The 56,305-nt window shown below is 65.3% G+C and carries 47 protein-coding genes and 2 pseudogenes (1 of these 49 cut by a window edge); 24 read left to right on the top strand and 25 right to left on the bottom strand.

Annotated features, from left to right (window positions below):
• Together ACUCV0_RS21340 and ACUCV0_RS21335 are read right to left on the bottom strand one after the other, a co-directional pair.
• Positions 1 to 602 carry the 5' portion of a methyl-accepting chemotaxis protein gene (locus ACUCV0_RS21340; RefSeq protein WP_482213646.1) on the bottom strand. 187 nt of this gene lie to the left of the window's left edge, so only the first 602 of its 789 coding nucleotides appear in the window; it begins with the start codon at positions 600 to 602; its stop codon lies beyond the left edge, outside the window.
• A 66-nt stretch (positions 603 to 668) separates the two neighbouring features.
• A pseudogene (locus ACUCV0_RS21335) lies at positions 669 to 1,433 on the bottom strand (MCP four helix bundle domain-containing protein); the annotation flags it as partial.
• A 225-nt stretch (positions 1,434 to 1,658) separates the two neighbouring features.
• On the opposite strand from ACUCV0_RS21335, the gene ACUCV0_RS21330 reads away from it, so the two are divergent.
• A complete protein-coding gene (locus ACUCV0_RS21330) occupies positions 1,659 to 4,739 on the top strand; it encodes a hybrid sensor histidine kinase/response regulator (RefSeq protein ID WP_482213609.1) in 3,081 nt (1,026 codons plus the stop codon).
• A gap of 21 nt (positions 4,740 to 4,760) precedes the next feature.
• Here the strand turns inward: ACUCV0_RS21330 and ACUCV0_RS21325 are convergent, their stop codons facing one another.
• Positions 4,761 to 6,077: an APC family permease gene (locus tag ACUCV0_RS21325; RefSeq protein WP_482213608.1), complete on the bottom strand. Its 1,317-nt coding sequence runs from the start codon at positions 6,075 to 6,077 to the stop codon at positions 4,761 to 4,763.
• A 392-nt stretch (positions 6,078 to 6,469) separates the two neighbouring features.
• Between ACUCV0_RS21325 and ACUCV0_RS21320 the strand changes: the two genes are divergently transcribed.
• Positions 6,470 to 9,385 carry a PAS domain-containing hybrid sensor histidine kinase/response regulator gene (locus tag ACUCV0_RS21320; RefSeq protein WP_482213607.1) on the top strand — a complete coding sequence of 972 codons (2,916 nt, stop codon included), beginning with the start codon at positions 6,470 to 6,472 and terminating at the stop codon, positions 9,383 to 9,385.
• Here the strand turns inward: ACUCV0_RS21320 and ACUCV0_RS21315 are convergent.
• Both ACUCV0_RS21315 and ACUCV0_RS21310 read right to left on the bottom strand, forming a co-directional pair.
• A complete protein-coding gene (locus ACUCV0_RS21315; RefSeq protein ID WP_434776626.1) occupies positions 9,382 to 10,227 on the bottom strand; it encodes a SphA family protein in 846 nt (281 codons plus the stop codon). The genes ACUCV0_RS21320 and ACUCV0_RS21315 overlap by 4 nt on opposite strands.
• 183 nt (positions 10,228 to 10,410) lie before the next feature.
• A complete protein-coding gene (locus tag ACUCV0_RS21310; RefSeq protein WP_482213606.1) occupies positions 10,411 to 11,394 on the bottom strand; it encodes a helix-turn-helix transcriptional regulator in 984 nt (327 codons plus the stop codon).
• Between the two features lie 276 nt (positions 11,395 to 11,670).
• Between ACUCV0_RS21310 and ACUCV0_RS21305 the strand changes: the two genes are divergently transcribed.
• Positions 11,671 to 12,636 (top strand): alpha/beta hydrolase, encoded by a 966-nt coding sequence (locus ACUCV0_RS21305; RefSeq protein ID WP_482213605.1) that lies wholly within the window; start codon positions 11,671 to 11,673, stop codon positions 12,634 to 12,636.
• Positions 12,637 to 12,651: 15 nt separating this feature from the next.
• Here the strand turns inward: ACUCV0_RS21305 and ACUCV0_RS21300 are convergent, their stop codons facing one another.
• The 3 genes from ACUCV0_RS21300 to ACUCV0_RS21290 all read right to left on the bottom strand — a co-directional run bounded on the left by ACUCV0_RS21300 (position 12,652) and on the right by ACUCV0_RS21290 (position 15,959).
• On the bottom strand, positions 12,652 to 13,809 hold the full coding sequence (locus tag ACUCV0_RS21300) for a D-alanyl-D-alanine carboxypeptidase family protein (protein WP_482213645.1): 1,158 nt from the start codon (positions 13,807 to 13,809) through the stop codon (positions 12,652 to 12,654).
• Positions 13,810 to 13,930: 121 nt separating this feature from the next.
• Positions 13,931 to 15,304, bottom strand: coding sequence for a sensor histidine kinase (locus ACUCV0_RS21295; RefSeq protein WP_482213604.1), 1,374 nt, complete (start codon positions 15,302 to 15,304; stop codon positions 13,931 to 13,933).
• Positions 15,282 to 15,959: a response regulator transcription factor gene (locus ACUCV0_RS21290; RefSeq protein WP_454253085.1), complete on the bottom strand. Its 678-nt coding sequence runs from the start codon at positions 15,957 to 15,959 to the stop codon at positions 15,282 to 15,284. Before ACUCV0_RS21290 ends, ACUCV0_RS21295 begins: the two co-directional genes overlap by 23 nt.
• A gap of 151 nt (positions 15,960 to 16,110) precedes the next feature.
• Between ACUCV0_RS21290 and ACUCV0_RS21285 the strand changes: the two genes are divergently transcribed.
• The gene (locus tag ACUCV0_RS21285; protein ID WP_482213603.1) at positions 16,111 to 16,899 is read left to right on the top strand and encodes a substrate-binding domain-containing protein; all 789 of its coding nucleotides are present in this window, start codon (positions 16,111 to 16,113) and stop codon (positions 16,897 to 16,899) included.
• 17 nt (positions 16,900 to 16,916) lie between these two features.
• On the opposite strand, the gene ACUCV0_RS21280 is transcribed toward ACUCV0_RS21285, so the two are convergent.
• From ACUCV0_RS21280 to ACUCV0_RS21270, 3 genes are all read right to left on the bottom strand, one after another.
• Complete coding sequence (locus tag ACUCV0_RS21280; protein WP_059315092.1) at positions 16,917 to 18,230, bottom strand: CitMHS family transporter; 1,314 nt, start codon at positions 18,228 to 18,230, stop codon at positions 16,917 to 16,919.
• 114 nt (positions 18,231 to 18,344) lie between these two features.
• Positions 18,345 to 19,658, bottom strand: coding sequence for a C4-dicarboxylate transporter DctA (dctA, locus tag ACUCV0_RS21275; RefSeq protein ID WP_482213602.1), 1,314 nt, complete (start codon positions 19,656 to 19,658; stop codon positions 18,345 to 18,347).
• 57 nt (positions 19,659 to 19,715) lie between these two features.
• Positions 19,716 to 20,795, bottom strand: a complete 1,080-nt coding sequence (locus ACUCV0_RS21270) for a 4-oxalomesaconate tautomerase (RefSeq protein WP_482213601.1) — start codon at positions 20,793 to 20,795, stop codon at positions 19,716 to 19,718.
• Positions 20,796 to 20,941: 146 nt separating this feature from the next.
• Between ACUCV0_RS21270 and ACUCV0_RS21265 the strand changes: the two genes are divergently transcribed.
• The 5 genes from ACUCV0_RS21265 to ACUCV0_RS21245 all read left to right on the top strand — a co-directional run bounded on the left by ACUCV0_RS21265 (position 20,942) and on the right by ACUCV0_RS21245 (position 25,890).
• Positions 20,942 to 21,841 carry a LysR family transcriptional regulator gene (locus ACUCV0_RS21265; protein ID WP_059315095.1) on the top strand — a complete coding sequence of 300 codons (900 nt, stop codon included), beginning with the start codon at positions 20,942 to 20,944 and terminating at the stop codon, positions 21,839 to 21,841.
• A 120-nt stretch (positions 21,842 to 21,961) separates the two neighbouring features.
• Complete coding sequence (locus tag ACUCV0_RS21260; protein ID WP_271655036.1) at positions 21,962 to 22,903, top strand: cytochrome ubiquinol oxidase subunit II; 942 nt, start codon at positions 21,962 to 21,964, stop codon at positions 22,901 to 22,903.
• Positions 22,896 to 24,959: a cbb3-type cytochrome c oxidase subunit I gene (locus ACUCV0_RS21255; protein ID WP_434774315.1), complete on the top strand. Its 2,064-nt coding sequence runs from the start codon at positions 22,896 to 22,898 to the stop codon at positions 24,957 to 24,959. The genes ACUCV0_RS21260 and ACUCV0_RS21255 overlap by 8 nt, the downstream gene beginning before the upstream one ends.
• Positions 24,956 to 25,585 carry a cytochrome c oxidase subunit 3 gene (locus tag ACUCV0_RS21250; protein ID WP_482213600.1) on the top strand — a complete coding sequence of 210 codons (630 nt, stop codon included), beginning with the start codon at positions 24,956 to 24,958 and terminating at the stop codon, positions 25,583 to 25,585. Before ACUCV0_RS21255 ends, ACUCV0_RS21250 begins: the two co-directional genes overlap by 4 nt.
• Positions 25,582 to 25,890 (top strand): cytochrome o ubiquinol oxidase subunit IV, encoded by a 309-nt coding sequence (locus tag ACUCV0_RS21245; protein WP_059315098.1) that lies wholly within the window; start codon positions 25,582 to 25,584, stop codon positions 25,888 to 25,890. The genes ACUCV0_RS21250 and ACUCV0_RS21245 overlap by 4 nt, the downstream gene beginning before the upstream one ends.
• Positions 25,891 to 25,943: 53 nt before the next feature.
• On the opposite strand, the gene ACUCV0_RS21240 is transcribed toward ACUCV0_RS21245, so the two are convergent.
• Both ACUCV0_RS21240 and ACUCV0_RS21235 read right to left on the bottom strand, forming a co-directional pair.
• On the bottom strand, positions 25,944 to 27,239 hold the full coding sequence (locus tag ACUCV0_RS21240) for a PQQ-dependent sugar dehydrogenase (RefSeq protein ID WP_482213599.1): 1,296 nt from the start codon (positions 27,237 to 27,239) through the stop codon (positions 25,944 to 25,946).
• Positions 27,236 to 27,664, bottom strand: a complete 429-nt coding sequence (locus tag ACUCV0_RS21235) for a DUF2231 domain-containing protein (protein ID WP_271655041.1) — start codon at positions 27,662 to 27,664, stop codon at positions 27,236 to 27,238. The genes ACUCV0_RS21240 and ACUCV0_RS21235 overlap by 4 nt, the downstream gene beginning before the upstream one ends.
• Before the next feature lie 263 nt (positions 27,665 to 27,927).
• On the opposite strand from ACUCV0_RS21235, the gene ACUCV0_RS21230 reads away from it, so the two are divergent.
• Positions 27,928 to 29,052, top strand: a complete 1,125-nt coding sequence (locus ACUCV0_RS21230) for an MFS transporter (RefSeq protein WP_482213598.1) — start codon at positions 27,928 to 27,930, stop codon at positions 29,050 to 29,052.
• A gap of 47 nt (positions 29,053 to 29,099) precedes the next feature.
• Here ACUCV0_RS21230 and ACUCV0_RS21225 read toward each other — a convergent pair whose 3' ends face one another.
• The 8 genes from ACUCV0_RS21225 to ACUCV0_RS21190 all read right to left on the bottom strand — a co-directional run bounded on the left by ACUCV0_RS21225 (position 29,100) and on the right by ACUCV0_RS21190 (position 39,766).
• A complete protein-coding gene (locus ACUCV0_RS21225) occupies positions 29,100 to 30,425 on the bottom strand; it encodes a M20/M25/M40 family metallo-hydrolase (RefSeq protein WP_313649166.1) in 1,326 nt (441 codons plus the stop codon).
• A gap of 149 nt (positions 30,426 to 30,574) precedes the next feature.
• Complete coding sequence (locus ACUCV0_RS21220) at positions 30,575 to 32,656, bottom strand: 3-hydroxyacyl-CoA dehydrogenase NAD-binding domain-containing protein (RefSeq protein WP_482213597.1); 2,082 nt, start codon at positions 32,654 to 32,656, stop codon at positions 30,575 to 30,577.
• A gap of 18 nt (positions 32,657 to 32,674) precedes the next feature.
• Entirely contained in the window at positions 32,675 to 33,925 is a 1,251-nt protein-coding gene (locus ACUCV0_RS21215) for an OprD family porin (RefSeq protein ID WP_482213596.1), read from the bottom strand.
• Between the two features lie 64 nt (positions 33,926 to 33,989).
• The gene (locus ACUCV0_RS21210) at positions 33,990 to 34,988 is read right to left on the bottom strand and encodes an ABC transporter substrate-binding protein (protein WP_271655045.1); all 999 of its coding nucleotides are present in this window, start codon (positions 34,986 to 34,988) and stop codon (positions 33,990 to 33,992) included.
• Positions 34,989 to 35,030: 42 nt separating this feature from the next.
• Positions 35,031 to 35,798 carry an ABC transporter permease gene (locus tag ACUCV0_RS21205; RefSeq protein WP_059315106.1) on the bottom strand — a complete coding sequence of 256 codons (768 nt, stop codon included), beginning with the start codon at positions 35,796 to 35,798 and terminating at the stop codon, positions 35,031 to 35,033.
• Positions 35,799 to 35,824: 26 nt separating this feature from the next.
• Positions 35,825 to 36,652 carry an ABC transporter ATP-binding protein gene (locus ACUCV0_RS21200; RefSeq protein ID WP_017641234.1) on the bottom strand — a complete coding sequence of 276 codons (828 nt, stop codon included), beginning with the start codon at positions 36,650 to 36,652 and terminating at the stop codon, positions 35,825 to 35,827.
• 217 nt (positions 36,653 to 36,869) lie between these two features.
• On the bottom strand, positions 36,870 to 38,957 hold the full coding sequence (locus ACUCV0_RS21195; protein WP_313649161.1) for an acetate--CoA ligase family protein: 2,088 nt from the start codon (positions 38,955 to 38,957) through the stop codon (positions 36,870 to 36,872).
• Positions 38,954 to 39,766 (bottom strand): enoyl-CoA hydratase/isomerase family protein, encoded by an 813-nt coding sequence (locus ACUCV0_RS21190; protein WP_059315108.1) that lies wholly within the window; start codon positions 39,764 to 39,766, stop codon positions 38,954 to 38,956. Before ACUCV0_RS21190 ends, ACUCV0_RS21195 begins: the two co-directional genes overlap by 4 nt.
• Before the next feature lie 84 nt (positions 39,767 to 39,850).
• On the opposite strand from ACUCV0_RS21190, the gene ACUCV0_RS21185 reads away from it, so the two are divergent.
• Positions 39,851 to 40,693 carry an IclR family transcriptional regulator gene (locus ACUCV0_RS21185; protein ID WP_482213595.1) on the top strand — a complete coding sequence of 281 codons (843 nt, stop codon included), beginning with the start codon at positions 39,851 to 39,853 and terminating at the stop codon, positions 40,691 to 40,693.
• A 144-nt stretch (positions 40,694 to 40,837) separates the two neighbouring features.
• On the opposite strand, the gene ACUCV0_RS21180 is transcribed toward ACUCV0_RS21185, so the two are convergent.
• The gene (locus ACUCV0_RS21180; RefSeq protein ID WP_482213594.1) at positions 40,838 to 41,800 is read right to left on the bottom strand and encodes an aromatic alcohol reductase; all 963 of its coding nucleotides are present in this window, start codon (positions 41,798 to 41,800) and stop codon (positions 40,838 to 40,840) included.
• A gap of 92 nt (positions 41,801 to 41,892) precedes the next feature.
• On the opposite strand from ACUCV0_RS21180, the gene ACUCV0_RS21175 reads away from it, so the two are divergent.
• Entirely contained in the window at positions 41,893 to 42,360 is a 468-nt protein-coding gene (locus ACUCV0_RS21175; protein ID WP_482213593.1) for a winged helix-turn-helix transcriptional regulator, read from the top strand.
• 130 nt (positions 42,361 to 42,490) lie between these two features.
• Positions 42,491 to 43,114, top strand: coding sequence for a VOC family protein (locus ACUCV0_RS21170; RefSeq protein ID WP_482213592.1), 624 nt, complete (start codon positions 42,491 to 42,493; stop codon positions 43,112 to 43,114).
• A gap of 54 nt (positions 43,115 to 43,168) precedes the next feature.
• On the opposite strand, the gene ACUCV0_RS21165 is transcribed toward ACUCV0_RS21170, so the two are convergent.
• Positions 43,169 to 44,095 (bottom strand): LysR family transcriptional regulator, encoded by a 927-nt coding sequence (locus ACUCV0_RS21165; protein WP_482213591.1) that lies wholly within the window; start codon positions 44,093 to 44,095, stop codon positions 43,169 to 43,171.
• Positions 44,096 to 44,255: 160 nt separating this feature from the next.
• On the opposite strand from ACUCV0_RS21165, the gene ACUCV0_RS21160 reads away from it, so the two are divergent.
• The 10 genes and pseudogenes from ACUCV0_RS21160 (at position 44,256) to ACUCV0_RS21115 (ending at position 52,836) form a co-directional block, all read left to right on the top strand.
• Positions 44,256 to 45,605, top strand: coding sequence for a cation:dicarboxylate symporter family transporter (locus ACUCV0_RS21160; protein ID WP_059315112.1), 1,350 nt, complete (start codon positions 44,256 to 44,258; stop codon positions 45,603 to 45,605).
• A gap of 12 nt (positions 45,606 to 45,617) precedes the next feature.
• Positions 45,618 to 46,178, top strand: a complete 561-nt coding sequence (locus tag ACUCV0_RS21155; RefSeq protein ID WP_271655053.1) for a carboxymuconolactone decarboxylase family protein — start codon at positions 45,618 to 45,620, stop codon at positions 46,176 to 46,178.
• Between the two features lie 10 nt (positions 46,179 to 46,188).
• Positions 46,189 to 47,007, top strand: a complete 819-nt coding sequence (locus tag ACUCV0_RS21150) for an SDR family NAD(P)-dependent oxidoreductase (protein WP_482213590.1) — start codon at positions 46,189 to 46,191, stop codon at positions 47,005 to 47,007.
• Positions 47,008 to 47,064: 57 nt separating this feature from the next.
• Positions 47,065 to 47,154 (top strand): annotated as a pseudogene (locus ACUCV0_RS21145) (twin-arginine translocation signal domain-containing protein); the annotation flags it as partial.
• 24 nt (positions 47,155 to 47,178) lie between these two features.
• Entirely contained in the window at positions 47,179 to 48,006 is an 828-nt protein-coding gene (locus tag ACUCV0_RS21140; RefSeq protein WP_482213644.1) for an amidohydrolase family protein, read from the top strand.
• Positions 48,007 to 48,032: 26 nt separating this feature from the next.
• Positions 48,033 to 48,968, top strand: coding sequence for an SMP-30/gluconolactonase/LRE family protein (locus ACUCV0_RS21135; RefSeq protein ID WP_482213589.1), 936 nt, complete (start codon positions 48,033 to 48,035; stop codon positions 48,966 to 48,968).
• Between the two features lie 25 nt (positions 48,969 to 48,993).
• On the top strand, positions 48,994 to 49,791 hold the full coding sequence (locus ACUCV0_RS21130; RefSeq protein ID WP_482213588.1) for a molybdate ABC transporter substrate-binding protein: 798 nt from the start codon (positions 48,994 to 48,996) through the stop codon (positions 49,789 to 49,791).
• Entirely contained in the window at positions 49,788 to 50,687 is a 900-nt protein-coding gene (locus ACUCV0_RS21125; RefSeq protein ID WP_482213587.1) for an alpha/beta fold hydrolase, read from the top strand. The genes ACUCV0_RS21130 and ACUCV0_RS21125 overlap by 4 nt, the downstream gene beginning before the upstream one ends.
• A gap of 467 nt (positions 50,688 to 51,154) precedes the next feature.
• Positions 51,155 to 52,198 carry a hypothetical protein gene (locus tag ACUCV0_RS21120; protein ID WP_482213586.1) on the top strand — a complete coding sequence of 348 codons (1,044 nt, stop codon included), beginning with the start codon at positions 51,155 to 51,157 and terminating at the stop codon, positions 52,196 to 52,198.
• A 95-nt stretch (positions 52,199 to 52,293) separates the two neighbouring features.
• The gene (locus tag ACUCV0_RS21115) at positions 52,294 to 52,836 is read left to right on the top strand and encodes a hypothetical protein (protein ID WP_482213585.1); all 543 of its coding nucleotides are present in this window, start codon (positions 52,294 to 52,296) and stop codon (positions 52,834 to 52,836) included.
• Between the two features lie 21 nt (positions 52,837 to 52,857).
• Here ACUCV0_RS21115 and ACUCV0_RS21110 read toward each other — a convergent pair whose 3' ends face one another.
• Positions 52,858 to 53,460 carry a hypothetical protein gene (locus ACUCV0_RS21110; RefSeq protein WP_482213584.1) on the bottom strand — a complete coding sequence of 201 codons (603 nt, stop codon included), beginning with the start codon at positions 53,458 to 53,460 and terminating at the stop codon, positions 52,858 to 52,860.
• Between the two features lie 284 nt (positions 53,461 to 53,744).
• Here ACUCV0_RS21110 and ACUCV0_RS21105 point away from each other — a divergent pair, with 284 nt between their 5' ends.
• Positions 53,745 to 54,161 (top strand): DUF2845 domain-containing protein, encoded by a 417-nt coding sequence (locus ACUCV0_RS21105; RefSeq protein WP_423815229.1) that lies wholly within the window; start codon positions 53,745 to 53,747, stop codon positions 54,159 to 54,161.
• A gap of 66 nt (positions 54,162 to 54,227) precedes the next feature.
• Here ACUCV0_RS21105 and ACUCV0_RS21100 read toward each other — a convergent pair whose 3' ends face one another.
• Positions 54,228 to 55,370, bottom strand: a complete 1,143-nt coding sequence (locus tag ACUCV0_RS21100; protein ID WP_482213583.1) for a hypothetical protein — start codon at positions 55,368 to 55,370, stop codon at positions 54,228 to 54,230.
• Positions 55,371 to 56,305 lie beyond the last annotated feature (935 nt).

The raw sequence follows: 56,305 nt of genomic DNA, 5'->3' as shown, positions 1-56,305 counted from the left end.
TTGCGCTCGTTGATCTCGGTGATCGAGCGCGCGATCTCTTCCAGGGCGGCGCCTGCTTCATTGGCGATCTTCAGGGTAGCGTTCGCCTCGTCGCGGCTGCGCTGCATGGCCTGGACAGCTCCTTCCGAACCGCTCTGGATACCGCCGATCATCTGCTCGATTTCACGGGTGGATTCCTGGGTCCGGTGGGCCAAGGCGCGTACCTCATCGGCGACCACGGCGAAGCCGCGGCCCTGTTCACCCGCCCGGGCGGCCTCAATGGCCGCGTTCAGCGCCAACAGGTTGGTCTGCTCGGCGATCCCGCGGATCACGTCGACCACGGTGGCGATACCCTGGGCCTGCCCGGCCAGCGCGACGATCTGCTCGCTGGTATGGGATACGGTACCGGTCAGCGAGTGAATGGCGTTGACGGTTTCGGTGACCCGCGCCGCGCCCAGACCGGTCGACCGCTCCGACTGCTGCGCCGAGGTCGAGGCCGAGGCGGCATTGCGGGCCACTTCTTCGACAGCCGCGGTCATCTCGTTGACCGCGGTCGCCGCCTGTTCCACTTCGCTGTTCTGCCGCTGCAGCCCGCGGCTGCCCTCTTCGGTCACCGCGTTCATCTCTTCGGCCGCCGAGGCCAGTTGCGTCGAGGCCTCGCCGATGTGGCTGACGGTATCGCGCAGGGTCTGCTGCATCTGCACCGTGGCCTGCATGAGCTCGGCCATCTCGTCGCGCCCCTTTACCTCGGCAACGACCCGCAGGTCACCCTCGGCGATACGGCGGTTGATCCCGAGTACCTCGCGCAGCGGTTGCAGGATGCTGCGGGTATAGAGCACGGCCAGCACCACGGTCAGGGCCACGGCCACGGCCGAGATCAGGCCCAGCAGCCAGAGGTTGCGGCTGTAGGTATGGGTCGCCAGTGCGCCGGCCTGTTTGGCCCCGCGCTGGTTGAAGTCGCCCAGGGCCACGATCTTGTTTTGCAGGTCGTTGGTCAGCGGGCGAATGTTGGCGTTGATGAAAACGGTGCCTGCGCTGGCGGGTTGGGTACGGGCGATGCTGAGGATCTCATCCAAGCGCGCATCATAGGCCTTGACCCCGGTCGAAACAGCGTCAGCTAGGTGCTGCTCTTCCGGCGAGGCAACCAGCGCCTGATAGTCCGCCACTGCCTGTTGCAGGTCGCCGCGGGATTGGGCGATGGTCGCGGCAGCGGTCTGTTTCATCTGCTGGTCTTCAGAGGCCACCATGCGCAGCGTCTCCAGGCGCAACCGGAGCACCAGGGTGTCCATCTTGCCGGTCTGGGCGATGCTGGCCATCCAGTTGGTTTCAACGTCCTGTTCGGCGTTGTACAGCGAATTCAGGCCCAGGGCCGAGGTGGCAGCAAGCACCAACAGCAACAGGGTGACGGTGGCAAAGCAAACGGCCGAGCGGGCCGACAATTTCAGGGTACGCATGGCGCAACTCCGAGAGGGAAAGGCAGGTTCACCCCTTCTGGTCGGCGGCCCAGGCGCCAGCTGAACCGCCACCCATCGCCGATCAGCGGCATTCACCGCCCCAGCCGCATGCTAGAGCAGGCGCGGGTTCCATGAGGTCGGACAGCTTCCCGACCACTGTGCATTCCTGGCAAATCGCCACCGGCGCTCAGGCTAGAATGACGACTTTCCGCCTTTGAAACCGACATGCCACCGCCGATCGCTCGCCCCAAGCGTCTGGTCCCCTTGCGCAACCGCCTGCTGGCGATCGCTCTCGCGGGGATCGTGCCCCTGGCCCTGGTGGCCGGCCTCGGTCTCTGGCTGCTGGTGCAGCACCAGCAACGCGAAACGGAGCAGCGGGCGCTGGAATCCAGTCGCCAGGCGGCGACCACCATCGAAATCGAATTGCGCCGTTCCGTGACCATCCTGCAGGCGCTCGCCGAGTCTCCCCTGCTGAACGAGAACCTCGACGACTTCGCCACCCAGGTCGGACGGGTATTGCCCCTGGTCCCGGGCTGGCGGACGGTATTGCTGGCCGCTCCCGACGGCCAGATCGTACGGCGGATCTCGGCCCACAATCGGGCACCTGGGGGCCCCCTGGCCGAACCGGACAGCTTTGCCGATGTGATCGCCCAGCACCGGCCGGTGATCGGCCAATTGGCCCGCGGACCCGCCGGGCAGTTCGCCTTTCCGATACGGGTACCGGTACTCCGCGACGGGCAGCTCAACTTCGTGCTGACCGCCGTGATGACGCCGGAAAGCATCAGAGCGGCCCGTATGACCCGCACCCTGCCGAAAGACTGGGTCGGCTCGGTGTTCGATCGCCAGGGTCTTCGCATCGCGCGAACGGCCTTGCACGAGGAATCCCTCGGCCAGCGGGCCTTGCCAGGGTTGACAGAGATCCTGGCGCAACCGGGTGACGAAGGGGTCGGCATTTCCCGTACCCGGGAGGGCCATGACGTCTACACGGCCTTCGTGCGCCTGCCCGATTCCGGCTGGACCATGACCACGGCCATCCCGACCGAAGAGGTGTCGGCAGCCGCCATCCGCTCCTTCACTCTCTATGGCGGCGGGCTGGTGCTGTCGGTGGCCTTCGCCTGGGCGGTGGCCCTGCTGCTGTCACGGCGGATCAGCCGCCCGGTGCAGGCACTGCAGAAGGCGGCCGAGGCCCTGGGTCAACGCCTGCCACCGGTACTGCCCGACAGCGATGTCCTGGAGGTCCAGCTGGCAGGCGAGGCGCTGCTGGCCGCCGCCGAAGCGCGCCGGCTGATCGAAGAGCAGCGCGACGACTACCTGCGTGGTCTGCAGCTGAGCCAGGGGGAGCTGCAGCTGCAGGTCGCCGACCTGGAGGTCCTCCAGCGGCTGAACCATCGCCTGCTGCAACTCCCTTCGCTGCCACAGCAGTTGCAGGAGATCCTGGATGTCCTGTGCCGCTTTCATCAGACGGCCTTCGGCTGTGTGTCCCTGGTCGAGGACGGCGGACCGCCGCAACTGTATTTCACCGCAGGCTTCGCGGCCGAGGACCACGCGCAGTTGGCCGCCCTGCCGCCCGAGGCCAGCGCCTGTGGCGCTGCCATTCGCAGCGGTGACCGAGTGGTGGCCGAACTCGCGGCCTCGACCGAATTCTCCGCCTTGGCGACCGTCGGCCGCCGCCTGGGCTTCGCCGCCGTGCATGCCGTGCCCCTGCGCAGCACCCTGCATGGCACCCTTGGAGCCATCACCGTGCACCTGCCGGCGGCCCGGACTCCTACGCCACGCGAGCAGCGACTCGCCGATCTCTGTGCCTCCAAGGCGGTGCTGGTGATCGACCGTGCGCGCAGCCAGGAAACCGCGCAGCGATCCCAACGACGCCTGCGGGTAGCCCTGGAGAGTTCGCAGGTCTGCTTTGGCATCGCCGTGCCCACACCGGGGGCGACCCTGGCCTGGGACTACCTGAATCCCATCGGCGCAGCGACCCTGGGTCTCGCTCAGCCGGAGGCCCACGGCAGCCTGACATGGGCCAGCGCCAGCATCCGGCAGCTCTGTCAGGAACGACTGGGCAGCGACACGACCTGGTCCACCGAGGTGCAGGGCCCTGACGTCGTGGATACCAGCAGCTGGCTACAGGTCAGCGCGACGCCGTTCGATGGCAACGTGGCCGTCTGGTTCCTCGACATCAGTACGCGCAAGCAGCAGGAACAGGCGCTGAGGGACATCGATCGGCAAAAGGACGAATTCCTCGCCATCCTCGCCCACGAGCTGCGCAACCCGCTGGCGCCGATTCGCCATGCGGCGGCGCTGATCGCGTCCCCGGCCGCCTCGCCCGAACAACAGCGTCGCAGCTGCCAGACCATTGATAGGCAGGTGGAGCGCATGGGCGCCCTGCTCAACGACCTGCTGGACATCTCCCGCCTCACCTTTGGCCGGATCACCTTGCACCCGGAGTTCGTCACGCTCCAATCCGTTCTCGCCGCAACCGCGGATGCGGCGCTGCCCCTGATGCAGGAGCGGGGGCAGGCCTTCGACCTGCAACTGCCCGAGGCGCCCATCTGGCTCTATGCCGATCCACTGCGCCTGGAGCAGATATTCCTCAACCTGCTGGGCAATGCGGCTCGCTATACGCCGGTGGATGGGCAGATCAGCCTGGCCGTCCGGGAGCGCGCCGACGAGGTCCGGGTGGAGATCGCCGACAACGGCATCGGCATAGCGCCGGAACGCCTGGATGCCCTGTTCCAGATGTTCGGTCAGGTCGACCCGCGGCTGACGGAGCGCTCGCCGGGGCTGGGCATCGGCCTGGCGCTTTCCCGGGAACTGGCGCGGCTGCAGGGGGGCGACATCACCGCCGACAGCGCCGGACTCGGCCAAGGCAGCCGCTTCACCGTGACCCTGCCGGTCACGGTCGCGCCGCCGTCCGCCCTGCCGGCAGCGCCCGAGCTGGAGCCCGCGGCCCCAGTCGTCCGCCGGATCCTGGTTGCGGACGACAATCCCGACATCGCCAACACCATCGCCGAACTGCTGGAGCTGGACGGTCATCAGGTGCGAATCGCCTACGACGGTCAGCAGGCCCTGGACAGCTTCCAGAGTTATCACCCCGACATCGTCATCTCCGACATCGGCATGCCGGGCCTGACTGGTCATCAACTGGCCCGGGCGATCCGCGAGACCGCCGCGGGCCAGGCGGTCAAGCTGATCGCCATGACCGGCTGGGGCCAGGCGCAGGACAAGGCCGATGCCCTGGCCGCGGGCTTCGATCATCACCTGACCAAGCCCGCCGACATGCAGACGCTCTATGAGCTGGTTGCCTCCTGATCGCGTGAAAGTCCGCGGACCTCAGGCCGCGACCCGACGCGTTCCGGCCAGCCGGGTCAGGCCATAGAGCACGCCGCCGACCAGCAGCAGGACGCCGGCACGCAGCCAGGTCGCCGCGCCCTGCTGGGCGATCAGTAGCACACAGGAAGCCAGGGCCAGCACCGGAAAGACCCAGTGCACCCGGAAATGCGGATGCTCGACGCGATCGCGTTTGAGCACCAGTACCGCCAGGTTGGTGCTGATGAATACCACCAGAAGCAGCAGCACCACGGTTTCGGCCAGCACGTCCAGGGTGCTGGTGTAGGTCAGGGCGATGGCCACCGCCGTCGTGGCGAGGATGGCTACGCCAGGCGTCTGCCGCCGCGGCAGCACCTGCCCGAGTACCCCGGGCAGCAGCCCCTGGCGGGCCATGCCATAGGCCAGGCGGCTGGCCATGATCATGGTCAGCAGGGCGCCGTTGGCCACCGCGATCAAGGCGATGACCGCGAACAGCCGGGTCGGCACGCCCAGGCCCGAAGCGCCGAGCACGTCCATCAGCGGCGCGCCCGACGCCTTGAGCTGGTCGACCGGCAGCACCAGAGCGGCGCCTGCCCCTACCAGCAGGTAGACGATGCCGGCGATGATCAAGGCGCCGAACAGGGCACGCGGATAGACGCGACTCACGTCCCGCACCTCTTCAGCCAGGTTGGCCGAGGTCTCGAAACCGACGAAGGAATAAAAGGCCAACAGCGACGCACTGAGAATGGCCACGGTGGCGGAAGGCGCATCCACTTCCAGCAGGCGCGCAGGCTCGGCCTGCCCCTGGGCGACGAACCAGGCCGCCGCCGCGACGACGATCACCAGGCCTGACAGCTCGATCAGGGTCATCACTAGGTTGACCGACAGCGACTCCTTGATGCCGCGGGCATTGAGCAGGCCTATCAGCAGCAGAAAGCCCAGGCCGACCCAGCTGGCGGGCCAGGGCACCAGTGCCTGCAGATAGCCACCGGCAAAGGCCACCGCCAACCCCGCGGCGCTGGTGACCCCGGCGGCCAGCATCGAGAAACCCACCAGGAAGGATAGCCAGGGCCGCCCGAAGGCCCGTTCGGCGAACACTGCCGCCCCACCGGCCTTGGGATACTTGGTGACCAGTTCGGCATAGGAGGCGGCGGTGAGCAGCGCGAACAGCAGGGCGATCAACAGCGGCGCCCAGATGGCCCCGCCAACCCGTCCGGCGATGGTGCCGGCCAGGGCGTAGACGCCCGCCCCCAGCACATCGCCAAGGATGAAGAACAGCAGCATCGGCAGGGTGATGGCGCGGCGTAGCGCCGCCGGTGCGGAAGAGGATTCGGTGGCCATGCGGGTGGTGCTCCTGAGTCAGGGGGCTGCGGGGTCCTTGACGGTCGTGACGACTGCCCCGTGCCTTCGTAGAGAGCCGGGGTGGCGACCGGGTTCCAGGCCAGGCACCGTACGTCTGGTCGCCACGGCGCAGAGGGACGCCACGCGGCTCCTTTCGGCCAGGTCCGTGCAACCAGACGGTTTCCGCCACTCGCACGGCTCTAGCGCTACTATTTAAGCCAGCTGGCCGCTTCGCTGCCCTGCCCGCTTCGACCAGGTCCTCCAGGGAGATCGGTACCCCAGCAAACCGCCGATCAGCGGCGAGGGCTTTTCTGCTCCGCGCCGTGCGGACACACTGCGCGGTTTGTATGGTCGAACGCCCCGTCAATGGATTCCGAGAGGTCCCCAGCGCGATGAATGAGGTACCCCTGGCCACGCTGACCCGCGAAGAGCTGGAAGCTGAAGTGCTCCGGCTACGCGAGGCGCTGCAGGCCAATTCCACACCTGCCTCGCCAAGGGACGAGCGCGGCCGCCTGAGCAAGGCCCGCAGCCGGGCGGTGCTGGAGAGCACGACTCAGTTCGCCATCGTGGTCAGCGATCGCGATGGCCGCATCACCGACTGGAATCCGGGTGCCGAACAGGTCATGGGCTGGACCGCCGAAGAGATGATCGGCCAGGACGCCTCGCGCTTCTTCACGCCCGAAGACTGCGCCAACCATCGTGCCGAGTACGAGATGGCCAAGGCCCTGCGCGACGGCAGCGCCCTGGACGAACGCTGGCACCTGCGCCAGGACGGCCAGCGCTTCTGGGCCTCCGGCGAGATGATGGCCCTCACCGATGACGACGGCGAGCCGCTCGGCTTCGTCAAGATCCTGCGCGACCGCACCGTCGAACACCTGGCGGGCCAGGCGCTCAAGGAAACCCAGGAGCGCTACCGGCTGGTCGCCGAAGCGACCAACGACGCCATCTGGGACTGGGACTTCAGCTCGGGCCAGATACGCTGGAACGAAGCCCTGACCGCCGCCTATGGCCACCTGCCGGAACATCTGGCATCCACTGGGACCTGGTGGCTCGAGCAGATCCATCCGGATGATCGCGCGCGGATCGATGCGTCCATCCATGGCGTGATCGACGGCGATGGGGTGGTGTGGACCGACGAGTATCGCTTCCTGCGGGCGGATGGCTCCTATGCCCTGGTGTTCGACCGCGGTCGGGTGATCCGCGATACCTATGGGCGCCCCACGCGCATGATCGGCGCCATGCTGGACATGAGTCAGCTGCAACTGGCGCAGACCGCGCTGCGCAAGAGCGAAGAACGCTTTCGCGCCATCATCGAGACCATCGGCTCGGCCTTCGCCATCGTCCAGGTCAAGTTCGATGCCGACGACAAACCCATCGACTACCGTTTCCTCGAAGCCAACCCGGCGTTCGAGCGCCAGGCCGGCGTCAACCTGCGGGGCAAATGGGTCACCGAATTCGCGCCCAACCTGGAGCAATTCTGGTTCGACACCTATGGCCACGTGGCCAAGACCGGCGAGCCGGCGACCTTCGAGAACTACGCCAACACCTTCGAGCGCTGGTTCGACGTGCGCGCCGTGCGGGTGGGCGACCCGGACGAGCGCCAGATCGCCATCCTGTTCAGTGACGTCACCGAGCGGCGTAATGCCCAGGAGCGCCTGCGCATCAGCGAGGCCCTGGCCCGCCAGAACATCGAGCGGGTGCAATTGGCTCTCTCCGCTGGCGCCATCATCGGCACCTGGCACTGGGACCTGCCCAGCGACAGCTTCACGGTGGACGAAGCCTTCGCCACGGTATTCGGGCTCGATCCGCAGCTGGGCCTGGACGGCCTGAATCTCACCCAGGTGGTGAGCAACGTCCATCCGGACGACAAGGAGGGCCTCGCCCGGGCCATCGGGGTGGTCGTCGCCCAGGGCGGCCCCTTTGCCCATCAGTACCGCGTGCGCCGGGCTGACGGCCACTATTACTGGATCGAGGCCAACGGCCGGGTCGACCATGATGCCGAAGGGACGCCGCTGCGCTTTCCCGGGGTGCTCATCGACGTGGAGGAACGCCGGGCCATCGAGGCGGAGCGCGACAAGGCCCTGGCGGCCCTGCGCGCCCTCAACGATACCCTGGAGATCCGCGTGGCCGAGCGCTCCGCCGAGCTGATGCAGGCCGAGGAAAAGCTGCGCCAGTCGCAGAAGATGGAAGCCGTCGGCCAACTGACGGGGGGCCTGGCTCACGACTTCAACAACCTGCTGGCCGGCATCTCCGGCGCCCTGGAGTTGATGGAAACGCGCATCGCCCAGGGCCGGCTGCGCGACCTGGATCGCTATCTGGTCGCCGCCCAGGGTGCCGCCAAACGCGCCGCCGCCCTCACCCACCGCCTGCTGGCCTTTTCCCGTCGGCAGACCCTGGCGCCGCGTCCGGTCGACGTCAATCAGCTGATCAATGGCCTCACCGAACTCATCCAGCGCACCGTGGGCCCGGGCATCCAGGTCGAAACCGTCGGCGCCGCCGCCCTGTGGCCGGCACTGGTGGACCCGAGCCAGCTGGAGAATTCGCTGCTCAACCTCTGTATCAACGCCCGCGATGCCATGCCCGAGGGCGGCCGCATCACCATCGAGACCGCCAACCGCTGGATGGATCGGGAGGCGGCCCGCGCCCAGGACCTGCCGGAGGGCCAGTACCTGTCGCTGTCCGTGACGGATACCGGGGTAGGCATCCCGCCCGAGGTCGCCGCCCGGGTGTTCGAGCCCTTCTTCACCACCAAGCCCATCGGCCAGGGCACCGGCCTGGGCCTGTCGATGATCTATGGCTTCGCTCGCCAGTCGGGCGGCCAGGTACGGCTCTACTCCGAGGTCGGCCAGGGCACCACCCTGTGCATCTACCTGCCGCGCTACTTCGGCGAGATGCCGGCCGATGAGGGCCTGGCGGCGCGCCTGGACGTAGCCGGCGCCGCCCAGGGTGAAACGGTGCTCATCGTCGACGACGAGCCGACGGTGCGGATGCTGGTCATGGATATCCTCGAAGACCTCGGCTATGCCGTCATCGAGGCGGGTGACAGTCTGACCGGCTTGAAGATCCTGCAGTCGGACGTCCACCTCGACCTGCTGATCACCGACGTCGGCCTGCCCGGCGGCATGAACGGTCGGCAGATGGCTGAAGCGGGACGCCAGTCGCGCCCCGGTCTCAAGACGCTGTTCATCACCGGCTACGCGGAGAACGCCGCCATCGGCAACGGGCATCTGGACCCCGGCATGGAGATCCTCACCAAGCCCTTCGCCGTCGACCACCTGATCAGCCGCGTCCGCGACATGCTCGGCTAGAAGCTGGCGCCGATGCGCAGCGCCACGGTATAGCCCTCCGCCCGGTTGCGCGCCTCGAATTCCTTGTAGGCGTGCAGCCAGATGGCCGGCAGCCCCGAGGTGGGCTGGAAGAAGCTTACCGCCGGGCCCAGTGCCAGCACCCGTGCGCGATTGCCACGGGTCAGGCCCGGGGCGTCGTCGTCACTGAGCTGGCGGTAATAGTAGCCACCCAGGCCCAGGGTCCAGTCGCCGACATGCTGGCCCACGGCGAACTCGTGGCGATACTCCACCCCGCTGCGGTAGTCGGTGGCCGCGTTGCGCGCATTGATGTCGAGCTGGAAGCTGGACGACAGCTCCAGCCCGCTCGGGCTGATGTAGCTGGCGTTGAGGATCGGCGAGACCGTCCAGTGGTTGGTGCCGGGGCTGACCAGGCGGTCCTTGTCGTAGTCGCCGGTGGGCGCCTGGATAGACAGCTGGGTATTGATCCCCACCCCTGGCGCCGGCCGCCAGTCGAGGATCAAGGGGATCAGTTGCACGTCCGCCGGGCGGAACAGCTCGGCGCTGTCGCTGAATACCCGCTGCCCGCCCGCGTCGATGCCGAGGTCGGCGTCCATGCGAAAGAACACCGAGACCGCGCCAAAGCCGTAGCGCGCGCCGAGCAGCTGCTGGTCGGTCATGCGCAGATAGGCCAGGCCGATGGCCAGGACGTTGATGTTGAAGTCATTGCCATTGTCCTTGCCGTGGCTGTCCCTGATCACCCGCGCCTGGTAGTCGCTGATGCGCATGCCGACCGTGCCGAAGGGCGTCGTCGGCGGCATGAAGCCGGCCCCGAAGTCCTGCACCCCGGCCGCCGTGGTCGGCATGCCCTTCTCGGTGGCATGGGTGATGGGGGCGGCCAGCGCAACGAGGGACAGGACGGCGGCGCGAGTCAGAACTCCGGGCGAAGGCATGGTAAAGGCTCCTCAAGACGTTCGAGCGGGCGAGCGAGGCCTCACCAGGCGCGCGGGGCGCCCGGTCTTGGCGAAAGGGTCAGAACGGGAGTGGGATCAGTCCGGCGCGGCAGCGACCTGCTGGGCGATCTGCGCCTTGCGATTGACGCCGAGCTTTTCGTAGATCCGCCTCAGGTGATGGCGCACCGTGGCCGGAGCCATACCCAGGGTGCGGGCGACTTCCTTGTAGGTCTGGCCCAGGGCGAAACACTGGGCCACTTCCAGTTCGCGGGCACTGAGCCGCTCCGCCGAACTGCGCCGGCGCGCCTTGAGCAGCAAGAGGTCGCCCAGCGGCTGGGCGTCCAGCTGCAGGGTCCGGCCCTGGTAGCTGTGCTGGGGTGCACAGGCGGGTGGCAGCCGGTTGCCCTGCCAGCCCTCCCATTCCGCTGCCAGCAAGGCGGCGAAACCCGGCTCCATGGACAGCAGCACGCCGTAGCGATCGCACACCGCCAGGGCCAGTTCGTCGAAGCTGCCGCCACTGTCCCTCAGGGTCGCCAGGGTACGCAGGCAACTCTCGCGCTCGGCGTGCAGCAGGTGCGGCATCAGCCATTCCACCAGTTGGCATTCCAGGACGGTGAAGGGGGTAGCGCGGAACAAGGTGAGGTGCACACCCAGGCGGGTCTGGTCGTCGGTTAGCACGATGCGCAGGCCCTGGGCCAGACCATAGCGTTGCCCCAGGGCAGCCAGCGCCGGCGAGGCCGTTGCGTCATGGCAGTCGAACACCTGGCAGCGCCCCTGCTCCTGGTGCAGCTCGCCGAGGTCGTGGTCGTCGGCCTTGAGGGCGTCCCATTCCCGGGTATAGGCGCTGGGCAGCCCCAGCAGGAAGGCGCTGTGCGCCACCGGCACCCCGTCACGCCAGGTGGAGTTGCCCCACCAGGCCTTGTCGAAGGCGACCAGGCGCTGCAGTTGCTCCAGGGCCTGAGCATGGAATTCGGTGATGGCCCCGCCGCGCAGACGGGACTGCAGGGCCAGGACGACCTCACTGAAGCGAGCGACCACCTCGGCGGGCACACTGCAGGAAACGGCGGCTGACTGAGCCATGCTACCCCCATTGTTGTGATTGTCTTGGGTAGAACGCCGGCCCCAGGAGGGCCCGGCTTGGGGTCCGAGTTTACCGTAGCGGGGCGGCGCGCCTATCGTTCAGATGCAGGATAGGTAGCCCTCTGCTACCCGCGTGCCAGCGCAACGGCCGCGCGATAGCGGAGGTCCCTGACGGGCGACCATCGTTCATCTGATCGATAGACCGGTCCACGCCCGCCGGCGAGGCTGGCAGCGACTCGGCGTCCACCCTGGCGCCCCGACATTCAGGAGAAGCCCATGCCAGACGCCTTCGCGCGCCTCACCCCGGAAGTCGCCCAGCTGCTGGCGCAGTTGGCGGCCCAGCCGCAGCCGCCAATGGACAGCCTCACGCCGCAGGACGCGCGCGCCGCCTATGTGCAGATGAGTCGTGCACTCGGTCTGCCGCCGGCTCCGGTGGCGCGGGTCGAGGCGCTGAGCGCGCCCGGTCCCCTGGGGCCCATCCCGCTGCGCCTCTATCGACCCTATGCGGAAGACGACCGGCCGCGCCCGCTGGTGGTCTATCTGCATGGGGGCGGCTGGGTGATCGGCGACCTGGACAGCCATGATTCGCTCTGCCGACAGATTGCCCTGGGCACCGACTGCGCGGTGCTGGCGGTGCACTATGCCCTCGCCCCGGAACATCCGGCGCCGGCCAGCCCCGATGATGTCCTGGCCGTCCTGCGCTGGCTGGCCGACGCCGGCAGCGCCTTCCACCTCGATCTCGACCGCGTCGCCGTAGCCGGCGACAGCGCCGGCGGTGGCCTGGCCGCCATGGCCGCCCTGCACCTGCGCGAAGGACCCCTCACGCTCAGGGCCCAGGTGCTGATCTATCCCGGGGTCGACAACACCCCCGAGGCCTGGAATCACCCCTCCCGGATCGAGAATGCCCAGGTCCCGCCGCTGACCCGGCCGATGATGGACTATTTCTCCGGCATGTACCTGCAGGACGTGGATACCCGCGATCCGCGGGTGTCACCCCTGTATGCCTCCTCCCACGCCACTCTGCCGCCAGCGCTGATCTTTGGCGCCGAATGCGATGCCCTGCGCGACGACGCCCGCCTCTATGCCCAGGCGCTGATCGGTGCTGGCAACGCCGTGGAGTATCACGAGCTGCCCGGCATGATCCATGGCTTCATCGAGATGCTCGGCGTGCTGCCAGGGGTGCGCTGGACCCTGGCGCGGACCAATGCCTTCCTGCGCGAGCACCTGCAGCACCAGGTCTAAGCCCCGCGGCCCCACCTAGATCCGTCCCAGCCAGTGCAGCACCAGACGATAGAGGTGCTGGGGCCAGCGTGACCACCAGCCGCCCTGCTCCACCGCCTCCAGGGCTACCAGCGGGCGGGTCTGCAGGATTCGCTCGCCATCCAGCAGCTCCAGTTGCCCCACCACCGCGCCCTCGGCGATGGGTGCCACCAGCGGCTCGTTCAGCACCAGGCGGTGCTGTGGGGGCTGCTGGCCCTTGGGTTGGGTGAGGACCACGTCCTGAGTCACGCCCACCGGCACGCTGGAACGATCCCCCTCCCAGACCGCCGGGGTACCCAGGGTCGCGCCGGCCTTGTCGACGGTCAGGTTGTCGAAGAAGCGAAAACCATAGGTCAGCAGCTTCTGGGTATCGGCGGCACGATTGTTGATCGAATTGGAACCGAACACCGCGGTGATCAGCCGGCGCCCGTCGCGCAGTGCCGAGGTCACCATGCAATAGCCAGCGGCCTCGGTGTGGCCGGTCTTGAGGCCGTCCACGCTGGGATCGCGCCAGAGCAGCAGATTGCGATTGGGCTGGCGGATACCGTTCCAGGTGAAGTATTTCTTGGCGTAGAGCTCATAGTAGGCCGACTCGTCCTGGATGATGGCGCGGGCCAGCAGCGCCATGTCGTAGGGCGAGGAGAAGTGCTCGGGATTGGGCAGCCCGGTGGGATTCATGAAATGGCTGTCGTGCAGGCCGAGGCGCTGGGCAGTGGCGTTCATCAGGCTGGCGAAGCTGTCGTTGCTGCCGGCGATATGTTCGGCCAGCGCCACGCTGGCATCGTTGCCCGAATCGATGACGATGCCCTGCAGGAGATCGTGCACCGACACCGGGGTGCGCGGATCGAGAAACATCCGCGAGCCCTCGGTCCGCCAGGCGTGCTCGCTGACGGTGACCTTGTCGTCGGCCTTGAGCTGGCCGGCCTGGATATCGCGGGTCGCCACATACACGGTCATCAGCTTGGTCAGGCTGGCGGGTGGCAGGTGCTCATGGGAGTCTTCCTCGGCGATCACCTGGCCGGTGGTGGCATCCATCAGCACCCAGGCCTTGGCCGAGAGCTGGGGTGGCGAGGGAATCAGGACGGAGGCGGTAGGCGCAGCCTCGACCTGGCCGAGCCAGGTGAGACCCAGGGCGGCGAGGCCGAGAAAGAGCAAGGGGCGTTTCACGAGCGGCAAATCCGGATCGGCAGGAGGGGTCGCCACCCTAGGCAAGCCCTGCCCCGGTCTCAAATGAAGGAAAGTGAAGAAAAATTTAGGAAGGCCCCACCGCCGACGCTCAGTCGGCGGTGGCGATGACCACCCGGGCGCCCACCGGCTCAGCTGCCGCGATGCTCAGGTGGAACCCGTGCAGCCGGACGATGGCCGCCACCAGCGACAGGCCCAGACCGTAGCCTGGCTGCTGGCGACTGGCATCGCCACGGTAGAGCCGGCGCAGCACGCTCTCCCGCTCGGCTTCGGGGATGCCGGGGCCGTCGTCGATCACCTCGATGCGCACCGCGGTGCCGACCCCGCGCGCCACCAGGCGCACCTGCCCACCCTGGGGGGCGAACTTGAGGGCGTTGTCCAGCAGATTCACCAGCGCCTCGAACAGCAACTCGGCGTCGCCCTGCACCTCCGGCAGTTCCTCGCCCAGTTCCAGACTCAAGGTCTGGGCCTTTTCCTGGGCCAGGGGCTCGTAGAAATCATGGGCCTGGCGCAGCAGCGCGGCCAGGTCCAGAGGGGCGAAGGCCATGCGCCGGCGGGTGTCCTCCAGTTCGGAGATGCGCAGCAGGCCCTGGAAGCGCGACATGATGGCCTCGGTCTCGGCCAGTGCCTCGCCCAGGCTGTCGGCTTGAGGCGCCGCCAACGGCAGCTGCTGCAATTGGTGCAGTCGCGCCCGCAATCGCGTCAGTGGGGTGCGCAGGTCATGGGCGATGCCGTCGCAGACCCCTTTCACCTCGTGCATCGAACGCTCCAGCTGGGCCAGGGTGGTGTTGACCGCATCGGCCAGCATGTCCAGCTCGTCATGCCGAGACGACAGCGGCAGGCGCTCCTCCAGATGACCGGCGACGATCCGCTCCAGGCTGCGCTGCAGCCGTTCCACCCGTCGTAGCGGGCGCCGCCGCAATAGGTGCCAGCCCACCAGGCCGGGTATCAGGGTCAGCGACAGCCCCCAGAACAGCGCCTGGCCGATGATGCCGCCTACCGCGGAGATCGAGCCGCCATCGCGCGCCAGCACCAGGATGCGGCCGTCCGCGCGGCGCTGCAGGAAGGCGTGGCTGCTGCGCGTCTCGTCCAGGGCATCGGTGGTCCTGAGGCCACGCTGCAGATAGTGCACCTGGCCGTCGTCCGGCAGGTTGCGCAGGAGCTTCACCAGGCTGCCGGCGATATAGCGGCCATCGGCCTCGAACAGGCCGTAGGCGTCGATACCGGGCATGGAAAAGACCTCGCTGGCCTGCAGCTCACCCAGCAGGTCACGGTCGGCGACCTTGCGGTAGTAATGCGCCCGTTGCAGCAGGGTGCGCTCCGCCACGGCGCCGAGGTAGTTGGAGATCTGCCAGTAGAGCACCCCGGTGAAGACCGCACCCCAGGCGGCAAAGAACAGCGCATAGAGGGCCAGCAGGCGACTGCTGCCCGAGCGCCATCGTCTAGTCCTGGGCGACGAGGACATAGCCGGCCCCGCGTACCGTGTGCACCAGTGGCCGCCCTGCCCCCTCGATCTTGCGTCGCAGGCGGCCCATGTGCACATCGATGATGTTGGTGCCCGGATCGAAGTGATAGCCCCAGACCTGCTCGAAGAGCATGGTGCGGGTGACCAGTTGGCCCGCGTTGCGCATCAGGTAGGTGAGGATCTTGAATTCGGTGGGCAACAGGGCGATGGCCTCTCCGGCGCGGGTCAGGGTGTTCTCGATCAAATCCAGGGTCAGCTCGCCGACCCGCAGCTGGTGACTGGCGGATGGCACGGCCGGCCGCCGCAACAGCGCCTCCAGCCGGGCCATCATTTCCACCAGGGAAAACGGCTTGGTCAGGTAGTCGTCACCGCCGCATCTCAGGCCGCGGACGCGTTCGTCGACATCGGACAGGGCGCTGAGCATGAGCACCGGGGTAGCGATGCCAAGACCCCGCAGGGTGCTGACGATGGTCAGGCCATCGAAGTCCGGTAGCATGCGGTCGAGGGTGATGATGTCGTGGCCGCCGGCGATGGCCGCGGCCAGGCCGTCGCGGCCGGTGCGTTCCCAGCGTACCTGATAGTCTTGCGCCTGCAATTCGCTGGCGATGGCGTGGGCGGTCACCTCGTCGTCTTCGATGACCAAAGCCTGGGTCATGATGGCCTCTGGATCTGGCGCCCGGTCTGGCGGACCGCACAGCCTAGGGAAAACCTCCAGGGTAATAAATTAAATTTTTCTTCATCCGGACTAACGCGCTCCGCGCACGCCCGCGGTCTATCGTCCGTTCTTTCCTATCGGAGTCATCCTCATGTTTCCACGTTTGCCCACCCTTGCCCTCGGCGCCCTGCTGCTGGCTTCCACCCCGCTGCTGGCCGCGCAACCCGTCACCACCCTCACGGTGCTGAGCTCGGGCGGCATCATGGGCACCATCCGCGAGGTCGCCCCGACCTATGAAAAGGCCACTGGGGTCAAGCTGGACATCGCCGCCGCGCCATCCATGGGCGATACGCCCCAGGCCATTCCCAATCGCCTGGCACGCAATGAGCCGGCTGACGTGGTGCTCATGGTGGGTTCGGCGCTGGACAAGCTGGTCGCCAGTGGCCAGGTGGCCAAGGACAGCCGTGTCGACCTGGGCCAGTCCTTTATCGCCGTGGCAGTGCGCCAGGGCGCACCCAAGCCGGACATCTCGAACATGGACGCCTTCAAGCAGACCCTGGAAAAGGCCCAGTCGGTGGCCTATTCCGACAGCGCCAGCGGCGTCTACCTGTCGCGCATCCTCTTCCCGCGCATGCAGCTGGACAAGAGCTTCATGGCCAAGGCGCGCATGATTCCCGCCGAACCCGTGGGCGCCGTGGTAGCCCGTGGCGAAGCGCAGCTGGGCTTCCAGCAGCTGAGCGAGCTGAAGGCTGTGCCAGGCATCGACATCGTCGGCCTGATCCCCGACCAGGCGCAGAAGATGACCCTCTACTCCGGCGCCATGGTCAGCAAGAGTCAGCACCCCGAGGCCGCTCGCGCCCTGCTCCAGTACCTGGCCTCGAAAGACGCCGCCAAGGCCATCGAGGACAGCGGCCTCAAGCCGGTTCCCGCCCAGCCGTAATCGCCAGGCCGCCGGCGTCAGACGAAGAACGAAATGGCGCCTGTGAGCAGCGCGAGGGCGGTGATGACCAGGGAGGTCAGCACCGCCCATTTGACGGTGGCCTTCTGGAAGTCACCGATGTCGCGGTCGACCATGCCCACCAGCAACAGGGTGGAGGCCACCAGCGGACTCATCAGGTGCACCGGCTGGCCCAGCACCGAGGCGCGGGCGATCTCCACCGGGTCGATGCCGTAGGCCGCGGCGGCATTGGCCAGGATGGGCACTACCCCGAAGTAGTAGGCATCGTTGGACAGCACGAAGGTCAGCGGCATGCTGGTGATGGCCACCACCAGCGGGAACCAGTGGCCCCAGGCCGGCGGGATCCAGTCGACCAGGGTCTGGGCCAGGGCGTCGACCATCTTGGTGCCGGAAAAGATGCCGGCGAAGATGCCTGCGGCGAACACCAGCAGCACCACGGTCATGGCATTGCCGGAGTGCGCCAGGATGCGCTCCTTCTGCAGCTCCAGCTGCGGGTAGTTGATCATCAGCGCCAGCACGAAGCCGATCATGAAGAGAATGGCGGCATGCATCACGCCCATGACCAGGGCGGTCATCACCAGGATCACCAGCACCAGGTTGACGTAGGCCAGGCGGGGGCGCTTGTTCGGCGAGTCGCCGAGGATCTCCTCGATATAGCACCTGCCACCGGCCGCCCCACCACTTTCCAGGCTGACATTGCCGATGCGGGCGCGCTCGCGACGACCGAGCAGGAAGGCAGTGAACACGACCCAGGCCGCGCCGCCAATCACCGTGGGCAGCAGGGGGATGAAGTAGGCGGTGGCGTCCAGGCCCAGCGCGGCGATGGCGCGGGTGGCCGGGCCACCCCAGGGACTCATGCCGCTCATGATGCTCAGGGAGAGCATGGACACCGTCGCCAGCACCATGGGATTCATGCCGATCCGCTTGTACAGCGGCAACATGGCGGCGCAGGTGATCATGTAGGTGGTGGTGCCGTCGCCGTCCAGGGCGACCAGCAGCGAGAGCAGCGCGGTGCCGATGGCGATCTTCACCGGATCACCGTTGACGCGCTTGAGGATCTTGCGGATCAGGGGATCGAACAGGCCCGCGTCGATCATCAGCCCGAAGAAGAGGATGGCGAACAGCAGCAGCGCCGCCGAGGGCGCCACCATCTTGAGGCCGTCGAGCATCATCTTGCCGGTGGTGGGGGCGAAGCCACCGATGAGGGCGAAAACGATGGGCACCACGGTGAGCGCCACGATGGGCGACAAACGTTTGCTCATGATCAGGTAGGTGAAGGTCACGACCATGATCAGACCGAGAAGCGCGAGCATAGGCATATCCCTTGTTCTTGTTGTGTGCCTGGCCAAACGCAGGCCAGCCGATCCCCTCCTCCGGCCAGCTGACGACGCGGAGGTGGGGCTACAGCAGGAGAGGCGTTGGCGCGATCAGGCGTGGGGACGGACGTCCGGTACGGTCCACTCGACGGCGTCGGGCATTGCCTGGGGTTCGGCCTTGCCGCTGGCCAGGGCGCGTAACAGCCGCTCCCGGTCGCAGGCACCTTCGGACAGCGAGATCACCACGGTGGCCACGGCGTTACTCGCCAGGCTGGTCAGCGCGCGGGCTTCGGACATGAATCTGTCGATCCCGATGAGCAGCGCGAGTCCCGCCAGGGGGATGTCGTGGATCACGGTGAGGGTCGAAGCCAGGGCGACGAAGCCGCTGCCGGTCACGCCGGCTGCGCCCTTGGAGGACAGCAGCATGATCGCCAGCATGGTCAGGGTCTGGCCGATGGTCAGGTCGATGTTGCAGGCCTGGGCGATGAAGACGGCGGCCAGCGACAGGTAGATGGCGGTGCCGTCCAGGTTGAAGGAATAGCCAGTGGGCAGCACCAGACCGACCACGCCCTTCTTGCAGCCCAGACCTTCGAGCTTCTGCAGCATGCGCGGCAGCACCGGCTCGGTGGACGAGGTGCCCAGCACCACCAGGAATTCCTCCCGGAAGTAACGCAGGAGTTTCCACAGGCTGAAGCCCCGCGAGCGGCACAGGGCGCCCAGCACCACGAAGACGAAGAAGGCGCAGGCGATATAGAGGGTGGCGATCAGCTTGGCCAGGGAGCCCAGCGAGGTGATGCCATACTGGCCGACGGTAAAGGCCAGGGCGCCGAAGGCGCCGATCGGGGCGAAGCGCATCAGGTAGCCGAAGATCCGGAAGACCATCTGGGAGGCCGACTCCAGCACGTTCAGCACCGGCCGACCGCGCTCACCCATGGACGACAGGGCGAAACCGCAGAGCACGGCGATGAACAGCACAGGCAGTACCTCACCCTTGTTGAACGCCCCCATGAAGGTGTCCGGGATGATGTGCATGAAGAAGTCCACCACGCTGAGCTTGGCCGCCGACGCCGTGTACTGGGCGATGCTGGCGGTGCTCAGGGTCGCGGGATCGATGTTCATGCCTACGCCGGGCTGGAACAGATAGACCGCGCCGAGGCCGATGAACAGGCTGATGACGGTGAGCACCAGGAACAGCAGCAGCGTCTTGCCCATCAGCCGACCCAGGGTGCTCTTGTCGGTCATGCCGGCGATGCCGGTGACGATGGTGCAGAACACCACCGGGGCGATCATCATCTTGATCAGCTTGATGAAGGCGTCACCCAGGGGCTTGAGCGCGACGGCCTGTTGCGCCCAGAAGTGACCGACCAGCACCCCGAGGACCACGGCGCAAAGGATCTGGAAGTACAGCGATTTGGCAAGTTTCATGGGGCATCACCGTTTATTGAAGTTGTGCGGATGCGCTGGTGGTTGGGGGATATCGCGTTAGCCGGCGAGCCTCCGCGCAACGGGCGCGTAGACATGGCCGGCGAACAGGCGGCGCGCGGTCCGGACGACCGAGGCCTGGATGGTAGTGCCGTCGGCGCCGCCGCGCGACAGCACCACGTCGATACCGCCGCTGGGATGCTCCAGGCGAACGTCGGTGAGGGTTTCGGCGCCGGCTCCGAGCAGCGCCATCACCACCGTTTCCGGGGTGACGCAGGCGGTGGCCAGGCCGATGGAGCCGGTGATGGCCAGCGCCCGGTGGCAGCTGTGCGGCATGAAGTAGCGGACCTGCAGGGTGCCGCCGTGCTGAGGCAGGGAAATCAGCACCGGCTTGGGGATCACCTTGCCGCTGACATCGCCCAGGCCCATGGCCCGGCCGGCCTGCAGCCGCAGGGCTTCCAGCCGCGCCAGCAGCCCGGTGTCGGCGTCCAGCTCGGCCGGGCGCTCGCTGCCGGTCACACCCAGGTGGCGGGCGTCGACGATCATCATCGGCATGGCCATATCGATGCAGGTCACCGGCACGCCGTCGAAGACATCGGTGGCCTGGCCCGTGGGAAACAGCTTGCCGGTCTTGCTGCCCACGGCGTCGAGAAAGGTCAGTTGGACCGGTGCCGCGGTGCCGGGCACGCCGTCGATGGCGGTATCGCCTTCGTAGCGCACCACGCCGCCGGGCGTGTGCACTAGGGCGTCGACGAAGCTGTCGGTGTTGAGGTTGCGGATACGTACCAGGGTCTTGCCGTCTCTGGCGGCGACCAGGCCCTGCTCCACGGCGAAAGGACCCACGGCGCATAGCATGTTGCCGCAGTTAGGCGCGGTATCGACACGGCGGTCGGCGACCATCACCTGAACGAAGAGGTAATCCACGTCGGCATCGGCATGGCTGGACGGGCTGATGATGGCGACCTTGCTGGTCTGGGGACTGCCACCCCCGATGCCGTCGATTTCCAGCTCGTGGCCGGCGCCCATGAGGTCGATCAGCATCTCGTCGCGTAGCGCGGGATCGCTGGGCAGGTCGCTGGCGTGGAAGAAGGGCCCCTTGGAGGTGCCACCGCGCATGAGAACGCAGGGAATACGTTGCATGACTGCTGTCTCTTGTTGATCAATAGCGTTTATTGATGTTCTAAGGGCAAGATTGGCAGCCGTAGATAAATCTATCCAATGCAAATATCGTCGCTATTATTCCACTTGGATAATCAATAAAGCTGGATTCGAGAGACAGGTAATTCATGGACTACGAGCTGCAAGACATTCGATCTTTCGTGAAGATCGCCGAACTAGGCAGCTTCCATGAAGCGGCCGATGCCCTGCACCTGTCGCAGCCAGCCCTGAGTCGGCGCATCAAGAAGCTGGAAGACGGCCTGGGCACGCCCCTGCTCGAACGCACCACTCGTCGCGTCGGACTCACCAGTGTCGGACGGGATTTCCTGCCCAAGGCACGCCGGCTGCTGGATGACTTCGAGGATTCCATCCTCAGCATCCGCGAACTGGCCGAACGCCAGACCGGCCAGGTCACCCTGGCCTGCATCCCCACCGCGGCCTTCTACTTCCTGCCCTCGGTGATCCGCCAGTACAACGCGCAATACCCCAAGATCCGCATCCGCCTGCTGGACCTCAGTGCCAATGATGGTCTGGAAGCCGTGCTGCGTGGCGAGGCGGACTTCGGCATCAACATGCTCAGCGGCCAGCACCCGGACATCGAGTTCGTGCCTCTGGTGCAGGAGCAGTTCGTGCTGGCTTGCCGGCGCGACCACGAACTGGCCGGGCGCCCGTCGATCAGCTGGGGCGAACTGGTCGAGCACCGGCTGATCGGCGTAGGTCGCCTGAGCGGCAACCGGGTGCTACTCGACCATGCCCTCTCCGCCCGTGGCATCCGTCCCAAGTGGTTCTATGAGGTACAGCACCTGTCCACCTCCCTGGGCATGGTGGAAGCCGGGCTGGGCGTTTCCGCCATGCCCAGCCTGGCCATGCCAGCCGCCGACCATCCGACGCTGGTCAGTGTGCCCCTTACCGATCCGGAGGTAACCCGGACCCTGGGCCTGGTGTCCCGGCGCGGCGCCTCCCTGTCCCCCGCCGCGGAAAAATTCGTTGCCATCCTGCTTGGCCAGTGGAAGACCGAACAGCCCTAGCGCGGGTCCTGGATGCCATCGCGTCCCGAGCTGATGCGGCCAAGCGCCAGTATCTAGTGAACGCCGCCCCTGATCGGATGGTCTGTTGGCTGCAATAACTGGTTACGGTCGAGTCCGCTCATGTCCCTCGCGCGATTACCGCGTCCCGCTCTGCGCCTGCCGACCTTCAAGGGTGGGCAGCCCCTGCCATTCCGGTTGGCTGCCACTCTGGTCGTGGCCACCCTGCTGGCCGGCTGCTCGCCCCTCCAGCATGGTTTCCTCGTGCCCGCAGGGCTCGCCGCCAGTGGCGAGCGGGACCTGCTGCAGTGGATCGTCGGCCTGGCGCTGGTGGTGGTGTTGCCGGTGATCCTGCTGACCCCGCTCATCGTCTGGCGCTATCGCCACGGCAACGATCGCGCTGCCTACCGGCCGCGCTGGGAGTTCTCCTGGCTGCTGGACATCTTCGCCTGGGGCGTGCCGGCGCTGATCGTGGTAGCCCTGGCCTTCCTGGTCTGGACCCGGACCCATAGCCTGGACCCCTATCGCTCGCCAACGCCCAGCGTGGCGCCGCTGGAGGTCCAGGTGATCGGCCTGGACTGGAAGTGGCTGTTCCTCTACCCCGAGCAGGGCATCGCCAGTGTCAACGAACTGGTCCTGCCGGCGGGCCGTCCGGTACAGCTCAAGCTCACCAGCGATACGGTGATGCAGTCGCTGCTGTTGCCGCGCCTGGGCGGCCAGATCTATGCCATGGCCGGCATGCAGACGCAGCGCTATCTGCAGATTCCCGCGCCCGGCCAGTTCGAGGGACGCAATGCTCAGTACAGCGGTAAGGGCTTCCAGGACCAGCACTTCCCGATCCGGGTGTTGGGCGAGGCCGACTTTCAAGCCTGGACCCAAAGGGTGGGTCAGGCTCGCGAGGCGCTGGACTGCGCTCATTACCAGGTGCTGGCCCGCCCCGGCACCCTGGAGCAGGCCGCCGAGCTGCGCCTGACCCAACCCGCTCTCTTCGCCTGGGTGCTGGCGCGCTATCGCCAGGATCCGGTACCCGCCTGCGACACCTTCACCGGAGCCGCCCATGACTGACTCCTCGGCCCTCTGGCACCTGCTGTTCGGCCGCCTGGGCTACGACGCCCTGCCCTTCTACAGCCTGGTCGCCACCTGCGGCGCCAGCGTGGTGATCCTCGGCGCCCTCGCCACGGCCGGGGTGATCACCTGGCTCGGCAAATGGCGCTATCTCTGGCAGGAGTGGTTCACCAGCCTGGACCACAAACGCATCGGCATCATGTATGTGGTGCTGGCCCTGGTGATGTTCAGCCGTGGCGTGGTGGAAGGGGTGATGATGCGCACCCAGCAGGCCCTGGCCATCGACGCGCCGGGCTATCTGCCGCCGGAACACTTCGGGCAGCTGTTCAGCACCCACGGCACCATCATGGTGTTCTTCGTCGCCATGCCCTTTCTTACCGGGCTGATCAACTTCGTCATGCCGCTGCAGATCGGCGCCCGCGACGTGCGCTTTCCGCTGCTCAATGCCATCAGCCTCTGGTTGACGGTAGCCGGCGCGGCGCTGGTGATGGTCTCACTGGTGCTGGGGCGCTTCTCCACTGGTGGCTGGAGCGGCTATCCGCCCTATACCGGCATCGAATACCAGCCCGGCGTCGGCCCGGACTACTGGATCTGGGCCCTGACCCTGAGCTCCCTGGGCAGCACCCTCACCGGCCTCAACTTCGCGGTCACCCTCTACAAGGAGCGGGCGCCGGGCATGCGCCTGTTCCACATGTCGCTGTTCAGCTGGACCGCGCTGTGCACCAGCATCCTGATGATCTTCGCCATGCCGCCGCTGACCGTGGCCACCCTGCTGCTGGCCCTGGACCGCTACCTGGACTTCCACTTCTTCACCAATACCCAGGGCGGCAACCTGATGAACTACATCAACCTGTTCTGGCTGTTCGGCCACCCGGAGGTGTACATCCTCATCCTGCCAGCCTTCGGGGTGTTTTCCGAGGTCTTCGCCACCTTTTCCACCAAGCGTCTCTATGGCTATCACTCGCTGGTCTGGGCCACCCTGGTGATCGCCGTGCTCTCCTTTACCGTGTGGCTGCACCACTTCTTCACCATGGGCCAGAGCCCCAAGATCAACGCCGCCTTCGGCATCGCCACCATGCTCATCGGCATTCCCACCGGGGTGAAGATCTACGACTGGATGGCGACCATGTTCCGCGGTCGCATCCGCCTGACCACGCCGCTGATCTACGCGGTAATGTTCATCATGCTGTTCGTGATCGGCGGCCTCACCGGCATCACCCTGGCGACGCCGCCGGTGGACTACCAGGTGCACAACACCGTCTACCTGGTCGCCCACTTCCACAACATGCTGATCCCGGGAATGCTGTTCGGCATGCTGGCCGGCTACCACTTCTGGTTTCCCAAGGCCTTCGGCTTCCGCCTCGACGAACGCTGGGGCCGCATCGCCGCGCTGAATTTCGGGCTGGGCTTCATCCTCGCCTTCATGCCCCTGTATGTGCTGGGCGTCTCCGGTCTGCCGCGGCGCAGCCAGGCCATCCACAACCCCGATTTCGCCCCGCTGCTGTGGGTCGCCGAACTCGGCGCGGTGGTGCTGCTGGCCGCCCTGGGCAGCCTGGTGATTCAGCTGGTGGTGAGCATTCGTCGCCGCGACAGTGCGCGGGTGCCGGCGGGTGATCCCTGGAACGGCCGCACCCTGGAATGGGCGGTTGCCGCGCCGCCGCCGGAGTACAACTTCGCCGTGCCGCTGCCGATCAACGACCGGGATCCCTTCACCTGGCTCAAGGAACAAGGCCTGGCCTACGACCGGCCGCGGACCTATGCCGATCTGGTGCTTCCCAAGAACAGTGCCGTCCCGGCCATCGTCGGCGCGGCGGGCTTCGCCTGTGCCTTCGGCCTGGTGTGGCACATCGGCTGGATGGCCGTACTGGGGCTGCTGGTGGCCTGGGGGGCGGTCATCGCCCGCAGCTTCCAGCGCGATACCGAGCGACTGATCTCGGCGGCGGACGTTCGGCGCGAGCATGAGGCCTGGCTGGATGAGGTCGCCGCGACCCGCCCCGTCACGCGCGACGAGGAAACCGGGCCGGGCAATCGTGGCCTGGCGGAGATGGGGCCATGAGTCCGCGTGACATGAATCACGCCGGTCTCAATGTCGGCGCCACCGATCACGCCACCCACGCCGAGGCCGAATACTCGCTGTTCGGCTTCTGGATCTTCCTGATGAGCGACGCCCTGGTGTTCGCGCTGCTGTTCGCCATCTACGCGACGCTACAGCACGCCAGCGCCGGGGGACCGGTCGCCCGGGACGTCTTCGAGATAGGCAGTGTCACCGTCCAGACCCTGGTGCTGCTGGCCAGCAGCTTCGCCTACGGTCTGGCGTCGCTGGCGATGAAGTACCACGAGGGTCGGCTGCGGCCCATGGTGACCTGGCTGCTGGCGACCCTGGCCTTGGGCCTGGTCTTTCTTGGCCTGGAAGTGCATGACTTCCTCGGCATGGCGGACCAGGGCGCCCTGCCCCAGCGCAGCGCCTTTCTCTCGGCCTTCTTCGCTCTGGTAGGCATGCACGGGGTGCACGTCGCCAGTGGCTGCCTGTGGCTGGTGGTGATGCTGGTGCAACTGAGGGTGTTCGGCCTGGATACGCCCGTGAAGACCCGGCTGATGCGCCTGGGGCTGTTCTGGCATTTTCTCGATATCGTCTGGGTCGCCATCCTGTCGGTGGTCTACCTGCAGGGGCTGTTGCCATGAAGCGTGACGACTATCGCCGCGAATTGGCGAGCTATGTGACTGGCCTGACGCTGGCCGTGCTGTTGAGCCTAATCCCCATCGCCCTCATCCAGTTTCCCAGCCTGCCGCGCGGAACCACCCTTGGCGTCATCTTTGGCCTGGGCCTGCTGCAGATCCTGGTGCACCTGCGTTGCTTCCTGCATATCAGCCTGGGCCGTTCGCACCGCCACGACCTCTATCTGCTGCTGTTCACCAGCCTGATCCTGGTGCTGATGGTGGTGGGCAGCCTGGTGGTGCTGGGGGATCTACATCACCGCATGGGTTGAGCGCAGTTGCCGCCCCTCCAGGGGCGGCAACGCGATCGTCTCTCGGCAGGGCCTTACTGGGTGCGAGTCACGCGCCAGATGGTGTTGGCCAGGTCGTCGGCGATGATGACGCCGCCTCGCTGATCCACCGCCACCCCGACCGGTCGGCCACGGGTCTTGCCGTCTTCGCCATAGAAGCCGGTGGCGAAATCGACAGGCTCGCCGGCCGGACGGCCATCCTTGAAGGGCACGAAGACCACCCGGTAACCCACCGGCTTGTCGCGGTTCCAGCTGCCGTGTTCGCCAACGAAGACGCCGTCGGTGAACTGCCCGCCCACCGCCGCGGTGGAAAAGCTCAGGCCCAGGGCGGCAACGTGAGAGCCCAGGCTGTAATCGGGCTTGATGGCCGCCGCCACCTTGGCTGGATCCTGCGGCTTGACCCGCGGATCGGCGTTCTGGCCCCAGTAGCTGTAAGGCCAGCCATAGAAGCCGCCCTCACGAATCGAGGTCAGGTAGTCGGGCACCAGGTCCGGGCCGAGTTCGTCACGCTCGTTGGCCACTGCCCAGAGCTGGCCGCTGCCGGGCTGCATGGCCAGCGCCGTGGGATTGCGCACGCCGGTGGCATAGGCCTTGTGGGCGCCACTCTGGGCATCGATCTGCCAGATCTCCGCGCGATTCACCTCGACGTCCAGGCCACGCTCGCCGACGTTGCTGTTGGAGCCGATGCCGACATAGAGGTAGCGGCCATCAGGACTCGCGGCGAGCGACTTGGTCCAGTGGTGATTGATCGCCGCCGGCAGGTCCACCACCTTGGTCGGCGCGCCACCGGCCTGGGTCTGGCCGTCCTGGTAGGGAAAGCTCACCAGGGCATCCTGGTTGGCCACATAGATGCGGCCGTTGGCGAAGGCCAGGCCGTAGGGGGCATTGAGATTCTCCGCGAACACCGTCTTGAGTTCGTAGGTGCCGTCGCCGTCGGCGTCACGCAGCAGGGTCAGGCGATTGCCACCCTTCACCTGGGTGTTGCCCTTCGCCTTGATGTAGCCGGCGATGACATCCTTGGGCTTGAGCTTGGGCGCATTGCCGCCCCGGCCTTCGGCTACCAGGATGTCGCCGTTGGGCAGCACCAGCATCTGCCGGGGAATGCGCAGGTCGGTGGCGATGGCGGTGATCTTGTAGCCTTGGGGAACGGCGGGCGTGCGGTCGCCCCAGGCCGCCGGCTCGGCGATCTTCATGCTCGGCAGGAGGCCGCGCTGGGGTTCAGGCAGCTTGGGATCGGGACCTCGGGCCTGGGTATCGGCGCCACCCTCGCCACCGCACGCGGCGAGCAACATGGCCAGACTGAGGGCGCTCAGGGCTCTTGGCGTGCTCATCGGGTCACCTCCGAACGCAGATTGGACAGGCCGATCCAGGCAGCCGCCAGGCTCAGCACCGTGACGACCACAGAGAGGATCAGCCCGTTAGGCATCACCGCCCAGGCATCCTTGGCGTGTTCGAAGGCATTGACCAGCCCGAGCACCCAGGCCAGCAACAGCAGGAGGAAGTAGACCGCCGGCCGGCCACCCTTGCGTTCGGCGCGGATCAGATTGACCAGCGCGAACAGCAGCGCCAGCCCCGACAGCAGCAGGGCGCCAGCGATCAGCCAGGCCGCGAAGTTGGCCCACTGGATGTGATAGGTCTGGTAGTAGGCGATATCGCTGAGCAGACCGCCGATAAACAGCGGCACAGAGCCGCCCAACAGCAGCGCATGCAGCGGGCCGGGCCGGACGGGATGGTAATGATGGGCAGCTACGGTCACTGACGACTCCTTTTCATGACAGGACGCCGTGGGCCGAATGGCCACCACGACGGGAAGGACGCACTGAAAAGGATTGCTGGCGCGCGAGGTTAGTTCAGCCGTATCGCTTGGCGGACACCTCTTGAAAAAGAAGAGATAATGACAGGCTCGTTGCAGCCGCGGCGTCTACCAGGCGCCTGCGCGGACGAGCCGTCCCTGCAATCCGCTGTCCAGCCGCCGACCATCGGGCTGGATGCCACCTCGTCTACAGGAATCCCTCGCGCATGACCTCTTCCCGGTCCGTCGACCAGGCCTCCCGGCGCGCGGCCATCGCCCTCGCCTTCTGCCTGCCCAGCGACGTGCTGCTCTACCTCGTCCTGCCCATGTACGCCCCGGTCTTCGGCATCACCCTGATCGAAGCTGGCATCCTGCTGGCCGCCAACCGGGTGATCCGCATCGTCGGCTATCGCTATGTGGTGCAGCTCTATGCCCGTTTCGGCGATCGGCGCAGCCTGGTGGTGGCCGCCGCGGTGGCCGCGCTCTGTGCCCTGGGTAACGCCAATCTCTCGGGCTTCTGGGCACTGGTGGGGCTGCGCCTGGCCTGGGGCCTGAGTTTCGCCACCTTCAACCTGTCTACCCAGGTGCTGGCCACCGCCGATCCGGCCGGTGCTGCCCGGCGCACCGGCACCTCCCGGGCGCTGATCGCCATCGGTCCCATGCTGGCCCTCTCCGCGGGCGCCTGGCTCACCCTGCAATACGGGCCGCGCGCGGTGCTGCTGCTCTGCAGCGGCCTCTGCCTGATCGGCCTGCTGTTGGCCCTGGGGCTGCCCAGCGCCGGGCACCAGTTGCCGGCACCCGGGCGCCGCCTGCGCTGGCCGGATCGCATCGTCACCTGGTCCTTCATCGAAGGGGTGACCCTGGACGGCTTGTTCATCTTTGGCCTGTCGGCCTTTTCCCAGGCGGTGCTGGGCGGCGACGCGGTGCTGGTGGCCGGGCTGCTGATGGCGCTGCGTTATGTGTCCGACATGCTGCTCAGCCCGCTCGGCGGCCGGGCGGCGGATCGCTATGGCGCAGCGCCTATGCTGGTGGCCTGCTCGACGTTGACGGCGCTATCGCTGACCGCCTTTGGCTTCCACTGGCTGATCCTCGGCGCCGGCGGGGTGCTCATCCTGCGCGCCCTGCAGATCCCCCTGGTGGTGACCCTGGTCGCCACCCGCCATCCGGGTCAGGCACGGCTGCCAGCGCTGGCGTCCAACGCCATGTGGCGCGACGTGGGTGCAAGCGTGGGGCCGCTGCTGGCGGGCGTGCTCATCCCGCTGGTGCCTTCGACCCTGCTGTACCCGTTGTCCGGCCTGGCCATCCTGGTCAGCTCCCTGGCGTGCCTGAAATTGAAACCGGCTGCCGAGTAGCCATCCGTACCCTGGCGTCCATTGCGGACGCCAGGGTCTGCCTGCCGCTACTTGCCGTGGGCCTGCAGCACCGGCTCGCTGACGCCCTTGACGCCCACCAGGGTCAGGCTGGTCAGCAGCACGTTCTGCGGGCCCTGGTAGGCGTCCACCGGCTTGTACCACTCCGCCAGCGAGTGGGCACTGCCGCCCTCCCCGCCGCCGCTGATGGTCATGGCCGGCACACCCAGGGACATGGCGGTGTTGGAGTCGGTGCTGCCACCGCTCAAGGTGACCTTGGCGCCGTTGGTTACCGCCGCGATGGAGCGCTGCGCCGTCTGTACCATGGGCGAATCCTCCGCCGTGCCACCGGCTGGACGATCACCGATCAGCTTGATGTCGACCGAGATCTGATCGGTGTCCCAGCGCTTGTTCTCCTCCTTCACCGCGTCCTGCACCAGAGCCAGGATCTCCTTCTCTTCCGCCAGCAGCGCGGCCTCCTCGTTGGATCTCATGTCCAGGGTCAGGCGCGCTTCGCCGGCGATGGCGTTGACCGAGGTGCCGCCCTGCACCGTGCCCACGGTAAAGGTGGTCTTGGGCTCCTTGGGCGGCCGCACCTCGGCGATCTTGGCGATGGCACGACCCATGGCGTGGATGGCGCTGGGTCGACCGAATTCGGCGAAGCTGTGGCCACCCGGGCCCTTGAAGGTCATCTCGTAGCGGTGGCTGCCGGTGCCGCGATTGACGATCCGCCGCACGTCGATGCCGTCCACCGAGATGAAGCCATCGATGCCCTGGCGATCCTTGAACAGGGCCTTCACCCCGCGCAGGTTGCCGAGCTCCTCCTCGCCCACGGTGCCGACGAATACCAGATCACCCACCGTCTCGATGCCGCTCTTGTTCAGGGCGTCGATCACCGACAGCAGCGCCGCCAGGCCCCGGGCGTCATCGCCGATACCGGGGCCGTAGGTCTTGCCGTCCTTTTCCTTGAGGGTCAGGTCGGTGCCCTCGGGGAACACCGTATCCAGGTGCGCCGAGACCACCAGCTGCGGGCCCTGGCCGCTGCCCTTGCGGGTGGCGATCACATAGCCTTCCGGGGCGATGCTGGCGTCCTTGAGACCCAGCTCCTGGAAACGCTTGAGGTAATACTCGGCGCGCACCTTTTCCTTGAACGGCGGCGAGGGAATCTGGGCGATGTGCTTCTGTTCCGTGAAGGTACGGCCATCATCGGCGCGCAGCGCGTCCAGCGCCTTGGCGACCCGGGCATCGCCCTGCACCGAGGACAGGGCGCCCTCGACGGTGGGTGCCGCAGCCAGGGGTAGCGACAGGGTGGCGGTCGCCGCCGTAATAATCATTGCGGAAAAGCGATTGGCCAAAGCCGAACGAGCAAAAGACATCTGACACTCCCATTGCCTGAATTGGTATTCCGATCGGGCGCAATCGTCTGACGAATACACCCTTGCCTGACCCTAGGGGTGCGCGAACGAAAGGTCAAAGAACGGGGCGCTATCGGATATGTAGCGTCGCTCAGGGTGCTGCTTTCGACTCACAGGTCCAGAAATGTCCGGCCTTCGGCCGCTAGCTGCCTGAGCCGTGGCGAGATCCGCGTCCCGCGCTCGGCCAGGGCGGCGGACCAGCCTTCCAGGGTGGTGACGATCCGCTCCAGCCCACACTCGTCGGCGTGGTACAGCAGCCCGCCGCGATAGCGCGGAAAGCCGTAGCCGTGCAGCCAGACCAGATCGATGTCCACTGCTTGCTCGACGATGCCCTCCTCCAGCAGCCAGGCCGCCTCGTTGATCATCACGAACAGGCAGCGTTCGAGGATCTCCGTATCACTGTAGCTGCGTGGGGTGACGCCCCGGCGCTCACGGTGGGCGGCGAGCAGCTCTGCGACCAGGGGATCCGCCTGGCCCCGGCGCTGACCCGGTTCATAGCGGTAGTAGCCGGCGCCGGACTTCTGGCCAAGACGACCGAGGGCGTGCAGCTGCTCGATCAGGTCGCAGGCCCGCTCGGCAGGGCTGAGGGATTCACCCCGCCCCTGGCGATTGCGCCAGGCGATGTCGATCCCGGCCAGGTCACGCAGCTCGAAGGGCCCCATGGGAAAGCCGAATTCACGCAGCACCCGGTCGACCTGTTCGGGGGCCGCGCCCTCTTCCACCAGCAGGGTCGCCTCGCGCTCACGCACCGCGAGCAGGCGATTGCCGACGAAGCCATGGCAGTTGCCCACCGCCACCGTGGTCTTGCCCAGACGCTCGCCCAGCTGCAGGGCACTGGCCAGGACAGCAGGCGCGACCGCGCGGGTCCGAACCACCTCCAAGAGCTTCATCACCTGGGCCGGGCTGAAGAAGTGCATGCCGATCACCGCCTCCCGTCGGCCGGTCACCCCGGCGATGGCATCGATATCGAGATAGGAGGTGTTGGTCGCCAGGATGGCGCCGGGCTTGGCCAGGCGATCGAGCTGACGAAAGACCTCCTGCTTGACCGCCAGATCCTCGAACACCGCCTCGATGATCAGATCGGCGTCGGCTACCGCGTCCAGGGTCGTTTCACAGCGGATCAGGGCGGCGCGCGCGTTGGCCTGATCCGCCGTCAGGCGGCCCTTGGCCAGGGCCCCGGAGAAATAGCTGTCGATAGTGGCGCGGCCCCGTTCCAAGGCCTGCGGCTGAGTATCGATCAGGACGGTGGCCAAGCCGGCGTTGGCCAGGCAGAGGGCGATACCGCTGCCCATCAGCCCCGCGCCGATCACCGCCACTTGCCGCAACGCTACGGGAGGCGCCGCCTTGGCCAGGGCGCGGTTACGACCCGCCAGGGCGCGCTCGGCGAAGAACACATGGCGCAGGGCTCGGGCCTGGGCGGACTCGCGCCGGGCAACGAACAGCTCACGCTCGCGCTGCAGGGCGGCGGACAGCGGCAGCTGCCAGGCACCGCGCAAGGCGTCCAGCGCCAGCACCGGTGCCTCCTGGCCCGGCAGCTTGCGCAGCAAGGTATGCGCCTGGACCTCGAAGGCGTCGGGGTCGAACGGAGATACCGTCTGCGCCGCCGTCGGCCGTGGCGACAAGGAGGGATGATCACTCAGAAAGCCCTGGGCCAGGGCCAGCGGTTCACCCTCGCCCAGACCATCGATCAGCCCCGCGCCAAGCGCCGCGCTGGCATCCAGGCGCGTGCCGCCCACGATCATGTCCAGCGCCAGGGGTGCGCCAACCAGGCGCGGCAGGCGCTGGGTGCCGCCCGCGCCCGGGATCAGGCCCAGGCTGATTTCCGGCAAGGCGAAGGTGGTAGCGGTCGCCGCGACCCGGTAATGACAGGCCAATGCCAGCTCCAGCCCACCGCCCAATACCGTGCCATGCAGCGCGGCGATCACCGGCTTGGGCGAGGCTTCGAGGGCCGCCAGCACCTCCGGCAGATGGGGCTCCTGCAGCGGCAGGTCGAATTCGCGGATGTCGGCGCCGGCGACGAAGGTCCGTCCGGCGCAGGTGATCACCAGGGTCTGGATCCCGTCATCGGCCAGGCCCTCCTGCAGCCGTGCCAGGAGCCCCGCACGCACCTCGCGGGACAGGGCATTGACCGGTGGATGGTCCAGGGTGATGACGCCCAGGGCGTCGATCCGTTGCAGGGTTACGGTGGTCATATGAGGTCTCCCGAAGGGTCAGAGCAGCGACAGCGGATAGCTGGCGATGACGCGGACGTCATTGGCGTCCCGCGAGAAATCGGAACGGTAGGTGGCGCTGCGCAGGCGCAGGTTCAGGCCTTTGAGCGAGCCGCCCTGCAGCACGTATTGCAGCTCCACATCCAGTTCTCGCTCGCCGCCGGACGCGCCTCCGCGCAGTTCGGCCTGGCTGCCGCGTACGAAGCGCGTCATGAAGTTCAGGCCAGGAATACCCAGTTGACCCAGGTCGTAGTCGTAGCGTGCCTGCCAGGAACGCTCATTGGTCTCGGCGAAGTCGCCCACCTGAACGAAGTTGACCAGATAGGGATCGGTGCCATTGACATAGGGAAAGGCCGTTGAGCCCGACATCTTCTGATAGCCCAGGCCCAGGGAGTGGCCGGCGCGCTTGTAGGTACCCAGGGCGCTGAAGGCGCGGTTGTCGATCCGTCCGCCGCGGGCGCTGCCCTCGTCGTCGCTGTCGAACAGCCGCACCTCGGTGAGAAAGGCGCCCCAGTCGCCCTTGCGGCGGTCGGTCAGGCCGAGAAAGCGCTGGCGATAGACATCTTCCAGCACGGCGTACTGGGCGCTCACATCGGTGGTGGTGCCGAAGCGGTAGATGGCGCCGACGACATTGAAATCTCCCCCTTCCAGGGAACCGCTGAAACGGCGATTCTTGTTGTTCAGCGAGAGACCGTCGGCCCCGGAGCTGTCGCGATAGACCGTGCGCTGGATGTTGGCGCCGGTAAGGGTCAGACCCTTGATCTCCTTGAATTCGAACTGGCTGCCCTCGAAGGTCTGGGGCAGCAGGCGGCCATTGTTGGTGACCAGGGTCGGCCAGCGCGGTAGCAGGGTGCCGATCCGCAACTCACTCTTGGAGAGACGCGCCTTGAAGGTCGCCCCGGCCTTGGCGTACTCGCCGGGTGCGCGGCCCTCGTCGTCTACCGGCAGCAGACCGGTGCCGGTGCGCCCACGGCCCGAATCGAGCTTCAACCCCACCAGGCCCAGGGCGTCCAGGCCGAAGCCAAGGGCGCCCTGGGTAAAGCCGGATTCGTACTTGAGGATGAAACCCTGGCCCCACTCCTCGCGCTTGGACTGGCCGCTGCCATCGCGGAAGTCGCGATTCATATAGAAGTTGCGCAGTTCCAGGGTGGCCTTGCTGTCTTCGAGGAAGCCATCGGCATAGGTAAGGGGCGACAGCAGGGCAATACCCAGCCCTGCCGCCAGGATCGGCTTGTCATGATGCCTGTGCATAGGAGGTCTCTACCGAACCCTGGCCGCCCGCGGCGCGCCAGGGGGATGGAAGGAAGCGTGCGGTTCAGCGCACCTGCGTCAGGTAGTCGGCGGCGGTACCGGGGATCTGGGTGTTCTGGATCTGACCCAGGAAGGTGATGGCGCGCTGGACGTCTTCATCGGTGAGATAGGGCGTCGCGGGGAAGGACTTGCGGTTGTTCTTCCAGGCGGCGGCATAGACCTCGTCGTTGACACCCTCGAAGCGGGTGCGCACGGCCTTGGCGGCCTCGTCCGGATGCTGGCTGATCAGCTGGGTGGCATCACTGAGCGCGGCGAGAAAGGCCTTGACCGTGTCCGGGTGCTCTTGCGACCACTCGCGGCGAGCGCTCAGGGCGATGGAAGGATAGCCGTCCAGGGCCTTCACCTGGCCCTCGGACATGTCCAGCAGGGTGAAGCCCTTCTGCTCGATCACCGCGCTGTCCGACGCCGGCGACGACAGCGCGAAGCCGTCGATGCGGCCCTGGGCGAAGGCGGCCAGCATGGCGCCGCCGTTGTTCAGGTACAGCAGGGTGAAGTCCTTCTCCGACTGCAGCTTGGCTTCCTGGCCGAGGAAGCGCACCAGGAAGTCGGCGCTGCCGCCAGTACCGCTGACCGCCAGGCGCAGCCCCTTGAAGGCGGCCAGGCGCTGCTCGACGGTGGAGTTGGCGTTCAGCCCCAGGCGGTCGGCCACCTCCTGGCGGATCACCACGTTGCTCGCATACTGGCCGACCATGCGCCCCAGCAGGGTCACGTCGGCGCCCTTCACCTTGGCGTTGATGGCGTTCTGGATGGCGCAGGAACAGAACTCCACCGAGCGGCTGACCAGCCCGGAGGCGGCGGCGCCGCCACCCTTGAACTTGACCAGGCTGACGTCCAGCCCGTGCTTCTTGAACAGCCCGGCATCCAGCGCCACGAACAGCGGCATGTGCACGAAACCTTCGGTACCTATGGCCACCTTGACCGCTTCATCGGCCTGCACGGCGGGGGTGGCGGTGAGCAGCGCGGCGCTCAGGCCGAGGGCGGAAAACAGACGCTTGAACGACATGGCAAAGACCTCTCTTCTTCTTGTAATGGCTAGTGGGGGCGATCAGATCGAGAGTTCGCGGGCGTCCTGTTCCTTCTTCCAGGGCATCAGCGCGGTTTCCAGCTTGCGCACCGCCGCCTGCAGCAGCAGCGCCAGGAAGATGATCGCCAGCAGCGCGGCGAAGACCCCGGCGGTGTCCAGCTGGCCGGCGGCGTCCTGCAGCAGGTAGCCCAGGCCACGGTTGGCCGCCATGATCTCGCCGACGATGGCGCCGATCAGCGCATAGGGCACCGACAGCTTGAGCCCGGTGAACACCCACTGGATGGCCGAGGGCAGCACCACCTTGCCGATCAGGTGATGTTCCTTGGCACCCATCAGCCGCAGGATCTCCAACTGCTCGCGCTCCACGGCGCGCACGCCGCTGTAGGTGTTGAGGAACACCAGGAAGAACACGATGGTGGCGGTCAGGATGATCTTCATCTCGATGCCGATGCCGAACCACATGATGAACAGCGGCGCCAGGGCCACCTTGGGCAGGCTGTAGATGGAGATCAGGATGGGGTCGAGCAGCTTGGCCAGGGTCTCGTTGCGGCCCAGCAGCAGGCCGACGCTGATCCCGGCGCAAGCGCCGCAGAAGAAGCCGGCCAGGGTCTCGACGACGGTGATCCAGCCGTGGGCGAACAGCCGGCCACTGGAGACCAGCTCGACGAAGCGGCCACCGATCTCGCTGGGCGAGCTGACGAAGAAGGGATCCACCAGCGGTCCCGAGGCGAACTGCCAGGACAGCAGGATGACGGCGAAAATGGCGACGCGGCCGAGAAAGATGTTCATAGCAGGATTCTCCAGGGGTGGGCCGCTCAGGCGTCTTGGCTCGGGGTGATGAATTCCCAGAGATCACCGCAGAGCTGGTGATACCGCGGGTCCTTGCGCAGCTGCAGAATGTTGCGCTCGTCGCCCAGGGGGATGGGCACGTCGCGGACGATGGTGCCGGGGCGACCGGAGAAGATCAGGCAGCGATCGCCCAGGGCCACCGCCTCGTCCAGGTCGTGGGTGACGAACAGCACGGTCTTCTTCAGCTGGCGACTGAGCTTGAACAACTCGGTCTGCATGCGCATGCGCAGCTGGGCATCGAGCGCCGCGAACGGCTCGTCCATCAGCAGGGTCTCGGGATCGTAGGCCAGCAGCCGGGCCAGGGCGGCGCGCTTGCGCATGCCCCCGGAAAGCTGGCTGGGATAGGCCTTCTCGTGCCCTTCCAGGCCGACCAGGGCCAGCAGGTCGCGGATGCGTGCCTGGCGTTCGGCCTTGCCCACCCCGCGGATCTCCAGGGGCACGGCGATGTTGCCGGCCACGTCGCGCCAGGGCAGCAGGTGATCGCTCTGGGTCATGTAGCCGGTGCGGCCGTTGATGCCCTTCACCGGCTGACCACCGTAGAGCACCTGGCCTTCAGTGGGGGCGAACAGGCCGGCCACCATGTTGAGCAGGGTCGACTTGCCGCAGCCGGAAGGACCGACGATGGTCACCACCTGGCCTTGCTGGATGTCGACAGTGATGCTGTGCGAAGCCTGTTTCGCCACGCCCTTGACGGTAAAGGCCTTGGCGACGTTGCGAAAGGAAATCACGGTGGGCGCCGGGGCGATGCCACCGATCGGCTCGCGAGGGCTGGCGTTCTTCAGTACGGCGGACATGGCATTACTCCCGGTTCGAGGACGTGGCGTCGGGTTCAGGACTCATGAACGACGCGACGGCGCCTGACGGTAGGAATGCACACCATGGGAGGTTGATCTGGAAGCTGTTCATAGTGACCTACTTATTGTTATGAGTCAGAAATGAAGCGTTCTTGGATTATGCAAGGGTGAACCTGAGCGGCAATGGCGCTGTTCCACCCTGTGGAACAGCGACGCTTCAGCTCAGCACCGTCAGACCGTCGAGGGCGACCACGCCCTGCCCTTGCGGCCTGACCAGCAGCGGATTGATCTCGGCTTCCTGCAGGCGCTCGCCCAGACGCAGGGCCATGTCGGAGAACGCCACGATGCAGTGCGCCGCCGCCTCGACGTCGGCCTTGGGTCGGCCGCGATAGCCGTCCAGCAAGGGGTAGGTACGCAATTCGGCGAGCATTTCCCGGGCATCCTCCAGGGTCACCGGCAGCAGGCGCAGCGTGGTGTCCTGGAATAGTTCGGCCGTCACCCCGCCCATGCCGAGCAGCAGTGCCGGGCCCAGTTGCGGATCACGGGTGAAGCCGAGGATCAGCTCCTCGCCGCCGCTGACCATTTCCTGCACCAGGAAGGCCTCGGGATCGAAGCCGACCTGGGTGGTCACCTCGTCGCGCATGCGCTCCAGACGCGCACCGATCCCGTCAGGTCGCTGGCGCAGGGCCACGCCGCCCACCTCGCTCTTGTGCGGGATGCGCGCCGAGAGCACCTTGAGCACTACCTCGCCGCCCAGTTCAAGGGCCGCCGCTTCGGCCTGACGCGCGTCACCCACTACCCGCTCGCGGGTGACCGGAATGCCAAAGGTCTCGTAGAGCTGCTTGCTGCGCGCCTCGTCCAGCGGACCCGGTTGCAGACCGGGCAAGGTGACCCCTGCCGTGTCCGTGACGGTACCGACTTGGGCCTGCCGCTGGCGAGCGAAGCTGCCCTGCAGGGCCAGGGCCTTGAGCGCACCGGCACAGCTTTCAGGGGCACTGAAGGCTACGCCGCCCGAGCCGTTGATACGCTGCGCCGCTGCCGGCGCATGGGGACTGATATAGGCCAGGACCGGCTTGGTCGAATGGGCCAGGCTGTCGCGGATGGCATCCGCCATCAGGTGCGGCTGGGCCACCCCGGAGGAACCCACCACGCTGATCACCGCGTCATAGTCGGGGCTGTCCAGCAGGATGCTGATGGCGCCACGCATCACCTCCGGTTGCAGACCCGCCAGGGTCAGGTCGATGGGATTGCGGTCGAGCACCGCCTGGTCGCCGACGTCCAGGGCGCGCAGTCGCGCCGCCGTCTCCGCGCCGGGCGGCGGGGTCTGGAAGCCGTTGACGCCCAGGTTGTCGGCGATCAGGGTGCCGGCGCCACCGGTGGAGGTGAGGATGGCCACCCGGGTGCCCTGCATCACCCGGCCACTGGCCAGGGCGAAGGGAATGTCCAGCAGGTCGGCGAAGGTCTCGGCGCGGATCACCCCGAGCTGGCGGAAATAGGCCGAATAGAGATCGTCCGAGCCGGCCAGGGCGCCAGTATGGGAGGCCGCGGCGCTGGCGCCGGCTTCCGAACGGCCGACCTTGAACACCACCACCGGCTTGCCGGCAGCGCGGGCCCGGCCCACGGCGCGGGTGAACCTGGCGGTGTCGCGCAGCCCTTCGAGGTAGAGGGCAATCACCGCAGTCGCCGGATCGTCAGCCAGGTGGTCGACGAAGTCGGCGACGTCCAGATCCACCTCGTTGCTGGTGGAGATCAGCTTGGAAAAGCCGATGCCGGCCGCCACGCCGCGAGAGAGCAAGGCGCCAAGGATGCCGCCGCTCTGGGACACCAGGGCCACCTTGCCCGGCAGCAGGGCATCCATGTCCAGGGCGCCACTGGCGGACAGGGTGATGCGCTCGCTGACGTTGACCAGGCCAATGGTATTGGGGCCGAGGATACGCATGCCGCCGCGCGCGGCCTGGAGTTCCGCCTGGCGGCGGATGCCGCTCTCCCCCGTTTCGCCATAGCCGCCAGCCAGCACGATGGCCGCCGCACAGCCCAGCGCCGCCAGTTCGGCCACCGCCTGATTGGCGCGTTCGGCACCCAGCAGGATGACGGCCACGTCCGGCACCTCGGGCAACTCGGCGATGGAGGGATAGCAACGCAGGCCGTCGATCTCCTCGTAGCGCGGATTGACCGGGTAGAGGCGTCCTTGGAAACCATGCTTGCGCAGGAAGGCGATGGGTCGGCCGGAGGTCTTGCGGGCGTCGCCCGAGGCGCCGATGACGGCGACGCTGGCCGGGCTGAGCAGACGGTCGAGGGCGCTCATCGCTGGCCACCCGTGCTCTTGCGCGCCAGGAAGGCGGCGACCGACTCCTGATGCTCGCTGGAGGTGTAGCAGATACCCTGGGCCTGGCTGCCCATGGCCGAGATCTGGCCCTGGGTCAGTTCGAAGGTATTGTTGAGGATCGACTTGCTCAGGCCCAGTGCCGTGGCGGAACCGGCGGACAGTTGCAGCGCCCAGTCCTGGGCCGCTGGCAGCAAGGCGTCGTGGGGCACCACACGGTCGATCATGTTGATGCGCTCGGCTTCGCCCGGCGCGACGGTACGACCGGTGAAGATCAATTCCTTGGCCCGGCTCAGGCCGACCCGCCGTGGCAGGAAATAAAGGCCACCGCCGTCAGGGATGAGGCCGCGGGCGATGTAGCTCATGGCGAAGGACGCCTGCTCGGACGCGATGATGAAGTCGCAGCTCAATGCCATGTCGCAGCCCAGCCCGGTGGCGGCGCCGTTGACCGCGGCGATGGTCGGCTTGGGCAGGTTGTGCAGCAGCGAAACGGCGTGGTGAACCCGTTGCTGGCGCTTCCAGCCGTTGAAGGCCACCGAACCGGCCGGCGCACTCATGCGCGCCTGCATGCCCTTGATGTCGCCACCGGCGCAGAAGCCCTTGCCGGTACCGGTCAGGATCAGCGCCTTGATCTCGCTGTCGGCGGCGATACGCTCCAGGTGCTCGATCAGCAGCGTTCGCATGTCGTCACTGATGGCGTTGCGCGCTTCAGGACGGTTGAGCGTCAGGGTGGCGATGCCCTGGGTCACCGTCAGCTCGATGGGGGTCGACGATTCGGGAGCTGTCGTCATGGGAGGCCTCTCTCTTATTCTTGGGTTGATTGGCTGCCCGGATCTGCGCCAGGCTTGAAATCAATCTGCGCGAGGAGACCTATCATGACAACGCAGCCATTCCACCAGGTGGAACACGCCATCGCCGAGCCGAACGCCGCCGACATGCCTGGCCAGGGCAAGGCGCCGGCCAACCGCTCGCTGGAGCGTGGCCTGGATGTCCTGCGGGCCTTTCGTCCGGGCACCGAATACCTCACCAATGGTGACCTCAGCGACCTCCTCGGCCTGGCCAAGTCCACCGTCAGCCGCCTGACCCAGACCCTGGTGCGCACCGGCTTTCTGGACTACGACGGCGGCCGCAGCGCCTATCGCCTGGCGCCGACCTTTCTCGGCCTGGCCCATGCCATGCACCAGGGCAGCAGCCTCTTGCAGGCCGCCTCGCCGCTGATGATCAAGGTGGCGCGGGAACACCAGGTCAACGTCAGCCTGGCGGCGGCGGACCGCGACGAGATGATCTACCTGGAGTCGATTCGCCTGAGTCAACGCAAGACCCCGCGCAACGTCCTGGTCGGCCAGCGCCTGCCGATGGACATCACCTCCCTGGGCCGCGCCTGCCTCGCCGGCCTGGGCGAAGCCCAGCGCGAGACGCTGATCGCCACCTTCTGCGCCCGCCGCTGCGAGGCGCGCCGGGCGCCGCTGGAACAGGAGATCCGCGCCGCCATCGCCAGCGTCCGCCACAAGGGCTACTGCCTGGCTGCCTGGCAACCCGAGGTGGTCGCCATCGCCACCCCCCTCGGCCTCCCCGGCTACCGCACCCATGCCCTCAACATCAGCCTGGCCACCCCGCTGTCGGAGGCGGAGATCGAGGAGCGCTATGCCGGGGTACTGCTGGAATTGGCCAGGGAGATCAGGGCGGTCTGTGGGGGTGATCCTGGCGGACTGAAGTGATGTCTTGGGGCAACATCTCCGCCCGCGAGGCCATCCTTCCGCTCCATGCTCCCCCCTTGCCTATTACTGAAAACTGGTTGACCTCGGTAGAGCAGCGGGGGCACCCGCCCTACCTGACCAGGCTACATCCTGGCCCGGCCAGGCTCACTTGGCCCGCCCGGCCTCGCCCAGGTGCTCCAGCGCCCACTGCTCTGCGCTAGTCACCGCGAAACCGTGCTGGGCATTGAAGGTGGTTTCCATCGGCCAGGCGACGCCGCGGCCCTGGCCGAAGACGGCACGGTACTTCCGGATGTGCTTGGCATTCTCGTCGGACTCCTTCTCCATGTCGTCCACCAGGCAGGGAACCGACCAGACATTGGTTTTGAAGGGACGCTTCAATACCCACTCCAACAGGCCGGCCACCTCGCCGTAGGCCAGGGTATCGCCCGCGAGATAGACGATTTCATTGCAGAAACGTGGCTCGAAGAACACGATCTCCGCGGTCAGCCTGCCGATGTCTTCAGGCGTGGTGAGGGTAACGCAGGTATCCAGGCTGCCCAGTGCATTCACGGTATCCGTTTCGAAATCGACTACCCCGAACACGGGTTCAAACAGGAAGCTGGTGAACATCCCGGTGGAAATGATCACCCACTCGGTCTGGCGCTGGGCGCGCAGCAATTCCCGCACCTCGAGTTGCGCATCGAACAGGTCCTGGGGACTGCCCCGACCGATGACGTCGTAGTCCACTCCGAATTGCCAGGGAAAGTAGCGTTCCACGCCGGAAGCGAGTGCTGCACGAGCCAGCTTCATGGGGGTTTCCCGCCCCGCAACCATGCCGGCACAACCGATGACGGTATCGAATTGCGCGAAGACCGCCGCCAGGTCGGCAATGGAATCCTTGACCAGGTCGCCCGCCACCAGGGCAACGCCGAGCGCGCGCAGCTCGTCTATCTCCTTTTTCTTACCAGGTTCCTGGCTGTCGAGCGTGGACTGGCGCAGCAGCACGCTGATCCGCGAGCCCGGCTTTTGCCCGGAGAGCCGGGCGAGATTGCGCAGCACCGGCAGACCGAGTTCGCCGGCGCCGAGTACGAGAATGGATTGGGTAGCGGTAGGGAATTGGGCAGTCATCATGACTCCTGACGTCAGGTGTAAGATGAGTGAATGCTGGCAGACGCCAGCAGCGCTCAGAAGAAGGCACACGCGTGATACCAGGGGATGAGATGACCGATCTGGAGATCCTCCGACAGTCCGAAGCCATCTGCCAGACGCTCAGGCGGGATGAAGACGGGGTACGCCGGGAGGTGCTGACCCATGCGGGCAGTCGCTGGTCCCTGGGGGTCCTGCATTCGCTTGGAGTCTATGGCGTCATGCGGCATGCCGAACTGGCGCGACAACTGTCGGGCATCACCCAGCGGATGCTGACCAAGACCCTGCGCGCCCTCGAACGTGACGGCCTGCTGCTGCGGCACGACTTCGACGAAGTCCCGCCCCGGGTCGAATACGAATTGACGCCGCTGGGCCTGAGTTTGCTGATCCGGATGACGCCCATCTGGACCTGGGTCATCGAGAATGTCGAAGATTTCCGCGCCGCGCGCCGTGCCTTCGATGAGCGAGTTCACGAGAAGCCGGCGTGGCAATCGCCAAGGCCCATGCCGGACGAGCCAACCGGCGAAGACCCACGGGCCTGAATGGGACCGCCAGGGCAACCCACCGCGTTCCGCGGGGGCTGGCATCGTGAGCCAGGCCTGGCCGGTGAACGCCAACCGGATCCTGCCGCCCCTTTCGTGCTCGCACCTTACCCACTCAGGAGTCGCACCCATGAGACGTGCCAGCCTGGATCATCTGGTCGTCGTGGCCCCGACGCTCGCCGCAGGCGCCCAGTACGTCGAAGAACGACTCGGGGTAGTGATGCAGCCAGGCGGCAAGCATCCGCGCATGGGTACCCATAACCTCTTGCTGCGCCTGGGCGACTGCTATCTGGAGGTCATCGCCCCGGACCCCGACGCGCCGGCGCCGACCAGACCCCGATGGTTTGGCCTGGATGATCTGGCGCCTCGGACTGCCCCCTGCCTGGCGCACTGGGTCGCGCGGACCCAGCGGCTTGATCGCGCGGACGCTAGCCTCACGCAGATCTTCGGCACCATCGAATCGATGAGCAGAGGCACGCTTTCCTGGCAGATATCGATGCACGCCGATGGGCACTTGCCGCTGGGAGGGATGCTACCCAGCCTGATCGACTGGGGCGACGCCCAGCATCCCGCCCTGCACCTGATTGACAGGGGCTGTCGGTTACAGCGGCTGGAGATCGCCCATCCCGATCCCGCTTCGATAAGGCAGCAGCTGGACGCCATCGGATTCTCCGGTCCGATAGCGTGTATGGCCGCTGCGCACCCTGGCCTGCTGGCTTGTATCGAGACGCCCAACGGACCCAAGACCCTTTGATGTGCGGCCAGCCTTTAGCCACGGCGAGCAAGGCACCTTGGCCACCCAGCCCGCTCAATGGCCAAGCCAGTGGGCCGCTTCTTTCCAGGGCCCCACGGTGACCAGCTCCTCCAGGGTTTCCAGCACGATCTTTTCCCAACTCAGGGCCAGGCGGCTGCTGCGGCGTTCCTTCAGCCGCGCCAGGGCCACCGTCGAGCGGATGCCTGGTCGCTCGATTTCGTGGCCGACCAGTTCGCCGCGGTCGATGTCCTGTTGCACGGCGGCGTGGGCGAGGATCGAATAGCCCTGCCCTGCGGCGACCAGCTTCTTGGTCAGGCCGACGCTGTCCACCTCCAGGATCACGTTCAGGCGCACCGTGTTCTGCGCCGCCACCTGCTCCACCAGGCGTCTGTTGCTGTGCGGCAGCCCGGGCAGGATCAGCGGCACCTCGCCCAGCGCCGACAGCCACTGCGAGCGACTGGCTTCGCCCGGCGGCCCTACCAGCACCATCCGCTCGCTGAACAGCGGCCGCACCTCGAAGGCTTCCAGCAACGGCTGGTTGTAGACCACGGCCACCTCGATGCGCCCCTGCAGCAGCCACTCCTGCAGCGAGGTGCTCAAGCCCTCCAGGGCATGCAGTGAGGCCTTGGGCCAACGCTGACGAAACTTCTGGATCAGCTGGGGACCGACCAGCGAACCGATCGCCGGTGGCAGGCCCACCGCCAGGTGGCCCCGCTCCTCCTCGGCACTGCTGCGCACATGGTCGGCGGTTTCCTCCAGATACCGCAGCATCACCTCGGCCCGCTCGACCAATCGTGCCCCCGCGGCGGTCAGCTCCACCCCCTTGCCGTGGCGGGTGAAAAGCTCGACCCCCAGTTGCTCTTCGAGCTTGGCGATCTGCCGGCTGAGCGCGGGTTGAGCGACATAGAGTTCTCGCGCAGCACGGCTGAAGCCACCGCACTGAGCGACCTTGACGAAGGAGCGAAGCTCGCGAATATCCATAACAACCCCATGCTTTCAAAGCATAGCTTTTGATGAAAATAAGGTTTTTGTCCACCTAAAGCGACTTATCTATGCTCGCATCAAATAGCTCGTAGGGGGAATTGGCTATCCCTACCGGCCAATCACAAGAACAACGACGCCCGCAGGGCGAGGACACGCCATGACTCTGTTGAAGAAACTGCACGTGCAGGTGCTGATCGCCCTGGTCGCCGCCATCATCGTCGGCTTCGCCGCCCCGGGTTGGGCGGTCGCGATGAAGCCGCTGGGCCAGGCCTTCATCGCCCTCCTGAAGATGATGCTCGCCCCCATCGTCTTCGTGACCCTGGTCCACGGCCTCACCCATGTCCAGGACATGCGCAAGCTGGGTCGCCTGGGGATGAAGTCCCTGGCGTACTTCGAGGTGGTCAGCACAGTCGCCATGCTGGTCGGCTTCGTCCTGGTCAATCTCGTGCAGCCCGGCAACGGCCTGCACGCCACCAACCTCGCCGAATCCACCGCTGCCATCAAGGCGACGTCGAGCGCGGGCGAGATCTCGGTGACGGGCTATCTGCTCAGCCTCATCCCGCACACCCTGGTCGATGCCTTCGCCAAGGGTGACATCATCCAGGTCCTGCTCATCTCGCTGCTGGCGGGCATCGCCATCAACCGCACCTGTGGTCCCGAGTCCATCGCGGTACGCGCCCTCGACGAAGCCCAGACCATCCTGTTCAAGATGCTCGGCTTCATCATGAAGCTCGCGCCGCTGGGCGCCTTCGGGGCGATGGCCGCCGCCATCGGCAGTTATGGCGGCGCCACCCTGCTCTATCTGCTCAAGCTGATCGCGGTCTACTACGCCGCCTCGCTGTTCTTCGTCTTCGGCGTGCTGGGCAGCATCAGCTGGTCGATAGGCCTGCCGTTCATGGCGGTGTTGCGCCTGATCCGCGACGAGATCCTGCTGGTGTTCGGCACCGCCTCCGGCGAGGTGGCCTTCCCGCGCCTGATCGAGAAACTCAAGCGCAGCGGCTGTGACGAGGTGGTGGTGGGCTTCGTGCTACCGGCCGGTTACAGCTTCAACCTGGATGGCACCGCCATCTACATGGCCATCGCCGTTGGCTTCATCGCCCAGGCCACCGACACCCCCTTCTCGCTCTGGCAGCAACTGGGTTTGCTCGCGGTCCTGAGCATCACCTCCAAGGGCGGCACCACGGTGGCCGGCGGCGCCTTCATCAAGCTGGCGGCCACCCTGCAGTCAGTGCACGTCCTGCCGCTGAGCGGTCTGGGCCTGCTGTTCGGCATTGATCGCATCATGGCCACCGCCACGGCCTTGACCAACATCGTCGGCAACACCGTCGCGGTGTTCGCCATTGCCCGCTGGGAGGGCAGCTTCGACCGTGACGCCTTCACCCGCGCCACGGGCAAAACGCCCGGCCGCAGCCTGCTGCGCCCCTCCGCCGCGGCCATCCGGGAAGCCCAGGCAGAAGCTCAGGCCGAAGCCGTCGCCACCTCCTCCTCTTCCACCCTGCGCTCCTGACAGGACACCACCATGCATCGTCTCGCCCCCGTCGACCCGCAGCACCTCAACGCCGCGCAACAGGAGATCTACGACCGCATCGCCAGCGGTCCCCGTAAAGGCGTCCGCGGCCCCCTGGCCATCTGGCTGCACCGCCCGGAACTGGCGGCCTGCGCCCAGGCTTTGGGCCGCTACTGCCGCTACGACAGCTGCCTGGAGCCGCGTCTGTCCGAGCTGGCCATCCTGCTGCTCGGCCGCCATTGGCTCGCCGAATACGAATGGGCCGCGCACAAACCCTTCGCCCTGGAGGCCGGGCTGGATCCAGACGTCATCGAGGCGATCCGCCTTGGCGAGGAGCCCGCATTCCAGCGTCGCGACGAGCAGCTCGTTTACCGCTTCGTTCGCGAGCTGCACGAGCAGCGCCAGGTGGGCGATGACCTCTACCAGGCCTTTGTCGCCGAGCTGGGCAACGACGCGGCGGTCGACCTGGTCGGCATCGCCGGCTACTACACGCTGATTTCCATGACCATCAAGGTGTTCGAGGTTCCGCCACCCGTCGGTGTCGCCCCCGAATTGCCCGCCACCCTTGCCTGAGGAACCTTTTATGACCGATCAACTTCCCCACAGTGACCGCCTCCAGGGCAAGGTCGCCATCGTCACCGGTGCCGGTTGCGTCGCCGCCGGCTGGGGCAACGGCCGCGCGGTAGCCACCCTCTTCGCCCTGGCCGGCGCCAAGGTGTTTGCCGTGGACCGCGACCTCGGCGCGCTCGAAGAAACCCTGGCGCGCATTCGCGAAGCCGGTGGCGAGGTGACCCCTCATGCCTGCGACGTTACCGACAGCGACGCGGTGGCTGCCATGGTAGAGGCCTGTCAAGCCACCTATGGCCAGGTCGACATCCTGGTCAACAACGTCGGCGGTTCGGCCGCCGGCGGCGCCGTCGCCCTGGCCGAGGAGCGCTTCGATGCCCAGATCGCCCTTAATCTCAAGAGCGTCTACCTGACCTGCAAGCATGTCCTGCCACTGATGGAAGCCCAGGGCAGCGGCGCCATCGTCAACACCGCTTCCACCTCGGGCATTCGCTGGACCGGCTCGGCTCAGGTGGCCTATGCCGCCAGCAAGGCCGGCGTGATTCAACTGTCACGAGTGACGGCGGTGGAATACGCGCCCAAGGGCATCCGGGTGAACACCGTGGTGCCTGGCCAGTTGCACACGCCCATGGTCGAAGCGCGCCTGGCCGGCCAGCGGACCGGCGGCGACGTCAGCAAGCTGCTCGATACGCGCCTGGCGCGCATCCCCCTGGGCTTCATGGGTGATGGCCGCGACACCGCCTTTGCCGCGCTGTACCTGGCCAGCAACGAGGCGCGCTTCGTCACCGGGACCGAGATCGTGGTCGACGGCGGCATGACCGCGCGCTGCGACTAGTTCGCCCAGGGCGGCACCGGCCGCCCGGTTCTTTCTTTTCCAACCCTGGAGCGCCCGATGGCCGATGCCCACGTTCCCCCTACGCGCCGCCGCTTTCTGAAGCAGGCAACCCTTGCCGCCGCCGCCCTGGGGCTGGGCGCCGGCCCTCTCGTCCAGACCCATGGAGCCACCATGAACGCTTCCCCTGCCCTGACCGGCCTCTGGGATTGTCACACCCATATCTATGGCCCCTGGGCACGCTTTCCCTTGCCGGCCAACGCCGCCTACACCCCGGCGCCGGCGCCCTTCAGCGAACTGCTGGCCCTGCATCGCCGCCTGGGCATCAGCCACGGCGTACTGGTCCAGGCCGCACCCTATGGCACCGACCACAGCGCCATCCTGGCCGCCATCGCGGAAAGCGACGGCCACTACCGCGGCGTCGGCCTGATCGACCAGGACACCAGCGACGCCCAGCTGCAGGCGCTGCACGACGGCGGTCTGCGCGGTATCCGCTTCAATCTGATGGGGCACCTGCCGGGTGCCCGCGACCCCCAGCAGCTACGCCGGCTGGCCGAGCGCGTTGCCCCCTTGGGCTGGCACGTGCTCATTCATGGCGAACTGCCGACCCTGCTGCCGTTCCTGGAACAGTGGCGCACCCTGCAAGTGCCGCTGGTGATCGACCACATGGCCCGCCCGGACCTCACCCAGCCGCTGGACGAGGCAGGCTTTGCCGCGCTGCGCAATGAACTGCAGCGTCCGGATCGCTGGATCAAGCTGTCCGGTATCGACCGGGCCATGCAGGGTCAGCCCGGCCCCTGGCCCCAGGCCCTGGATCGCGTGCGGCAACTCCTCGAATGCGCGCCGGAGCGTGCCCTCTGGGGCAGCGACTGGCCGCACCCGAACATCAAGGGTCCGGTTCCCGACGATGGCCAGCTGCTGGACTTCGTGCTGCAGGTCTGCGACAGCCGGGCGCTGCAACAGGCCGTGCTGATCGACAACCCGCGTCGGCTATACGCCTAGCCCACCTGCTTCCCCGAGGAGAGCCCATGGACGCCATCGAATGGCAACCGAGTCGCCGGGTACCCGACCCGGCAGTACGCGAACTGGATTCGCGCTTCGCCCAGTACCGTCTGGCCCATGCCAAGGTAGAGCGCCTGGCAACGGGCATGCGCTGGGCCGAAGGTCCGGTCTGGTTCGGCGATGGCCGTTACCTGCTGTTCACCGACCTGCCCAACGACCGCATCCTTAGGTGGGACGAAGCCACCGAAACCCTCGGCGTCTTCCGCCAGCCCGCTCACCAGGCCAACGGCCTGACCCGTGATCGCCAGGGCCGACTGCTGGCCTGCGAGCACGGCGGGCGCCGCATCACCCGCACCGAGTACGACGGCAGCCTGACGGTGCTGGCCGACCAATTTGCCGGTAAGCCCCTGAACTCGCCCAACGACATCGTGGTGAAGGGCGACGACAGCATCTGGTTCACCGATCCGCCCTTCGGCCTGGTCAGCGACTACATGGGGCGCCAGGGCATGGCGGAATTGCCTGCCAACCTCTATCGGCTGGACCCCGACGGCCAACTGCACTGCGTCGCCGAAGACCTCGAAGGCCCCAATGGCCTGGCTTTTTCGCCGGACGAGCGCACCCTCTACCTGGTCGAATCCCGCGCACGCCCGCGCCGGATCGTGGCCTATGACGTCGATGACCAGAACCATCTGACCGGTCGGCGCGAACTCATCGATGCCGGCAGTGGGCTACCCGACGGCCTACGTGTGGACGTGGACGGCAATCTCTGGTGTGGCTGGGGCGCTGCCGAGCCAGGACTGGATGGTGTCCGTGTCTTCGCTCCGGACGGCACCGCCATCGGCCACATCGACCTGCCTGAACGCTGCGCCAACCTCTGCTTTGGCGGCCCACGGCGCAACCGCCTGCTGATGGCCTCCACCACCTCGCTCTACGCCCTGTTCGTCAACACCCGCGGCCTGTAACGACCGCGCCTGCCTGGAAGCCACCATGAAAAAAACAAGATCCGCTTCGCTCCTCGTGACCACCGGCCTGGCCGGCCTGGTCAGCCTCGCCCCGGCCGTCGATGCCGCCGAACTGAAGATCATTGCCAGCGGCGCGCTCAAAGGCGCCATGGCGCAGTTGCAGCCGGCCTATGAAAAGGCTACTGGCAACACCCTGAGCATCGCCTGGGGCCCCTCGATGGGCACCTCACCGGAAGCCATCCCCGAGCGCATCAAGCACAGGGAACCCATGGACCTGGCCATCATGGCCGACGAGACCCTTGCCCTGCTCGGCCCCACGGGCGTCTTCGACATGGCGAGTCGCCGCGAAATCGCCGAATCCCGTATTGGCGTAGGGGTGCCCAAGGGCCGCGCTCACCCTGATGTGAGCACGGTGGCGGCCTTGCGTACGGCGCTCTTGCAGGCGCCCCGGATCGCCTACTCCCAGGGGGCCAGCGGCGTCTTCGTGCGAAACGAGCTGTTCCAGCGCCTGGGCATCAGCGAGCAGGTCAAGGGCAAGACAATCGAGATCCAGGGCAAGGAGCTGGTGGGTACCGCCCTCGCCCGGGGCGATGCCGACATCGGCATGCAGCAAGTCAGCGAGCTCAAGGTCACCCCTGGAGTCGATTATCTCGGCCCGCTGCCGGAAGAGGTGCAAAAGGTCAGCCGCTTCTGCGCCGCAGTAGCCAGCAACACGCCCCACACCCAGGTTGCCAGCGAATTCGTGGCCTTCCTGGGCAGTCCCGCTGCCCGTCATCTGCTGGTCGAAAGCGGCCTCGAACCCATCGCTGGAGCTCACCCATGAATATCCCTGCTTCCCTGCTGTTGGCCGGCTCCCTGACATTGGCCAGTGCCCTGGCCTACGCGGTACCGGTATCGCCACCTCTGACCCAGACGCTGGTAAAGCACGATAACGTTCAGATCGAGGTCAATGCCCAAGGTAAAGGTCCCGTGATCGTGATGCTGCCCTCTCTCGGCCGCTCGGGGCGCGACTACGATCAGGTGGCCGCCTACCTGGTCGAGCAGGGTTTCCGCGTCGTACGGCCCGAGCCCCGGGGCATAGGCCGTAGCCGGGGCCCTATGGACAATCTTTCGGTTCACGACTTCGCTCGCGATGTCGCCGCCGTGGTTGAGCACGAACATCAAGGTCCGGTGGTAGTGGTTGGCCATGCCTGGGGCAACTTCCCGGCACGGCAGCTCGCGGTGGATCGTCCGGACCTGGTCCGCGGCGTGGTCCTGGCCGCTGCCTCAGCTGGCAAGGTGCCGCCGGGTTCGACGGAAAAACCGATCAATGCCGAGATGCGGCAGGCCATCGACGGCGCCGGGGACCCGTCGCTGTCCGAAGCACAGCGCCTGGTCTATCTGCGCAAGGCCTTCTTCGCCCCAGGCAACGATCCGCGCCTCTGGCTGAATGGCTGGCACGAAGCCACCCACGAAGCCGAATCCCATGCGCGCAACACCACTCCCGTGGACGACTATTTCACCGCTGGCAAAGCGCCCATCCTCGACCTCCAGGGTGAGGCCGATGCGGTGGCGCCCCGCCGCTTCTCGGGTGTGCTCAAGAGCATGCTGGGTGATCGAGTACAGGTGGAAGTGCTGAAGAACGCTGGTCACGCCATGGCCCCGGAACAGCCTAAGGCCATGGCTGACGCCATCGGTGCCTTTGCCCGCACCCGCTACGAGCAGCCTCCGCACAGTTGAGGTGCAGTGGCGCATAGGGCTGGCTATCGGTTTGCGAAAAAGATGCGACCCCTGGCCAACGAGTCTGCAATAGGGAGCTTCAGATCTTCGAAATAGCTGCGACTGCTGGTAGCAATCAATGCGACGGCCCAAGGACTTGCGTGTAATGGCTACGACTGTCGGTGGATTCTTGCTTGAAGAATCCACCGATGGCCTTTTATGCAGTAGGAAAGGCTTAAGGTCTGCTCTCGACCCAAAGCTGCCGTTGGCGTAGGGCAGCTAGCGGCCAAAAGCTACCCGTCACGAACTGCTCTGAATTATTACGCACTAGCAGACAGCCTCAACCTATGCCTGGCCGCCTTTCGCAGTGACCTGCATAGACTACTCTTAGGGCTTAAGAGCATCTACGAAACTAGGGGCGATTCAGGGTAACAGTCGATCTAGTTGGATAAACACGTCTCAGCGAAATCCCCAGAGGAGCAAACGCCATGGTTGGCATCAACACCTACACATCCCTGTCTAGCAGCAGTCATGCTAGCAGCACCAGTGCAGCTAAACAGGCCCAGAGCGTCCCCGCTAACGAGAAGGCCGGTGCCCTCCCCATGAGCAGCACCGGCGGCAATGCCAGCACTGTCTCGAACCTGGCCCGTCAACTGAGCGAAGCGGCTACACGAGCTGAATCACGCGACTCGAACCTTGAACACAAGGCGTTGGGCCAGAAAGCAACCGCGCTGCTCGACAAGATCACCGGTGATCGTTATCACTTGAATGAGGCGAAACACGATGCCGAAGTTCCTGACACCGACGACCCAGAGCTACTGGCGCGCGCCAAGCAGGCCACCAGTTTCGTCAACGGTTCTGGAAGCAATCCTTTCAAGGGTATGTCTCGAGATCAGCTTGCTCTGATTACCTATGACGAGGGCGACACCTTCACTGTCAATGAGCGCCGTGCCGCCTACGTGGAAGCTTTTGATCAAGAATCGGCTTGGAGGCAAAAAGTAACTGTCCAAGCTATGGATGAATACAACCGCTCCGGCAAGCTGACCAACTTTTTCAGCACAGTGCTCGATCACTACGAGAGCCTGCCAGCCATCGAGAAGTCGCAATACCCCGAGGATTACGCTGCTGACCTACAGGAGAAAATCGGCCTCGACTCCAACGACATGACGTACAAAGCCGAGGGCAAGGGCAGTAGCGTCACCAGCCTGATTGAGAAAATGGTCTCTGCAGGCCCAGAGACTCGCAAGGAAGCGGATCGCGCAACGTCATCTGCCGCCCAGCAAGCGACATCCGCCGTGCAAGCCGCCAGTGCAACTACCCCGGCGTCATCAGTCACCAAAACTAATAGCAGCGCAGGTTACGACCTTATGGTCTCACGCTTATTTGGCGGAAAAGAACCAACAGTGGCCAACGTTGCCCAGGGCATGAGCACCAGTAACATCAGCCGCAGTGCCTATGAGTTCCTCACCCGTGAGGATCGTGCGCTCGCCGCAGATATGTATCTTATGCCCAAGCGCAAGGGGCCGATCTGAGGCATGTTGATCAACTTGCCGGAGAGCTCGGCGAATATCGCCAGCACGACAGCGGCCGACTGAGTTCGAATTTTAACAACGGCACCAACTACGACGTGCAGGGGCGCCAACTGACAGTAAACTTCAATGAGCAGGACAGCGCGACTGCAGCTCGCATTCTGAACGGCTCAGCGATCAGCAGCACCCGCATCGACCAAGGTTTCCTGAGCCATATTCTTGATCCGGGTTACGGCGCTTTGACCAACACAAGCGACCTCGGTTTCCTCGAACAGATGGTGACGAAGTTTTCCAACGAAGGTAGCTCACAATCCTCGCTCGACAGCCGCTTTGCCAGCTACACGCCAGTTGCAAGAATCAAAGACAACATCGTGCTGACCGCCTCGGAAAGCGTGAAGCTTAAGCCATTCGAACCGGATATCACCAACGTTAACGGCGTCTGGACAGTAACGGATAAAGGCGCGGCTGCGGGTATCACGCTGGATCAGGTAACCGGTACGTCGCAGCGCTCCAATGCCTCCATCGCTGGCTTGGAACAGAACCGCTACATTCTGGATGCCTTCTTCGGCACTAAAGAACAGAATGCCTCCCGGCCAGCCTGGCTGAGCAGCCTACTAGAGCGGTTCTCAACTACCAGGTGAATCACCCACCTTTTGCAAATACTAGGTGACCGCTTTTGGCCGATAGCAGCCAGTGGCGACGGGTTGCAATCGGCCAACTGCGGACCGGCAGTTGCGGCGCTCCAGGCTCCCGGCCGTGTTTGGCCAGCAGGCCCGATCCTTCATACTTGGCGTCTCAGATACCACTGTTACCTTCGTTGGCTGAGGTGGCGCCGGTTCGAGCGCCTGGCCGCGGGGTGCTTCGCTGAAGCGCACCACGTTAGCAGCGCCGCGCGGCGTCCAGTTCTGGTCCGTGAACACCGTTTGCTTGCTGGCGGGCGTTGCCGGCTGATGGATGTTCTGAGGTGAATTGGCCTCGATCGCCGGCAGTATTTCCGTCGCGGAAGGCACAGCGCGGCGTACCGTTCCGCGGGCGGTATCGACACGCTTCACGTCAGAGGGATGGGGAGCGTCGAGGCGACGAGCAGGGCCTTCGGCATTCAGGGAGGCCATGGGTCCGGGCATTGCCCGGCCGGCGAGTTCGATGACGGCGAGTGTCGCCAGGCTTCCGATCGCAAGGCATACGGCAAAGGCGATCAGCCGCGCCCTGCGTGACTTCTGCACGAGCCATTCCGGCGCGTCATCTGGCTCGGTACTGCTGGCCATGTTCAAAGTCCTTTTCTTCGTGTCAAGAGAGATCAGGCGATGGACGTGCCAGTGACTGACCTATAGGTACCAGGGTAAACGCAGCCAACGTTTCGCCACTGCCATTCCTCGACGCGCGGTCTCGAGGAAACGATAAGCCGCCCGGCGGTTGAAATTTCTGGTAGGCGCCACTTCTGGATACACGCCTTTCGGCATCGAGTAGTGCACAGGATAAACAGCCATCCCAAACTCCTAATGGGACCATAGGTCGGGAATCTCTCATCATTGCCTAACACGAACCATGTATGACAAAAGCTATAAAGCTACTACACTGGAGACTAAGCGACTTCAGAGTATCTGCCGGAGGACTTATGAGAGTAATGAGCAGTTTTTTGTGGCTATTTGGTGTATTACTTATCTCGATCTCGCTCAGCAGTAATGCAAGCATGCGGTGTTCGACAGGTTTAGTCTCTGTTGGAGATACGTTGTCAGAGGTAGTAGAAAAGTGCGGCTCGCCAGATTTTAAAAGAAAAGTTATGGTAGGAAATAACTCATCGAATAATCCAAGGTTTAGAAGCGCTGTAGTCGTACTATTCTATTATGGGCCTAGGAATGGAAGCGTATCTCAAATTAGATTTTCTGGCGATAATGTTGCTAATATCGTAACATATCGTCCAATGGGCTCAGGTGATAATGACGACGTTTACCCGCAAAATCCTTAGTGTTGAAAAATGGAAGAATAAAGCGCCTCTGAAAATTTTCAACGATCTTCAGAGGCGCACAATCTACTATCCCGCAGCTCGAACTATTTCCAGTGTATGCTGCAAGCTGAAATTCGTCACACCGATAGAGTTTACGGTAATTGAGGTTGTTGGTTTTGCAACTTGTAGAGCTCGGACCACGTAATTTCCATCCGTAGGCGTGACTACCAATTGTGATCCGTTGTAGGTAAGTGCAAGCTCCTTGTTATTTGATGTGGAAATTAAATCAAGCATTACATTTAACATAACTGCGTGCGCAGTATCTATTGAGGTCGAGGTGCTTCCGTTAGCATTGGTGACCGCAGCCCTGAGTTGATCTTGAGTAGATGTTTGGCCGCTCATGCTAAAAGAAAGCTTCTTGCCTGCAGATAAATTTATAAGATTAGAAATGTTTCCGACAGCAATCGCATGGGCCATGCTAAGGCTTAGAGATGTATTGGGGTTAGTTATTTGTATTAAGTTATTCAGATCGTTTATCGTCATGCTTTCAGCATTTATGCTGATAATAAATTCTCTAGCCCCTACCGCTTGGACGATTTGCGCAATCCCAGCGTAGCCCCAAGCTTCGGCATTTACCAAGGAAAGTTTTGTGGCAGGGGTTGCATTATTAATTACATTCTTTGCCTGATCGATAGTGCTGGTAAGTGCATTGAGTTCTGCGGATATCTCCTTGGATCCTACCGCATCAAAAACGGCGGGGATACTTTGGCTTGGAAGAGCGTTTAAAGCGAGAAAGCCTAGTCCAATAGGTGTGTCCTTTATAGCGTTTGCGATAAATACAGCCTGGGCTTCAGATGCAGTAGCACAATTGGCCTTTACTGAAACTTTCTTACCTGCAGCCGCACTGACCACATTTAATATGCTCTGCTGAGTAAAGCTGTTGATGGAAGAGATGTCGACTGAGGTGTTAGGGCCGACGGAGGAATTGATTATTTGTACGGCTTGACTTTCCGAGGCTCTCAATCCGTCTATTTGAAGACTAAGGTTTCTGCTGCCAGCGGACTGAATGACTGGCGCTAATTCTGCAATAGGCCGGCCTTGAGCGTTTGAAAGAGTGATTTGGGTGTTAGGGCCAGCTGCATTCAATATTTGACTAAAGTTTGCTACATCTATAGCTGTTACACGTGGTGGATTTGCCGCCAAGCCTTCGCATATCATGGTTAGTTTCATGTTTACACCTCGCGTTTATCCATTAATTCGCGGGCTTCACTCTGAAAGGTCCGCGTAGCAACCATAGTTTAGCGCTCCTGAAAGTCAATAGCCTTATAAGATGGCAATGTGAGATTGCTAGTATTGCGATAAGCAACGGAGGTGCTGAGATCGCTAACCGATTTTGCGAAGTTAACGAACGTTGACAATCACAGTCAGTCTATTTGGATATCGTTAGGCAATACGTTTTTCGCAATCTCGAACACTATCGAATTTGAAAATTATTAAATTTCTAACGCTGGTTGCGCGATCTCAGCTACCGTTCGCTGAGATCGCGCAACGCTTCGCTATAGCTTTGTGCCGCGTTCTGTCAGGATTTAGAAGGCAATAAAACTGCTGTTGCTAATTTATGCCATTTGGGCCTGAGCTTGTGCTTTCTACTCGGGTAGGATGTCGTTGCCTAGGCGATTTCCGGCATATACAGTAGAGGGGAAATATCAATAACTATTGAGCTGCGTAGCTATAGTTGGCTCATAGTAAAGCCGATCTGGATCTACTCGGAGCGTCCAAAAAAACGATGCCTGTCTGATCAATCGGTTCATCAGTGAAGGCTATCGCGCAGTCCCTCAGCCGGCGGCTCGTCGCTGCCTAATCACGTGCACGCGTACGATCTCCTATATTGGATACCCTTGAGCTCTACGAATCAGCGAAGGTTCACACGAACCGGTTAACGCTGCATCGGAGCTTGTCGCCGCGCCGCTGACCGATGGTAGGCAACTTAATATTTGGGGCATGGTTCTACCAGTACGATAGATGCAGGGCGTCCAGGTGATTGTAGGAATTTGGAATCCCTACCTTGTCGCCGATTATTCAAGTCGGTGGGGGCATTGGGTACAGGCCTCATCAGCCGTCCGAACGTGGACGCTAGCTGCCCTACGCCAACGGCAGCTTTGGGT

The organism is Pseudomonas sp. VMV1, from assembly GCF_056790235.1.
This window is presented reverse-complemented; position numbering and strand designations above follow the sequence as displayed.

Excerpts from the sequence above, each read along its gene's own strand:
- ACUCV0_RS21330 (WP_482213609.1), top strand. The coding sequence starts at position 1,659 with ATGCCACCGCCGATCGCTCGCCCCAAGCGTCTGGTCCCCTTGCGCAAC.
- ACUCV0_RS21325 (WP_482213608.1), bottom strand. The coding sequence starts at position 6,077 with ATGGCCACCGAATCCTCTTCCGCACCGGCGGCGCTACGCCGCGCCATC.
- ACUCV0_RS21320 (WP_482213607.1), top strand. The coding sequence starts at position 6,470 with ATGAATGAGGTACCCCTGGCCACGCTGACCCGCGAAGAGCTGGAAGCT.
- ACUCV0_RS21315 (WP_434776626.1), bottom strand. The coding sequence starts at position 10,227 with ATGCCGACCACGGCGGCCGGGGTGCAGGACTTCGGGGCCGGCTTCATG.
- ACUCV0_RS21310 (WP_482213606.1), bottom strand. The coding sequence starts at position 11,394 with ATGGCTCAGTCAGCCGCCGTTTCCTGCAGTGTGCCCGCCGAGGTGGTC.
- ACUCV0_RS21305 (WP_482213605.1), top strand. The coding sequence starts at position 11,671 with ATGCCAGACGCCTTCGCGCGCCTCACCCCGGAAGTCGCCCAGCTGCTG.
- ACUCV0_RS21295 (WP_482213604.1), bottom strand. The coding sequence starts at position 15,304 with ATGTCCTCGTCGCCCAGGACTAGACGATGGCGCTCGGGCAGCAGTCGC.
- ACUCV0_RS21290 (WP_454253085.1), bottom strand. The coding sequence starts at position 15,959 with ATGACCCAGGCTTTGGTCATCGAAGACGACGAGGTGACCGCCCACGCC.
- ACUCV0_RS21285 (WP_482213603.1), top strand. The coding sequence starts at position 16,111 with ATGTTTCCACGTTTGCCCACCCTTGCCCTCGGCGCCCTGCTGCTGGCT.
- ACUCV0_RS21280 (WP_059315092.1), bottom strand. The coding sequence starts at position 18,230 with ATGCTCGCGCTTCTCGGTCTGATCATGGTCGTGACCTTCACCTACCTG.
- dctA (WP_482213602.1), bottom strand. The coding sequence starts at position 19,658 with ATGAAACTTGCCAAATCGCTGTACTTCCAGATCCTTTGCGCCGTGGTC.
- ACUCV0_RS21270 (WP_482213601.1), bottom strand. The coding sequence starts at position 20,795 with ATGCAACGTATTCCCTGCGTTCTCATGCGCGGTGGCACCTCCAAGGGG.
- ACUCV0_RS21265 (WP_059315095.1), top strand. The coding sequence starts at position 20,942 with ATGGACTACGAGCTGCAAGACATTCGATCTTTCGTGAAGATCGCCGAA.
- ACUCV0_RS21260 (WP_271655036.1), top strand. The coding sequence starts at position 21,962 with ATGTCCCTCGCGCGATTACCGCGTCCCGCTCTGCGCCTGCCGACCTTC.
- ACUCV0_RS21255 (WP_434774315.1), top strand. The coding sequence starts at position 22,896 with ATGACTGACTCCTCGGCCCTCTGGCACCTGCTGTTCGGCCGCCTGGGC.
- ACUCV0_RS21250 (WP_482213600.1), top strand. The coding sequence starts at position 24,956 with ATGAGTCCGCGTGACATGAATCACGCCGGTCTCAATGTCGGCGCCACC.
- ACUCV0_RS21245 (WP_059315098.1), top strand. The coding sequence starts at position 25,582 with ATGAAGCGTGACGACTATCGCCGCGAATTGGCGAGCTATGTGACTGGC.
- ACUCV0_RS21240 (WP_482213599.1), bottom strand. The coding sequence starts at position 27,239 with ATGAGCACGCCAAGAGCCCTGAGCGCCCTCAGTCTGGCCATGTTGCTC.
- ACUCV0_RS21230 (WP_482213598.1), top strand. The coding sequence starts at position 27,928 with ATGACCTCTTCCCGGTCCGTCGACCAGGCCTCCCGGCGCGCGGCCATC.
- ACUCV0_RS21225 (WP_313649166.1), bottom strand. The coding sequence starts at position 30,425 with ATGTCTTTTGCTCGTTCGGCTTTGGCCAATCGCTTTTCCGCAATGATT.
- ACUCV0_RS21220 (WP_482213597.1), bottom strand. The coding sequence starts at position 32,656 with ATGACCACCGTAACCCTGCAACGGATCGACGCCCTGGGCGTCATCACC.
- ACUCV0_RS21215 (WP_482213596.1), bottom strand. The coding sequence starts at position 33,925 with ATGCACAGGCATCATGACAAGCCGATCCTGGCGGCAGGGCTGGGTATT.
- ACUCV0_RS21210 (WP_271655045.1), bottom strand. The coding sequence starts at position 34,988 with ATGTCGTTCAAGCGTCTGTTTTCCGCCCTCGGCCTGAGCGCCGCGCTG.
- ACUCV0_RS21205 (WP_059315106.1), bottom strand. The coding sequence starts at position 35,798 with ATGAACATCTTTCTCGGCCGCGTCGCCATTTTCGCCGTCATCCTGCTG.
- ACUCV0_RS21200 (WP_017641234.1), bottom strand. The coding sequence starts at position 36,652 with ATGTCCGCCGTACTGAAGAACGCCAGCCCTCGCGAGCCGATCGGTGGC.
- ACUCV0_RS21195 (WP_313649161.1), bottom strand. The coding sequence starts at position 38,957 with ATGAGCGCCCTCGACCGTCTGCTCAGCCCGGCCAGCGTCGCCGTCATC.
- ACUCV0_RS21190 (WP_059315108.1), bottom strand. The coding sequence starts at position 39,766 with ATGACGACAGCTCCCGAATCGTCGACCCCCATCGAGCTGACGGTGACC.
- ACUCV0_RS21185 (WP_482213595.1), top strand. The coding sequence starts at position 39,851 with ATGACAACGCAGCCATTCCACCAGGTGGAACACGCCATCGCCGAGCCG.
- ACUCV0_RS21180 (WP_482213594.1), bottom strand. The coding sequence starts at position 41,800 with ATGACTGCCCAATTCCCTACCGCTACCCAATCCATTCTCGTACTCGGC.
- ACUCV0_RS21175 (WP_482213593.1), top strand. The coding sequence starts at position 41,893 with ATGACCGATCTGGAGATCCTCCGACAGTCCGAAGCCATCTGCCAGACG.
- ACUCV0_RS21170 (WP_482213592.1), top strand. The coding sequence starts at position 42,491 with ATGAGACGTGCCAGCCTGGATCATCTGGTCGTCGTGGCCCCGACGCTC.
- ACUCV0_RS21165 (WP_482213591.1), bottom strand. The coding sequence starts at position 44,095 with ATGGATATTCGCGAGCTTCGCTCCTTCGTCAAGGTCGCTCAGTGCGGT.
- ACUCV0_RS21160 (WP_059315112.1), top strand. The coding sequence starts at position 44,256 with ATGACTCTGTTGAAGAAACTGCACGTGCAGGTGCTGATCGCCCTGGTC.
- ACUCV0_RS21155 (WP_271655053.1), top strand. The coding sequence starts at position 45,618 with ATGCATCGTCTCGCCCCCGTCGACCCGCAGCACCTCAACGCCGCGCAA.
- ACUCV0_RS21150 (WP_482213590.1), top strand. The coding sequence starts at position 46,189 with ATGACCGATCAACTTCCCCACAGTGACCGCCTCCAGGGCAAGGTCGCC.
- ACUCV0_RS21140 (WP_482213644.1), top strand. The coding sequence starts at position 47,179 with ATGAACGCTTCCCCTGCCCTGACCGGCCTCTGGGATTGTCACACCCAT.
- ACUCV0_RS21135 (WP_482213589.1), top strand. The coding sequence starts at position 48,033 with ATGGACGCCATCGAATGGCAACCGAGTCGCCGGGTACCCGACCCGGCA.
- ACUCV0_RS21130 (WP_482213588.1), top strand. The coding sequence starts at position 48,994 with ATGAAAAAAACAAGATCCGCTTCGCTCCTCGTGACCACCGGCCTGGCC.
- ACUCV0_RS21125 (WP_482213587.1), top strand. The coding sequence starts at position 49,788 with ATGAATATCCCTGCTTCCCTGCTGTTGGCCGGCTCCCTGACATTGGCC.
- ACUCV0_RS21120 (WP_482213586.1), top strand. The coding sequence starts at position 51,155 with ATGGTTGGCATCAACACCTACACATCCCTGTCTAGCAGCAGTCATGCT.
- ACUCV0_RS21110 (WP_482213584.1), bottom strand. The coding sequence starts at position 53,460 with ATGGCCAGCAGTACCGAGCCAGATGACGCGCCGGAATGGCTCGTGCAG.
- ACUCV0_RS21105 (WP_423815229.1), top strand. The coding sequence starts at position 53,745 with ATGACAAAAGCTATAAAGCTACTACACTGGAGACTAAGCGACTTCAGA.
- ACUCV0_RS21100 (WP_482213583.1), bottom strand. The coding sequence starts at position 55,370 with ATGAAACTAACCATGATATGCGAAGGCTTGGCGGCAAATCCACCACGT.